The organism is Candidatus Babeliaceae bacterium (assembly GCA_041660765.1).
In the GTDB taxonomy this organism is placed as follows: Bacteria; Babelota; Babeliae; order Babelales; family Babelaceae; genus JBAZVR01.
On record JBAZVR010000003.1, the window covers coordinates 57,672 to 113,280 of the forward strand.

Genomic DNA, 55,609 nt, shown 5'->3' on the forward strand with positions numbered 1-55,609 from the left:
GTTGAGGTTAATGAGCCACGAATGTTACATTCACTACATTGTACTTGTGCATTATTGACATTAAGTGCTGTCCCGTTATTAACAAAAAAACAAATATCAAATAAATAAACACCATTACTGCCACCGCAAGCAACGCCGGTATTAAAATTAAAAAATGATACGGCAATAAAATTACTCGTATTGCCACTCCCAGCAAGCGTAACGGCACTGGCAGTAGAAACACCCGTTGCCCTGAACGTAATATTTGTAAATTGTACTGCAGTTGTTGCAGAAATAAGGTCATTGGATAATGTATTTGGTCGTATTACAACGCCTGTTGGTGCGTCTCCTATAATGGAAATACCACCGGCGGTAATTGCTATCGGGCCAGCGCTATTATTTTCTGTATACACACCGGGCATTATACTAATTGCAATCGGATTTGCTGTTGTTGAAAGAGTATTGGCAACGTTTACCGCTTTAGCGAGACTTGCATATGGGGTTGCAAATGAACCATCGCCTGTCGTATCATTGCCGTATTGTGCAACATAAATAATTCTACTTGCTGCTGGAATTACGGTTCCTCCTGATGTCACCCATTCTAAATTAGTTGGCGTTGTTGCATTCGCCCACATAACTTGGTGCGCTGTTGGTATGGTTGACGGTAGTGATAATGTATAATTTGACGCTACCAATGCCGGTGCATTAAGCCCAACATAATTTGCGCCAGCTCCATCTTGAAACCGAACGGCATTTGCTGTAGCCATCGTAAGATTACCGGTCATCGTGTCGCCAGTTTTAAGCACGTTAAGAGACGATGCGCCCGTAACATTACCAATTAATGAAGAAGTGATTGTACCTGCTGCAAAATCACCAGATCCATCTCGTGCTACTATTGCATTTGGTGTATCAAGACTTGTTGCTGTTGTTGCCGAATTTGCCACTTTACCGGGCGTAGAAATGGTTGCCAGTTTTACATCAGTTATAGTACCATTCGTAATATCATTATTAACAATTAACGATGTTGATAATGTGCCACTTGCATCAGTATGCACAACACCAACGCTATTAAGATCATCAATTTTTACATTACCTGCAGCATTAATATTAATCGCTTCTACACCATTGACATCAAATGATAACGTATTTGCTACAGGTGCTGAAAACCCCGTATTAGTACTGCCAGAAAATTGCAATGATGGAGATGCAATGCTGCCTGCTGGTAACGTTAAATTGCCCGTTACCGTTCCACCACTTGATGGCAGCTTGCTATTTAGTTGTGTTTGCACCGACGATGTTGTGCCGGATAGAAAGCCTAATTCTGTTGCTGTTGTAACGCTAGAAGCAAGCTGACTACTGCCGTCTGTTACAACTGCTTTATTAGGCGTAAGCCCGCCAACAATAAGATTCCCATCAGTTTTGAGTATACCTGCAGCACTGCGATATATATTAGTGTCTGCGTCCAAAACAATTTTTGTACCGGCGTTTGGTAATTGCACTTGGTTATTAACGCCATCAAGTTGCATAACTATATATTTTGGAATAGTAGCTTGTCCGCCTGCGGGATCATTATTTTGGTAGTTAAATGCGAGCTCTGCTGTCGTTGCATTTTTGTTAATGTCCCATCCACGCAAGGCGCCGGTGGTACCAACAGGAGATGCGGTATCAGAGGCTAATCGTACACCAACAACTTTTGTGTAATCAGTTGTTATTGCATCTACATGTGCATCATCATTAGAGATAACTGACAATGTTGACGGATTGGCTAAAGAATTTACATAGCTAATAGCTTCAGTTGAATATAATGATGGTATATAATCAAGTTGCGGTTTATTGCCAGCTCCAATAGCTACTTGCAGAAGTGTTGTACGGGTATTACTGAGTGAACCAATATTTAATGCATTTGCATCATCTTGATCGAAAAAGGCCAAATCAACATTGGCAGAATTGGCGATACTTATTTTATCACTAGTGGCAGAGCCGGCATTAAAATTTAATGTTGAACTGCCCTGCTGAACAATATCATTGGTACAATTAAGGATAAACGTTCCTGATAAACTCAGTTGCGTTGATGATGTATCTGCAGGCGTGCCCACTACACACGCTGTGGTATAGTTTTCTATTTGCCCGGCAGAAACAATTGCGCTACCAGAATTTTCAACTTGCAATGCTATTGCATGAGAACTACCAACAGAGTTGATGCCATTAAAAACACCGCCAGAAATAGTAGCTAAGCTACCAGCATCATACACTTGAATATTAGTAACAGTTCCTGTTATAGCAACCGTTTGGAAAAAGCATGACTGTGCTATTAATTGCGCGCCGGTTGTTTGTATAATACCGTTGGTATTGTTCCTAAATAAGACCGATGTTGCGTCAAAAGTTATACCATCGCTTATAGTAAAACCCGTTATACAATTTGTACAAAGGCCTCCAGAATACAGGATTGCCCCACTGGAGCCAGTCGCCATAATCCCAGTATTTGCCGGAGTGTTTGTTAAAGAACCTTGTATGGTACAATTATTACAAACAACAATTGGATTATTAATATTTAATCCTGTTGTATTAAGTATAAAATTACACAAATCGAATACATAGGTACTGCCTGATCCAGCGCATGATACACCGGTATTAAAATTTAAAAATCTGACGGCACTTAAGTGCGAGACGTTATTGGCGCCAGAAAGAACAACGCCTGTCGCTGTTGATACACCGCCAGCATTAAAAGATAGATTATCAATACGCGTAGTTACTATGCATGATACAAGATCATTGGATAGCGTATTGGGAAGAATAAATACAGAATTGGTTGCTTCGCCTACAATCGAAATGCCGCCAGCGGTAACTGCAATTGGCCCTGCGCTATTATTTTCTACATAAACACCTGAATATATAAAAATAGTAAGAGGGTTTGATGGGCTTGCTATAGTGTTTGCCAAATTGATTGCTTGAGCAAGGCTTGCAAATGGTGACGTAAGAGAACCATCGCCTGTTATATCACTGCCGTATTTTGCAACATAAATAGTTCTACTTATAGTTGGTACAACGTTTGCACCAGAAGTAAACCATTCCAAATTTGTTGGAGTAAGTGCATTAGCTCGTAATGTTTGGTTTGCTAAAGGTATTGTTGATGGCAACGACAATGTATAACTGAGTGGGACGGTTGTTGGTGCATTAAGCCCGACAAAATTTGTTCCAGCGGCCTCTTGAAACTGAACACCATTTTGCGTAGCAAATGCCAAATTGCCCGTCATGGTATCTCCAGACTTGAGAACGTTGAGTGATGCCGCTCCAGCAACATTACCTGTTACATCGCCGACAATACTGGCATTGACGGTTGCTGCTGTTAATGTATTGACATTGTCAATATTGTTAAAAGCATCAAGCGTGACAAACGTTGATTTTATATTTCTTGGGCCGTTTGCTGGATCTGTTGTCGTCAGAGCATTATCAACAAAAAATATTGCTTGCGAAGAAACATTACCGCCTCCTATTGGTGGGGCTGGTGGCGCCGTGTATATCAAGTTACCAAAACCATCACTGGCTAAAAACGTACCTGCTCCACCAGCAATGCTGGGCCAGCTTATGGTAATTCCATTTTTAGTAATTCCGTCAATAGTAATGTTGCCAGCATCATCGACAAGAACTGATGAATCTTTAATAACCGTACCAGATGTATCTGCAAAACGTGGCACTGCATTGAGAGTAGATGATGCCGGCCCCTGAACATTACCGCTGCCACCGCCGCTGCTACCGCTAGCACTAATAATTGAATTGGCAATAATATGATTAACATACAGGGTATTGCCGATGGTGGCATTGCCAGGGATAAAAAGATCTTGCGCTCGCAATCCAGTAATTACATTAACGTGTTGAAATGTTTTATCTGTGGCTGTTCTACCAAATAAAGATAATGGTAAAAAAACAGCGAATGCTAATATTCTTATACGATACATAGGCAAACCATCCTTCAATCTTGTACTACTTAATATCTTCTTAAGGTTATTTAGGTATTACCATCCCCATACAGGTAAAATCAAGAAGTTATTGTTTCTGTAAACAAAGTTGCGTACACTAATAATCTATAGTTTTCTTAACCAGAGATTTTTATTATGAAAAACCCCCAACTCAAGCTAGAAGGCATCGTGCTCATTCTTTTAGGACTGTTTTTTTTATTGTGGGCATACAAATTAATTTTTCATATTTTTCTTATATGCATGGGAGCCATTATTCTTAACCGAGGATTAACCATTTCTGGTTACCCTTCACTTTTCTCTCGCATAACGCAATTGTTTTTTTATTAATATATTGAGGGTAGTATGAAAAGCACACAGCCATTTTCTATCAGCAAAGCAATCCACTTTGGCTTCCAAACAACGCTTGATAACTTTTTATTGATGCTGGGAGTTATGGCAACTGGCGGAATAATAAACGTTATTCGCTTTGGAGCAATACCGGGCATTTTTTTATTAATGTCATTTTTTTTATATCATGCTTCTTATCCATCATTACCTCATACCATATTATCATTAGGCTCTTTCAAAGTTTTATTATCCGCACTTGTTATCTTTGTTATCTTTAAGTTAATTGACAGTGTTGTGTCTCTTGGTTTCACAAAAATAACGTTATTGCTTCATGACAATAAGCCAACGCATTATTCTGATCTTTTTTCATGCGCGCATCTCGCTCTTAAACATTTCACCGCATCCGCATTATACGTACTTATTGTTGTGTGCGGGCTTATGTTGTTTATTGTTCCGGGCATATTATTCATGGTTATGTTCGGTTTTTTTTCTTACGCTATTGTTGATAAAGAACTGGGGCCGATAGATGCCCTCAAAGAAAGCTACCGCATCACCAATAATTCAAAATCATTACTCGTTAGTTTATTCATTATTCTTATTGCGCTGAATGCACTTGGCGGGGCGTGTTGTGGTCTTGGTTTGCTTATTACGTACCCCATGACAGCACTTGCATGTGCATATGTCTATCGTGCACTCCAAGCGCAGCAATAAACAGATTATTTTTTATTGTTCTCTTCTAAGATTTGCTGCAAACAGGCTTCATTAAAAATAACATCTCTTATCGCTTTTGGATTGATAAGAACTTTTGGTTTATGTGTATAAACATTGTTTGTTGGGTCATGTGATATATCTGGACTTTGTTTTGCAAGACAGGCTTTGTGTAAGTCGTATATACCATCGATTTTTTCTAAGGTGATATCGCCACTAAAAACATTAAAAATATTATTAATAATAACATGTTTGTGAGATATATTTTTTAAAGCATACTTGGTGGTTACAAGAGCTAAATTTTCCCACAAGCTGTGCTTTTCATCAAAATGTTCAGACGCAATATCTTCCTCCAAAATATCTGATAAGTGTCTTTTATCAGAAAGAATTTTTTGCAAAGTAGCATTGTTAATAATAACTCGTATATAGGGATTGTTATGAGAATTGCCTTTGGGCGTTTTTGAAAAAAGTTCAGGCATCCATGATGGGATAACTTTATCGCTTTTACGACTTTTTACTGCGGTCGCATGTTCCAGTTTAGTAATTCCTGCATGGTCCAGTGAATCGGGCAATTCATTGGGTGACATATGGCCTGCAAAGCAATTCACAAGCCCATTGATTGCGCCATATTTATTAGACATATTTTTAAGTGCCGCAAGCATGACAATTTTTTTCACGGTCTCAATTCGATCATCAGGTCTTGTGTCATCTTCCATGCATGCTATATACTGTGTATTCACAAAAAAACAGATCAATGCAATTATTTTTTTCATAAACAAACCCTCTCTGTTGTTAAAAATATTTATGAGGGGATCATAGTTTCATTTTTCTGTTTAGTCTATAGTTTTCTCTTGAATGTTTTTTCAATATCATGCACCGAAATAAGCCACGTTGTGGGCCTTCCGTGAGGGCATGTCATACGATTATGTGCGGTAGAAAGCTGATCGATAATCTGCTGCATTTCTTGTTCAGAAAGAATATCGCCCGCTTTAACAGCCGCCTTGCATGCCATTTGCGCATGTAGCTTTTCATGCAGTTGTTTAATAATTTCTTTTTTTTCTAATCCTGCATATTCAGTAACCCAAACAATTGATTTGCGAATTAAATCATCGATAGATTGATGTTGCGCATGTATGGGTGTTGTCTTTACTAGTATTTTAATATAATTATTTTTTTGATCTTGCTGTACTTCTAATGCTATGCCCCGCTCTTTAAAATAATCACCATAGGGTGCAATCACAGCATATTCTTCTTCCGTGAGCATAATAGTTTCTGGGAATAATACTGCGACCGCAGGTACTTCTTCAAATGATGTTGCGTATTTTTCATACAAGATACGCTCATGCGCTGCATGCTGGTCAATCAGCACCAGCCCATCTGCATGCTCCGCTAGAATATATGTTTTTTTATACTGGTCTATCAAAAAATAATCTTGATGTTTAAGCGTGCGCATCTGGTTCGATACACCGCTTTCAGCGGCACTCACCATGAGCGCACCGGACTTTTTGCCTTCCCCTCGCTCATCCTGCTTGCTTACCTCTCGCTCATCCCGAGTAGACTGAAAGGCATATCGAGGGACAGACATCATGGGCGCACTGGACATTTCGCCTACCCCCCGCTCATCCCGAGTGAATTTCGAAGAAATTAGTATCGAGGGATCGTAGTGAGAAACACCAGCAGACTTAGTAATATAACGGGACATATTACTTTCAAGCCGTTCTTTAACCATCTTTTCAATACCCAGCTCAATAATACGTGGATGCAAAAAACACACTTCTTCTTTGCGTGGGTGAATATTAATATCGACATGCTCTGTGTCGCATTCTATAAAAATGACGCCGGCAGGATATCGGCCATGAGGTAGAATAGAACTATATTGTTTGGTAATTGCCTGAATAAGTTTATAATTTTTGACCCAGCGTTTATTAACAAAAATAAAAAGTGAGTTGCGATCATAACGAGAAAAATAATTGTGTGATACTGCGCCAGTAAGTTTAATATTTTTAGCAGTATCTACGTGAGAACAGGTCAGCATTGCTTCTGCAAAAGTTCGATCAAATAATTGTGCAAGTCTATCGGGAAGTGTTGTAACTGCAGGGGCTTGAATGGCACAGGTGTCATCGTGCATTAGTGTAAAAGAACAGGTGTAATGCGCTAGGCTCAAAGCTTGCACAAGCTGAACAATTGCTCGCCATTCTGTTTCACGAGATTTTAAAAATTTTTGACGAGCAGGAACAGAATAAAATAAATTTTCTATGCGTATATCGGTGCCGGTATTACATGCGCTTTGGGTAGTATTAACAACCGACTTATCCATAACAATGACGCGTGTACCTTCTTGATTAGATGCTTCTTTGGTAACGAGCGTAAAAAGAGAAACTGACGATATGCTCGACAGTGCCTCACCTCTAAACCCAAACGATCGCACGTTTTTTAAATCATCGACTGTTTTTATTTTACTCGTTGCATGCGGCAATACGCACATGAGGGCATCTTGTGGCGACATGCCACAACCATTATCAATGACGCGAATTAATTTTTTACCACCATCTTCTATATAAATAGTTATTTCGGTCGCACCTGCATCAAGAGAGTTTTCTATCAGCTCTTTGACAATATTGGCAGGGCGCTCTACAACCTCGCCGGCAGCAATTTTTTGCGCCTCTAAAAGTGGTAACTGATAAATTTTTCCCATACATAAACCAATATAATTTTATAGGTAACTATCTATGCAAGTATACTCAAAAAATGGGCGTAACGACAATCTTAAACGTATATTTTTGTGTATTTCTGGAGTTGTTTTTAATCGTAATCAATTCATGATTTTTATAGTCGGTTGCGCTTAAATTTTTCATATACTGTGCTAATACGCCAGGAGAGTCTGTTGTGCCCGATATAGCAATATGCTTATCTTGAATATATTCATACGATGTCCATTTTAATCGTGCCGGCATGAGTGGTATTAAGTTTATAAGATGGTTATAAAGTTGGGCGCTTTTGAGTGATAATTGTGATAAAGCCGTAGCGCATTCAGTATATATATTACGGCGCGTGACAAGCTGCTGTAATTTTTGTTCTTCTTTTTGTACATCAGTAACCGTAAGCTGTAGTGTTGCGCAGGCCCTTTTAAGCCGTATAATCTGTATATATTGTGCACATGTTATTGCTGCCAATAGCAATAACATTATAATGCAGCAGGCAATCGAAATGTCCCACCATAGTTTAATACTTTTTTGAGATGTTTCTGATATTGTTGGGCATAAATTAAAAAAATTTTTCATAGCGATGTAACCCTTGAATAATAGTTTGTGGTGTTGCATGTGCGCAACAGTGATGAAACTCTTCAAGTGTTTTTATACTATGTTCGTTGTGAGAAAGTGAATAATAATGAGCAAGATGTGCTGTTGTTATGGCAACAAGCTGCAATTGCAGCATATGCGCCAAGAGTTGATATTGAAAAATAATACTCTTGTGCAGGCTTGCCGTATACCACGTGTCAGCGCTGAGTTGTATCGTATCATATGAGTAATTATCAAGCAGCTTTGGTTTATCTGAAGGCGTTTCGATGCTTTCGTGTACCTGATCGCCAGCAAAAACAAAAATAATACGTGCATGATGGGCGTTATGTTGAGCTAGAAATGCCGTTATATGCTTTTGCATGCGAGTTGCATTGAGAATAATAAGATTATGCACCATAAAATGATGATCCCATGTTTGAATAACCGAATGTTCATGTACAAGGCCCATACTGATGGCTTCTTTATTAACAATAACGCCCACTGTGTTACGTGATAATGGAGGTATAAAAGAAATCATAGTGTCCCAACAACAACACGATCTTTACCGTACCAATCTTTGATAATATCAGCTTGCGCAAAACCAGCTTCTAGCATCAATCTATGTGTTTCTTTGCCTTGCGTTGAGCCGATTTCTATCCATAATTGTGGCATGGGTAATCGTGTAGTAATAAAAGCCTGTGCGCCGGTAATAATTTTTTCGATTAATGCATAACCATGATCTTCGGCGACAAGAGCGCCTATATCTTCCCATTTGGTTATTTCTGGTTGCAGTGTTGCCCAATCATCCCTATCTATATAGGGCGGGTTTGCGACAATAAGATCATAATAATTATTTTTTGGCAGGCCATCATATATATCTGAGTATACGCATGTTACATTACGTATATTATTGCGTTGAGCATTAGCATGGGTAAGATCAAGCGCATCGCGATGTACATCAGTACAGGTCACGTGCGATTGTGGAAATGCATGTGCCAGCGATAATCCTATGCAGCCGCTGCCGGTGCACATGTCAAGAATGGTACGTGGTGTGACAGTCTTTTTATACGCTTCTTTAATAAGTACATCACACCATTCTTCTGTTTCTGGTCGGGGAATAAGCACGGGTGGCTGTACCGCGATAATAATATCCAAAAATGGTACGGTACCCAAGAGGTATTGTAATGGCATATGGTCGTGCGTTAATTTTTTGATCCAGAGATCAAGTGTATGCTGTTGGTCTTGCGAAAGTTCTATTGTATCACGAGCAATAAGCTGTATTTTATCTGTGTGTAATAATTTTTCTATTACTGCCCATGCGTTATTTGCTGCAAGATACGGATCTTGATATAAGGGGATAAGCTTTTTTGTTACGATGCGTACTAAAGCTGTTATTTTCATGTGTATATCTTTTTATGTTATTATTTGCGCCATAATTTCTAAGTCATTGTGCAGTAGTTTTAATGATTTTTCAACGGATAGTGGTAATGAGTCGCTGATACTTTGAGTTATTTTAAAAATAAAATCTTTAAAATAAGAACTTTTTTTATCTATTTTTGAAGTATTAATTTTTGTTAATAACTCCTGTAAAAGTTTTATTCGTTCGTTTGGCACGTTATTTTTAAGAATATTGGTATATTCGCCTTCTAGCTCATTTTTTAATGTATCTTGAGCCTGCTCCCATAGTTTGCGTATATACTTTTCGCCCGAATCACTGCCCATTGTGTGTGCATGATATGCGCATAAAGCCATGCACACACATAAAATTCTTTTTTTCATGCCAACACATGCACCAATATTGTTATATCATTGTTGAGTTCTTGTAATGTTTGATCAAAATCAGCAAGTTTATTGTGCACATCTAACAGTAAAGGGCTGTTTTTAAATACATTTTTAAAGTTATCGGTCATCTTGTCATATATTTTTTGATATTCATCTTTTTTATTAACATCGGTAAAAAAATATGGCGATTGTATGACCAAAAAATCTATATAATAATTAAGATAACTATCAATAAGAGTTTTACGTTTGTCCGTATCTAGCTTGTCCAATGTATTAAATTGAGCTTTTTTTAAATGATCCGGGATATTATTGAGAGCCGCATTGATAGTCGCAATTAATTCAGGTGCACCATCATCTCCTAAGACTAATCTGTCACTATCATCAGCCTGAGCCCCCTTGTCAAATGTACATGAATAATGAGCGTCGGCGCAATCTTTAATAAACGTAATAATAGAATACTTAAATGTCAGCTTTTTATATACATCTTGTAAAAAAGTGGTATTACTCTTGCTTTTTTTAAGAGCCGACACGTTTTTAACAATGCCCTTCATTATGTCGCCATAATGCTCAATAACAGTTAGATATCGTTGCGCATTAAAAAAATTAACCTGCAATTCGAGAGTAAGATCTGCCTCACGTCTAAGTGTTAATATTTCATTAAAGCTTCCACAATGCAATCCATGCACAACGGCACCAATAAGTAGTATTTTTTTCATAATCATTCTTTCTACATTAATATTTGCGCAAGTATGATTAAGTCATTGTTAAGCTCTGATAATAACGCTGATTCAAAAGGAGCCGTCGGTGGTGTTGTGAATGGCGGGTATATCTTTGGAAAAGCTAGTTTAACCTCTGTTATAAGTTGATCAGAATTAGTGCCATACTCACCCATCTTGGTTTTGATATCATTAATTAATGATTCAACCGCGCTCTTTATATCTTGCGAAGCACTTTTTTCTTGCAAATCTTGGATCTCAAGACTAACGTGAATTTTCAATATTTTAATCATTTTTGTTAAAAGTTTCTTCTTAAGCTCCGTTATTATTTGTATATATGGTTTTTTTGTTGTTTCATCCATATTTGGAAAGTCATAAATTTTGTCATATAATTTTTGATAAGATTCATTAAATATTTTATAGTCGGTGTGTTTTTTAACAGCAGCAAGTTTTTTAAGCGTTTCGATGTCATTAACTATCTCAACATTAAAAAATTTAAGAGCTTGTTGTCTAGGATTCAGAGGCAAAGGTTTTGCAGGGCTATCGTCTTTTTTTTCAGGTTCTTTAGGCGTCGGCGCAGGCGTTCCTGCAATATGGCTTTTTATCTCTGTCATTAGCTTACTCTCGTCAAATACGCTTTGAAGATAGCGATCCTTTGTTTTGTTGCTGAGATACTTTATTGTATCAAGTTTGGCGTATTCTTCTTTTTTATTGTTTTTACTATAAAAATATGGTGATTTAATCATCAAATAAACCGCAAGGTGCTTAAAATAATCATTAACCATAATGCCAAAATCATTCATTGGTAAGGGCCTCATAATCTTTTGGCTTCCTGTTGATGGAAAATTGGCTGAGTTTAAATAATCTGGGATACTTCCTATCATTTTATGAATTTCTTCCATAAAATCTTTTGCAGATTCTTCGCCAAGCATTTTTTTACCGCTGACTATGCTGAATGTTAGCGGTCTTGCATCAAATGTATACGGGCTATTATACGAGTTATTATCATTGTAAGCTTTAAAATCTGCTTGAAGCGCATCGAGTATATACGCTTTGCACAATAGCTGCTTGTACATTGCCTGATATTCAGGACTTTGCCCTAGTTTGGCAATCGCTTCTGCATCAGCAAAAAGCTTGTTCTTAAGATTAGATAAATCTGGAGAAGTAAAATCCGGTATGTTGTATGGATCTAATTCTTTTTTTATTTGCTCGATAATTATTGTAGGCGCCGGCGCAGGTTCTTGTGTTAATTCTTTTGCCTTTTCAGATTCTTTTATTAACTTGCTCTCTTTAAATATATCTTTAAACGTGTCTTGTGTTCTTGGAGCGCTTGCAAGTTTCATCTTTTCAAGCTGCGCATAGCCCTCTTTTTTTGTAGCAGCATCATAAAAATATGGTGATTGAATTGTTAAAAAAGCCGCAAGATAATTAAAATAATCGTTAATAAGATCATTTACCGTAAAGCCGATAATATTTTTTTGACCCAATTCTCCAAACTTGGCCGATGTTAAATACTCTGCAATGCTCGTTATCGTTGTATTAATTTCTTTGATTAACGTATCAGCTGCCTTGTCGCCGAGAACTTTTTTGTCGTCTTCAGTAACAGTAACTACTACTGGTTTTTGGTCGAATGTATAATTTTTGGTCCAGTTAGCTGTATTATTGTCAAAATATGTTTTGAGGGCATTGAGCATCGCAGATTTAAATCGTGCTTGTTGGTATATACGAAGAATTTCAGGTGTAGTTTGTAATGTGCCGGCAGTGATTCTTTCGGCAATCTGCTTGGGAAACTTAGAAATATTAAATACTTTGTTTACTAACTTTTTATCATTAAACATTATCATCTTATCTGCGGCAAGCGCGGCTCGCATGCCTGTTAAAGAGCCGCCCGTTTCTTCAGATCCGGCATGGGCAATGGTATGTAAAAAAAGAGGTAATAATAAGAATAGTTTTTTCATAAGGCTCCTTGGTCAAAAATCAATATGCAGTCAGAGTACCAAATTTTTTTTAACTATCTCAAGATATATAGCAAAGCCCTTCGATACACCGCTCTGCGAGCGGCACTCAGGGTGAGCGGGTGTGCACATTCAATTACATCTATATTATTTGGCCAAGAATTATTAAGTCATCATTCAGTTGAGATAAGGCCATAACGGTGTGCAATTTGGTGTTAATAAGTTTTATAAATAAACTTGGATCGGCATTGTATTCTATGGCCTTTTTTTTAATCTCATCCAATAATTGTGTCTTTTCAGCTACAGTTGTTATCTTCTCAACATTTTTAATAATGTCATTTTTGAATATCCCAAAAAGCTTTAATTGCGTATCTTTTTTGATTTCGTCGAGCTTATCAGAGCCGGCATCATTATATAGTGTGTTATATAACTCTTTAAAAATAGAGTAATAACTGTGATCTACATGCTGAGCGAATTCTGTGAATGCCTGTATTTTTTTATCTATTTTTTCATCGTTATTATAAAAATAGCGTGATTCTATTAATAAGAGCGCCTGAATATAATTAAAATAATGATTAAGTGTTTGCAGATTTTGCGGGTCTATATCGTGCACAGCGAGCGGCTTTATATACTCTGGGATGCTTTTTATAATGCCATTAATTTCTGAGATCAAAGCTTCTGCGCCTTGTTCGCCAAGTACTTTTGTATCGTCTTCAGTCACGGCAAGATCCGGAAGCGGTGTCACAAGTGTATACTTTTTTGTAGACACGAATTCATCAAAATATACTTTGAGTGCGTTTATGACGGCAATTGTACACCGCAATTGTTTATAAGTAAGTTTATATGTCGCTTGTTTAAATACGTTTTCTTTTGCCAGATGTAGGGTAGTAATAGTGCGTGCGGCAGCAGATAGTTCTTGCACCGCAGCAGCAAGACTATCTTTGTCGGTAAATATTAGTACTTTATGTTTTTGTAAGAGCGCTTCAGATCCGGAGTAATTTGTTATATGTAATAATACCGGTAGTAGTAAAAAAGTTTTTTTCATATGGCCCCTTATGTACAAAGAATATGTTGTCAGGGTACCAGATTTTTTAACATTATCTCAAGATAGCACTATTAGTCTGCTAAGAGAGATTCGACAAAAGCGTGGGCATTAAAAGGCTCTAAGTGTTCTAACTTTTCGCCATATGAGATGTAAGCAATAGGAATATGCAGAAGAGAAGTGATTGAAAAAATAATGCCCCCTTTGGCGCTACCATCCATTTTGGTCAAAACCACGCCGTCAAGCGGTGTGCTTTCATGAAATAATTGTGCTTGAATTAAAGAATTTTGGCCAAGAATGCCATCCACGACCAATAAAGTAGAAAGCTTTTTATCGGGAAGCTGTTGCTGAATAATGCGTTTAATTTTTTCTAACTCTTTCATCAAGTTAACTTTTGTTTGCAAGCGCCCGGCGGTATCAATAATCAAAATATCATATGCTTTTGCAAGATATTCTTGGCATCCAACATAAATAACTGATGCAGGATCCTGATTTTCTTTACCCATAACAATGTCAGCCCCAGTTTTTTGAGCCCATTGATTGAGTTGTTCAGTCGCGGCCGCTCTAAATGTGTCTCCGGCAACAAGTAAGACTTTTTTGCCCAGCGACCTATAATAATGAGCCAGCTTGCCTGCAGTTGTTGTTTTGCCGCTCCCATTAATACCCACTAATAAAAAGATCTGGTCAGAAGGTATATAGTTTTCTTGCGTCAAAATCTTTTCTAAAATTGCATTCATGTGTCGCGCAAGCTCTTCCCCAGATGTTTGGGGCGGTAATGTTGTGAGATCCTTAATAATAAGACGAGTAGTTTCTATCCCAATATCGGCTTCGAGTAGTGTTTTTTCTAATTGATTCAGCGTTGCTTGATCAAGTGATTGAATGTTTTTTAAAAATCCAATGCTTTTTTTAAAATTGCTATAAAGAGTGCCGAGAATATTTTTGAAACTGTTAAACATGGGATGTTTTTTTAAAGTATTAAAAAAGATTGCTATTTTTTAAATATAAACTATCTTGCTACATCTGGCAAATTTTAATAATTTTTTAAGATGTGTATTATTTAAAAAAATTGCAAAATAATTTAAAATATTACACAATGATAGATTATGTGAAGATTATAAAGACTTGTCGTTTTTCAAAACAAAAAAATATATGTTAATTTATCATGACTAGAAAAGAGTTTAGCCAAGGTAAGAAGAGCGTATTAGAAGCAAAAAATAAATATTCAAAGCGCTCAAAAATATCAGAGGTAGCGTTTAGGCATTTGCTTATGCTTTTTGAGCTTGATCTGACTGCAAAAAAAATGGCTGAACTGTGCCAATTAAATAGAAATACTATTAACCGTTACATGACGTTAATTCGCAAACGGATAACACAAGAATGGGAAACAATAAACCCACTTGCGCCAATACCTGACAATAATATAGTATTTGAACCAGAAAAAAATACATTTTATGGCAAGGTTGTATTGGGTATTTTTGAAGAAAACAATACAATTTATACAAAATTGCTGCAATTTAATCCAGACTGGAGCGAGAAAAATATAGTTGTTATGCAGTTAAAATTTATCGATGGATTTAGGAAAATTTTGTATGCAACGCTTATGGAGTTTAAGAGTGATTTGTGTGCTATGTTCTGCATTTTTACTCATGAGCGTCTTAAAAAATTTCGTGGAATCAGTAAGAATACCCTTTTATTGCACTTGAAAGAGTGCGAAGTAAGATTTAATCAAAAAAAACATGGAATGTATGATTATCTTATAAAGATATTCCATATCAATCCCCTCTAAACTAGTCATGATCTTTACTTTTGTCAGGCGACCTTTTATCTTTAATGGTGCCTAGAGAACACATGGGAAACATTGCCATATGGGGAAAAGTATGGAAAAAAAAACACCACACATCAAAGAAGTTCGTCCATTCAAATACAATACGCATACAAGTGGCTTAGCTAACAGCTCACAAAAAGGGCTTGATGATGGATGGACCAGAGCAACATTTATCGTAAAAAAGGAGCTTTTAGAAAAAGTAAAAGATTGTGCTTATTGGGAGCGAATGACGGTAAAAACTATTGTGAATGATGCGCTTGATTCATTTTTTAAAAATAAAAAATAGTGTAATAAAGCCATAAAAAAATAGATGTAATAAAAGTATTGATTTTTTCTTTATGATATTTTAGTGTGTTTAAAATGTTTACCATGTTTACATAAGGAGAGAATGTTATGGTATTTTTTAAGAAACAGTTCGCAATGGCGTTGTGTATGGCGCTCCCCCTGTGCGCTCAAGATCCTGATTTATTAAAGTATTCACATACCGGTTCAGCGACTGGAGTTTCGAGTAATTGTTGTGGCTCGTTACATATTACAAAAGCCTGTATAAAAAAGCTCAAGTCTCATAAAATAAGCGCTGAAAAACTAAGAGCAGTTTATGGCTGCGCCAATCAATTTAATGTTGATGACTTGAGTGCACAAAGCCTGCGCGTCGACAATGCCTGTGCCAATCACTTGAACGCCGGCAATATATGTGCCAACGCTATTCATGGCACCGAAGTATGCGCAACCGAAGTTAACGCGCCAAAAATTTGTTCAGATAATGCACAGCTTCATAATGTATGTGCACAAAACATTGTAACCCAAGATCTTTGTGTTAACGGTACTTTCAAAACCTGCTCAAAATACGGCGCACGCGTATTATTGTCTTCTGATGTAACGTATACCCTGGGCGATGTTATTCCTTATGATTTAGTAGTAAGCGACCCAAGCGGCAGCTTCTTTTTCGGCCCATCTCGTTTTGTTGCTCCAGTGACTGGGACATATATATTAACAACAGAGGTTGATCAAATAGGTCTTAGCTCTCCTGTAACTATTTTGGGCGCGCCGCTGACAGAGCTTCAAGTGCAGGTCAATGGCATTAATCGTGTAAATATGGACTCGCAGTTATTAACATTTGCTAGCATTCATGAAGGATTATTAACAAGTCTTATTTTCTTGAATGCGGGGGATGTTCTTACTATACGTAAAAATATTTTTATTGTAGATCAAGTTCTTGGATTTACTCCAATTGTAGGGACGGTAACGTTAAAGGGATCTGCAGTAGCATCTGATAAAACAAACTTTTATATAGAATTCTTAGGGGCTCCTTGCGAAACAACCGTGCCATGCTCATGCCCAGTAGAGCCATGCGCGCCATGCCTCCCATGCAATGTTGTTCCATGTGAGCCGGCAGGTCCATGCAATTTTGCGCCATGCCCATGCCCACCATGCGGTAGCTAATACAATATATTTTTCCCCAATCTCAGGCAGGGCGGAGTAGGTTAACATCCTACTCCGCCCATTTCGCACTATGCAACTTAAGAAATTTTAAGTAGTTCAACGTCAAAAATAAGTGTTGCATGCGGCGGTATAACGCGACCGGCTCCGCGTGCACCGTAACCAAGATTGGAAGGAATAGTTAAACGGCGTTTTTCGCCTACTTTCATAGAAGCAACTCCTTCATCCCATCCTTGAATTACTTGTCCAACGCCTATAATAAAGGTAAATGGTTCTCCGCGATCAACGCTGCTGTCAAATTTAGCACCTGGTTGTCCGTTGTTATCGAGCCAGCCGGTATAATGTACGGTAACATGTTGACCTTTTGCAGGAGATTCGCCAGCGCCTTCTTGAATAATTTCATATTCCAAACCAGAATCAGTTTTTTTGCGTAGATGTGTCATAGGTGTATCTCTTTCTTGTTGCGCTTGTTGAGTATTGTTTTTTTCTGTTTTATTTAATTTATCACAACTGGTTAAAAAAGTTGTTGTTGCTGCAAAAAATATCATTGCCGTGCGCTTCATAATAAGCCTCATATGTTTGTTGAGTATTAAATATCAATTGTATGATAACAATTTAGCTGAAAAACTCTAGATCTTGATTTTAATATTTCAACTTGAATATGCTTAATGCTAAGAATAGTAATAAGCAGGAGGCGCTGTGTTTAACGTGTTATGTATAATTGTGTTATTGTTTTCATATCCGGTGTATGGTTATCGCTGTAATGGTTTTTCGGAGCTATGTAATAAAAAGTTTAATGAAGTAGCCTTTATTCAAACGCATAATAGTTCTTCGAATAAAACATCTTTGGTGCAAAATCAGGACAGGTCCATCACGCAACAGTTGGTAGATGGTGTGCGGGCAATGAAAGTGCCTGTGCATAATAATTATGGCAACTTGTTGGGGTATTACTATCAGTCGTTATTACGGTACAAAAATATTTTAGAGAAAGCACTCGATATAATGCGGCAAGAAGCTCGGTCAGCGACGCGCGCATTAGAAAAAGAGGCGCAAGTAACATCATTAGATTTAGCAGCTCAAGAACTGGTAATTGATAAGAGTATCGAACAGGAAAAAAAAGACTATTATAACCTCCCTTCTTTTAGTTTAACTGAAAAGTCACAGTTTTCTGAATCAGGGCCATTTGCATATGAACTTGCAAAATTGCAGGCGGAGAAAGCTGCTCTTGTGCTCAAGGCTGGCGGATCAGAGGTGAGTAAAGATATAGCAACAACGTTTGTTGTCCCTGTTGAGGCAGTGAGCAAGCATCCAGAGAGTATTTTGCTCACTGCAGAATTAGAACTTGTTAATGCGGCATTGTGGTTTATAGAAAAAACTGCGCATGATCAGCAAGATTTGATAGTGCAGCCTTATGCTTGTCATGGAGTTGCAAAAACAGAATTTTATCAAAATTATGTTTCTAAAATGATTGATAATGCGCCGAGTCAGCTCAAGCCTATTTTGCAGCGCATGCAAAATCCTCTTTCAAATTTAGAAGATAGTTTGAAGCAACAATTATTTGGTGAAAAAAACGAATTTGGTGAAAGCGGGATTTTCCCATATCCAACATGTTTGTTAGATGCGGGAAGGAAATCGCTTGTTGATGTCTTAACAGAAGTTCGTGATTTTTTAGATAAAAACCCATATGAAGTATTGATGATTATGTTGGAAGATCATGATGTTGATAGTGCTCAGATAGCACAGGCGGTAGAAAAGAGTGGCATAAAAAAATATGCGCATGTGCAAGATAGTCGCAAGCCGTGGCCGGCATTAGGGACTATGATTAAAACAAATAAGCGCATGGTCATTTTTACGGGAACTGACATGCATGCCCGTTATCCATGGCTTAATTTTTATGATGCTTTTAGTGGATGGAATACGCATTGGGGGATGTCAAAAGTCGAAGATTTTGCGGTACCTTTTGATGCTGCGCTAGAAATAAAAAATTACGGCTTTTATGATGACAAGCCTCCATATAATAAATTTTTGCAATATGGTAATAGTATTACTCCCGTACTTGCTGGAGATATTGATAGCGCGCGTCAGGTTAATGCGCGTAGTATCGCGCGTCAACGTGCACTGGATCATGCGCAAGCAACCCATCATATTCCCAATTTTATCAGCGTTGATTTTTATGAATATCCTACTCACGATGGGGTATCAGATATTTTTGATGTCCGCGATGAAATTAATGGCGTAGGTAAGTACGCCGGAAAACCCCTGTGGCGCCCACAAAAAACTCAGAAAAAATAAACCAAGTTTTTTAGCGACCCACGCTTTGCTGTTTTTACGCATTTTGAGTAGTCGGTGAAAGCCGAGAGTAAGAAATTAGTATCGAATTATCTTGTAAAGTTTATATTATTTATTATATAATAGAAATATATGTAAATAATAATATAATAATTAGGTGTCTTGTGAAAAAGTATCTATTGCTCATTATGACAATATCGACCATCGCGATGCATTTCGCGCATCAGGTGGTTGCTCAGGATTATCAAAAAGTAGATTATGCGCGATTGGGGCAAGTGTATGCACCGAGTTATGAAGTTCTGCAGCGATGGCGTAAGGCGCCGGTGCAAGACATGCAAGGGCAAAAAGGGCAAAAAGGCTTGTCTGGTCAGGGTATTCGTCAGGCATTTTTTCCTGATTATGTAAAAAAAACTTTTGCTTATCCAGTTGTTGCTCGGGGTCTCATGACAGTCAAAAAGCCTTCCCCCGCAGCGTTGCTGAATGATGCTGTAAGGCGTGGCGACATGCAAGCGGTCAAAGATATGGTAGCGGCCGGCATGGTTAGTGGTAAAGATATTAAAGATAGTGAGCTTTTAGCAGATGTGAAACACACGTTATTGCTTAAAAAATTAATTAAAAAAGTAACGGAACGCGAAGTTCTTTCTTATGCAGATAAGTCTAAAGAAGATACTCGACAAGAACATAGACGATTTGACAAAGAAATAAAACAAATAGAAAGTGAACGTCTAAAAGCCGTATATATGCGGGATGAGCTTGGTAAGCAGTTACGCCATGTGATTGAGAGTGACCGCAAGGCAAGAAAGAATTTTGAACCATTAACCTGTCCCAACTAGCGCGCAAGTGCACTTTAATCATTGACAAATACGTCTCAGAATTGATAAAATTAGTTTATAATAGAAATATAATTTAAATATAATAATTATAAAAGGGTATAATTATGAAAAATATATTATTACGCATGGCGTTGTTAGCCATGGCCATAGCGCAATTTCACAATACAATAGTGGCTCAAGAAGCAACGCAAGCTCCTCAAGCAAGTTGGTGGAAGCGAAATATCTCTGAGCCAATAGCAGAAAGGTGGGCGAGTTATCCTGCTCGTGATTCTCAAAAAATGGATGCATGGCGTACGTTTAAGGAAAATTGGGCTGGCGCAAAGGATCACTTTCGTGGCGCAGCGCTCACCAATTTGCCATTATTACAAGAAAGCAATTATGAGGGTGGTCCTCGTGTAGGGTATGGTCGGGCTATTGGAAGTGCTTTGGCAGAAAAATGGAGAGATCCAGGAGCTTTGTATGATCGAGCATATGGGGAATTATTAACAAGATCTCCATGGTTGCAAGAGCGTAATGTTGAAGCAGGTTATGACGAAAATGAACCAACATGGCGTGAAAAGATAAAAGAAGATGTTAAACGTAGAGCGTTTCATAATGACCCAATTGCTGAGAATTACTTAGAAAATGCTCTTCAGGATCCAGACGCTAGAAGTCGTATATTTCAAGAAGCTGCAAATCACAAAAACGTTAATCTGATGAGAAGAATACTGAGAGATGATCCGAGTCTTGTAGATGCGGGTCTGGGGCTAACTAATATAACGCCTCTTTATGTTGCGATACGCGACCATAAGCCGGAAGCTGTTGCGTTTTTACTTGAAAAGGGTGCGGATGTAAATGCTCGCGTTGCTGATATTCCTGGTTATGGTACCCCGTTGGCATCGGCAGAATCAAATGTCGATACGTCGCAAAAAGAGTTAAATCAATTAAGAACTAAAATGCTCACAGCTCGTGATCAAGAAAAAGCAGATCTTGCGTATCAAATAGGTGCAAAAAAAGTAGAATTGGGTGAAAATCAGAATATTTTAAATATGCTTCGCGAAAAAAGCCCAGCTGTGTCAGCATCTGCGCGGGTGCTTGTAGATGCTGTAGTCCGTAATGATGTTAAAAAGGTTAAAGATGTGCTTGCGCAGGGCGACCTGAGTTACTCTGATATTTCCCGTGCCTATAAAATTGCACGTGATCAGGGTAGTCTTTCGAAGAAAAGATATTTTAGCGATGAAGAAAAAGCGAAAAGTCTGCATAGGCAAGGGCTCCGTGGATTAAGCTCGGCAATGTATGATCGATTGTACACGAGTGGAAAACAACTGGAAGCTACGGATGCGATTGCAAAGGCGCTGTGGAATGAAATACAAGGTCCTCGTTATATGAATGGATAAAAAGATAGTTGTGGGCCCTGTTAATCACGGGGCCCACTTAAATTGTAAGGGGATAGTAATGAAAAATATATTATTACGAATAGCGCTGGTGGCTATTTCTATCACACAATTCCAAAATCAAATAGTGGCTCAAGAAGCAGCGCAGCAAAAGTCGGGTTGGTTTGACTGGGCGCGGGGATATAGGCAAGGACCTCAAGTTGCTGAACAGGGTCCTCAGCAAAATTGGTGGCAACAAAAAATTAGCGGTCCATTGAGTTATGGGTGGCGTAAGTATGTTGCTGAGCCGGTAGCAAAAAAATGGGAGGATCCAGGTCCTTTGTATGACGAATATTATGGTGAGTTGTTAACAAGGTCTAAATGGTTGCAAAACCGTAACACTGAAGCAGGTTATGAAAATGATCCACAATGGTATGCCAAAAAAATTACAGGTGACGTAAAAAGCAAGATAGGCGGTGAAAATTTATCTCTTCGGGATATTTATCAACGGTCAATTCCTTCGGATTATTTGGAAACGGCCATAGCCTATTCCCCGGAAATTAGAGGAGTTTTAGCTCGTGCTGTAGGGAAAAGTTACAATCCTGATCCGTCGATGAGAGTGCCTGAGGCTGATAGGAATTTGATAAAAAACGTTCTTGAAGCCGCCGTAAAAAATAGTGATGCCGATGCAGTTAAAGAAGTGGTTAAACAAGAAGCAGCCGCTCCGTATATGCACTCAAATTATTATAGAAAGTTAATTGATACTACAAGATCTCAGATAATTGATTTAGGTAATAAATTAGCTAAATTGCGTTATTACGCTGTTCGTGAACAAGATCCTTTAAAGCAAGAACAAATGTTTTTAGATGTAGATGCAACTGCTGCCGATCTTAAAAATAGTAAAGAGATCAGGCAGATACTTGAAGTTGCGACTCGTAGAGTTAGAAGTTCTCGATGATGATTAATTGAGATGATTATAAAGGGTATAGTAATGAAAAATATATTATTACGAATAGCGCTGGTGGCTATTTCTATCACACAATTTCACGATAAGCTTTTTGCTCAGGCTGCTGAACAGCAGATGAAGGTTTGTAAAAATGCGCCCATGTCCCAGTGGCGATTTAGATTGGAGCAGCTTAAGGGCAATTGGGATGTTTTTAGAAGCGAAAGGCCATTGCTCTTTGACCCTAAGCGCAACTATGAAGTTAATTATACATATCCATTGTGGTGGCGCGATAAGATTGCTGCTAACGAACACAAGAGAAAAATAGCTGAAGAACAGAGAATATTTTTGGAAGAACAAAAGCGGCGTGAAGATGAGAAAAGAATTACCGCTGATGTCGTGGCTAAGTTGTCTCACGGCGAGCCGACTTCACGCGAAGAACGTAGAATTGCATTCGGGAATCCAGAATTATATATGAGTGGGAAATTTTTTGATGTGGGCAGTCGGCAAGGTAGACCGAGAAGATACTCTTTTACAGATTAGCAAACTAAAAAAATATTATTATATTTTATAATCAATAAGGCGCTCTCAAAAGGGCGTCTTATTGCGTGTATTCGCATAAAAAACGTTGAAAAATAAGTGGCAGCTGTTATTATTAACAAGCACAATAATAACAATATACTAATAACAATTTATACAACGAGGAATACACGTGAAACGTTTATTATTGCATATGGTTTTTATCACTATCTGTATGACACAATTTCAAGAGCAGTTGTTTGCTCAGCCGGCAAGACAATTAAGTAGATTTACCATGTTAAAGCATTGGTTGTGTCGCTATCGTGATCAATTTAATGGCTGGCGCATGATACGTAATAAAACATATGAACTTAATGTCGAGCCGGGTTGTTTAGATGCTGCTGGGTGGTGGAGCAGAGCAATCGCGACAGAGGTGATAAATAAAGTGCGTAACCGTAATAGCCAAGCAATTTCTGAGAGTTATTTGGCGACCGCATTGTTACATCATGAATATAGACAAGAAATTTTTGACGCTGCAGCTGACAGATCAAATGAAAAAGCGGCTGTTGATCGCGCCATGATGGAAATGGTATTGCAAGCAGATAAAGATATCATAGCTACATCAGTATTGCATGATGCTATTGAGCGTGAAGATGTTGAGACTATGCAATTGTTATTTAATTATGGTATAAAGCCTGAAAATACGCATATTACGTCTGTAAAAACAACTGTAGAAGATATAGATAAAGACTTACAGGCGCTCAAGCCGATGAAGGAGCGTTTTGTAAATACGCCAGGGTATAAAACTCTGATGGATAAAATAAATCGCAAAAAAGATGACTTGCTCAGAAAGCAAAGAATTCTAAGAATGCTTAATGCTTTATTGGCGGCATAAAAATGCACAGGAAAAAAGGGGAAGTCGTTCGACTTCCCCTTTTTTGTAATTGTTATACGGCTTGTGCCTGAATAATGCGAGATGGTCCAGAAGCGCGGAAAGTTTCATCATAAAAAGCGACCGTAGTAAAGCCGGCTTCTTGTAGCAATTGCTGCAACTCTTCATCGGTATACCATGTCACTTGTATTAATTCTTGTTCTTTTTCTTGCACGACATCATCAATAACGAGTTCATACGTGCACAACGCATCGGCTCGCCGTGCTTGTGTATCAAAAGTATAGCGCGTTGTTAAAATAATTTTTGTGTGCAGGTCTATATCAGCTATTCGTGTTGATAGAGCTTCTGATCCATCATCATCAGTATCCGGAACAAAAATATCAATAAGCAGATTGCCATTATCTTGCATGTGCGCTCGAATATTTTTGAGCGCTTGTAATGCCTGTGCGCGATCAACAAGTAACTGAAATGATCCGACGGCAATAGTAACGGTTGCGTAGGTGTGTGGTATAGAAAGGTGTTCAAGTGATTGTTGATACAATTCTGGGGTTATGTTTAATTCTGCGCAACGTTGGCGGCAGCGATCAAGCATAATTGCTGAATTGTCAACGCCGTCAACAATATATCCGCGTTGTATGAGGGGAATTTGTAGTCGCCCAGAGCCAGACATGGCCTCAAGCACTCTGCCAGGATTTTTTTCTATAAAAGACGCATAAAAGGCGACTTCAGGTGCTGGTGCATATGCTTTTGTTGCATCATAAAACATACTACACAGTTTGCCATAGGCTGTTGGTTTGTTGGATGTCATATTAATACCACTTTAGTTTATGAGCAATTGTCTGGCATGATGTAGTTTGTGCGTGATAAAAATAAATAAAATTTTTTAGTATTATATGCTTTCATAGCTGTCCTAACCAGTGTTCCATCGCTCAATTCATCAGAGTGAACTCGGTCCTGCCATAACCAATTTTTTACGACCGGACTAATGTGTTGCATATCAGTTTCTATTCCCTCATCCTCAAACATGTATTCTTTTATCCGACCTATTGTCGATGTGTTATCGATGGGAATAGTGTATGAGCTGGTGAGTGTTGATAGTTGTATAGATGTTTCCATGGCGAGCATGTGCAAAGATGTAAAACTCGCTATAAGAATTAGTGAACGCTTTATCATAATAGTTTCCCTGTGTTGATAATATTTTTGAATATGCAATAATTAATTATACTTTGTTTATATTGTTTATAAAGGGATTTTTCCATGAAAATGTCGTTAAAAATAGTTTCTTTATGTTTGCTTTCACATCTTACTCTACACCATGCGCATGCAGTGATGCTTAAAAATGGCGTAAATGTGCCGCAAGAAGCAGTAGATAAAGTAACTAAGGCAATTGATACATTAAGAAAAGACGCTAGTTTTGAACATACCATGGGCACGTATGAAGTGCCGCCAAAAGTTCTCACCGAAGGTTTGTATGCGCTTGGCAAAAAGTGTAAAGATGGTTGCGAAATAAATCTCGAACAGTTTAGAGAGTTAGTGCATGCAGAGTCTCGTGTTCAGCGCTATCCTACTATAAAGCCGCATTATGAAGCGGAACTTACTGAAGAACAAAAAAATCTCATCAACTTAAGAATCGTTTATGTGTACGCGTATTTGGCAGAATTTAACATTATTCACAATAACAGTGTTAGCAAAGATGATGGCGCTGTGCTGAATGCATCAATTTTAGGTGGGTTAGATCCTAAGCGGTATGGAGTTGGTTCTAGGGGTTTTGATTATACAGATCCTGTCTATACAAGCTTATTTCAAAAAATAATAAGATTTTTTAGTTTTTAAAAATATTTGAGTACGCGTGTCGATTATGAAAAAACGTTGCTTTGGCGATGGCATAGGTAAAGAATTGTATGCAAAGTATCATGATACTCAATGGGGTGTGCCTCTGCATGATGATCAACAACTCTTTGAAATGCTGATTCTTGAAGGAGCGCAAGCAGGATTAAGTTGGGAAACCATACTTAAGAGACGCGCCGGCTATCAAAAAGCTTTTCATGACTTTGATGTTAATAAAGTTGCAACTATGAGTGATAGTGATCTTGAAGATTTGCGCAAGAATCCTGATATTATTCGTAACCGATTAAAGATCTATAGCGTTAGAAAAAATGCGCAGGTTTTTTTGGTTATTCAGCAAGAATTCGGCTCTTTTGATGCGTATATATGGAATTTTGTTAATGGTGTGCCTATTATTAATCGCAGACAGCAAGCTCAAGACGTCCCAACTTGTACACATATAAGCGACAAGATATCTCGTGATTTAAAAAAACGAGGCATGAGCTTTGTTGGATCTACGATTATATATGCCTATATGCAAGCAATAGGCATGATTAATGATCATCTTGCAACGTGTTGGCGGTATAAAAGTATTGATAATTAGTGCTTAATGATGCTACTGTAAAATATAAAAAGGTTAATATGAAAATACAGTCTCTCATAATACTTATAATGATCAATATTTTTTGCCTAGAAAATACGAAAGCTCGTATGAATAAAAAAACTTTTAATCAAAATATTTTTGACTTGGCGCTTAAGAATAATTTTTTTAGAAAAGAGGTTGTGACGGGGCAACATAGTCAAGTTGTTCTCATGAGTATTCCTGTTGGCGATGATATCGGAGAAGAAGTTCACAAAGTTGATCAAACGTTAATTTTTGTACAGGGGCATGGTCAAGCGATTGTTAACGGTGCTATTTCTGATGTGCGTGCACATGATTTGGTATTTGTCCCTGCTGGTGCCAAGCATAATTTTAAAAATATAGGCGCAGAAGCTTTAAAGTTATTTACTATTTATGCGCCGGCACAGCATAAACCCGGCGCGCTTGAAAAGACAAAAAAGGAATACTAATTTTTTATTATATGTGATTTTCTGGCGTTGATCCCAATGGGTCTATGTCTATAAACATATATGATTGATTATCAACCATAACAGTGCAATACGCTGGAGCATTTTCTTCGATAATAGTTATTGTGTTGAAGCTCTTAGATGGTATAGTGAAGCTGCCGGTTAATCGAGCGTCATCTATTTTGATAGTACAATCTTGTATCCACCTATCAAGAAGCATATCTGGATTTGGCTTTATCTTGCCAAGACTTAATCCTGCGAATAACAACCATGGCCAATTGCTATAACGACGTGCCGCACATTTTGAAACGGTCATGGCGGCCACTTCTTTGCTTTTAATCTGCGATACGCATTTTTTGTCTTTGTGTTTATCTTTACCAATATAATGGAATTGTACGGTGAATGAGGACTGATTTTCTACGGTAATAGTTTTATGAGAATCTGATTCTGGCTTATTGTGTTCCATACTTTGGATTGAAAAACAGGTGCATAAAAGATACAAAAAGATGCGTGCGAACATATATATTCTCCTGGAAAAAAGATGTTACTGATTAAGTTGCTCTTTACTGTAGGCAATCTTTTGGTAGAAATCAAGCGTTTTATTTATAGATTAAATAAGGTTTCAGTTTGTAATTTATAGCCATATTTTTGACATAATTCTTATTTTTTGTTATAAATAATAATATGATTATTTTATATAAATTAGAATATTGAAGAGGGTTTTATGAAACGTATCAAATCTGGGATGCTTTGTATTCTCATAATAAGTTTGATGGGCAATCAACAGCAGGTACAAGCGGTTGATTTTGAAGATGTAAAGTTATTTGGAACTATAGCTCTGGCAACAATAACTAGTTGCGGAATCGGTTATGGTTTTTATAAAGCATATGAAAGCATTTCTCTTAACAATGCACGTAAACATCTTAAGCGCTATGAAATACAATCAAGCAAAATAGTGCAGCATGCGCGCTATGCCATGTCTTTTGATGCTGAGCAACTAGTTGCTACGTATTATAATAGATTAGATGAATATGCTAACTTATGCCGATATGTTAATCACGATGTGCAGATTTTGACTGATATGCAAACCACAATAGATAATGATATTGCTTCTTGGGATTCCACAGAAAAAGCCGATACTTTTGTAGCGCAAGCACGTTTGTTTTCTGAGGTTAATCGTCAAAGATTGAAGCAGATTGCGTATTATGCAGAATTTCTTAATAAGCAGGCTGTGCTGATAAAGTTAGTCCGTTTGCTTGATGAAGAAGTAAGAACTTCTTGCTATAGAGTAGTGTATGCGGCAACGCAGCAATCGCTTGATGAAGCAACTGCTCGCGCTTATAATGCACAATCTGCATGGCCGCTACGCGCTGTGTGGAAAGATTTGGAGCAAAGAAAACAGCTATATCAACAGTATGTTTATGAATTTGCGTCGGACAGTATGCAGAGCCATTATGTGAATAATATCATTCAGTCAGGCTACAATACAATTGCTGCTTATGAACAAGCGCAGCGTACTATTGCAGGTTTTGCTTCTTATACCGGTGATATTCGCGCGGAAAAAGATTTTGAGTTGCGAGAAGAACAAGCACGTCAAGCACGTATTCAAGCAGAAGCGGCACGCCTTGCAGCTGAAGCACAAGAGCGTCAAGCTCGTGCTCAAGAAAAGCAAATAAGGCAGCAAAAAGAACATGAACTTGCTGCTTTGAGAAGTGAACTCAGTATTCTTAAACAACGCATTGCAGACGGTGACAATGGTTACTATATTCAACAACAAAAACAACAGTTGCAAAATAGAATTAGCCAGCTTAAATCACAATTATATGGCCCGTCCTCTTTGTTTGGTGTATTTTTCGAAGTCTTAGCTGATAAAGATTAATTCTTGATAATAAACGATTTCTCCATGAAAATTCGGATTCACATTCCGAGATTACATGGAGAAATCAATAATTTAATTTTTTCTAGTGATAATTATCACAATTAGAACAAAAAAAGAAATTACAAAATACGTCATTTTTCCTGGCAAGTTCCATTTTTCTATGAGTGAAAAAATTACTGCATGCGGCCTCGATGCATTAAGAAAAATTGAAGTTTAATTTTTTTTGCTAACAGTTATTGCGATCAGAATAAGCAACAGAAATAAAAATACGATAAAATTCATCAAGGGTTTATTGGAGCTGTGTGCAATGCCTATAAGTAAATTTAAAATACCGCCACCAGTAAATCCTATAGACAAGCTATTATCTTTTATAAATGCTCCGGCAAAAATAGTTATTATCCCAACAGCAAGGTATGTAAAAAAACTTATATATTTTACTGTTTCTGCTTGTTTACTTGTGTTAATTATAACTTGAATGGCATCAGTGGGTTGCAAAGTATGGATGCCCCAATACACAATAATTGGCATCATTATTGCTATGCCAAATGCGAATAATAGTGTTCGTATTATTTCTATAATTTTCATGTGATCTTTCATAGTTATAATTAGCGGCCACCGCCGCCGCCTCCACCGCCTCCGCCTCCTGAATATCCACCACCACCGCTACCACTAGAAAATCCTGATTTTGATCCAGGAACTTGTGTAGATGAAGTAATTGAACTTTGCAGTGACGAATTTAATTGCGACGCAAAGGCGTGTGAAGCAAAGTGGTTTCTACCGCTCCCAATATACCATAGTGGCTGATACGGATGCCCCTCAGATACCATTTGAGCAAATAATGGTGCAAACTGGCTTTCCCATTGATCTTCGACGCCTAGTGCAATCGCATAGGGCAAATAGTGCTCATACAGCTCAGGTGTTTTAGTTGGCGGCGTTCCTACGCGTGCAATACGATCTTTTTCTGTTGCCGTAAGAAAAAGCTTAAATCCTTCAATTTGATTTTGAAGTTTTCTGCCTTCCGGCGTATACAGTCGCAATATGTTATAAAAGATTATGTACATAAGAATAAATAAGCCAATAATGAGTGGTGCTATATGTGTTGCAAGCAATAACATGAGTCCGCCTATTGCAACTGACATAACTATTGGCAAGGCAATAATACTGAGTCGATCAATAAAATATTTTTTTTCAAAATGCTCTGATAATGTAGTGCGATAGGTGTTCACAAATTGAGTAAATTCTGAATTATATGCATCACCAATAATAAAACTTTTGTGACTAGCTAAAAATTTGAATAAGTCAGGAAAGCTGTCAAGAGCGCTTGCCGGCATATTTTCTCGCTGCGTGATAATATAGGCGGCTCTGCTCAGCCAAGTTGCCTGTTTCATCTCAATAGTTATAAAGCCATTCACTGCAGCGGCGACTAAATCAGCGGTAAATTGTCGATAGGTAAACTTTTTTTGATCAATGTAGCCTACGTGGCCGGGCGTCATATGATCTGGAGGATAAAAAAGAGGCATAACCACGCCAGGTTTTTGTAGCCGAGCATAATAGTTATACAAATATATATACCAGAATAATAGGAGTAGCGCGCAGAGCAAGCCGAGTAATAGTATCGCGTTGTCGCTCATAAAATACCACGCCTGTTGATACCATACCGGTTCTAGGATGATACCCTTGGGGAAACCAACTACGATTGTTAGGTTTTCTTTTGGACGTAGTGGCTTGGTGTTATAAAACTCTATCTGCCCGCTATTGCCTATAACATTAACTCGATAATTGGTGTCTTTTTGTCCTTGGGCGCCCGTATACGCTTCTACGTGTATATCGCGTTGCGCAACAGACTGTGGCAAATGCACAATTGCTGTAAGTTGTTCAATGGGAAAATCCCATCCGGCACCATTTACATTCCAATAGAGTTCATCATGATATTCAAAAAAGCCAAGCTGCCTCTTAGTTTCGTAGGTAATTGTATACGTATGTTCTCCTAAGGGCAGATATTCTACATCGGGGCCAATATCTATTCGATAACCATTTGCTTGCTTAACAAGTACCCATGGTTCAGGATTGCCATTACGTGTAACACTGATTACTGTAAATGGCATATGCGCCATAAAGAAAGCGTTTTTTTTGTAGACTGTTGGAAATGTACGATATATGCCGCGCTTAATTTTTTTATGTTCCGCATTTAGTCGGATAGTTTCAATAACGTGTATAGAGCCATTACGCGCAATAGTTATATCACTGGTAAAAGATGCTATGCGCTCGTACGCATACATGTGCATAGTATTCAGCAGCATGCTGCTGAATACTATAATAAAAATATACGTATATTTCATGCCATTAAAATTCAATGGTAGGAGCTTTGCGTTCATGTACTTCATCAAGTTGAAAATAATCTCTTTTGGTAAATCCATATTTTGAGGCGATTACATGAGCCGGAAATGAGTGAACTACTGTGTTATAATCGCGTGCTGTTGCATTATAATAGCGTCGTGATAGTTGTATTTCCTGCTCGATAGTAGCAAGCTGCTTTTGTAAATCAAGAAAGTTTTGATTTGCTTTAAGTTCAGGATAGTTTTCTGCTACCGCAAATAATGTCTTAAGCGTACGCGTTAATTCACCTTCTGCAACCGCTGATTCTTTTATGTTATGAGCCCCCATTGCTACTGATCGCAATTCGGCAACCTTTTGAAAAATTTCTTTTTCATGAACGCCATATTGCTTAACTACCGCAACGAGATTGGGGATCAAGTCATATCGACGTTTAAGTTGCACATCAATCCCGCTCCAGCCTTCATCAGTCTGCACTGATAAGCGAACAAGATTATTGTAGATATTAATCCCGTAGAAAACAATCAGAGCAACTAAGCCCACTACAGCTAAAAAAATTATTAATATATTATTCATAATAAACCTCAGTTATCTTCCCCGCTGTATAGCCGCGGCGTAATTAAAATCAAAAAAATATTCTTGCTAAATTTCATTATTGTAAAGCCTTTTTATATATTTTCTAAAGTTGGCGTAAGTATTGTTTGCATATTATAGGCATATTTTGGTTTACGCAGTTTTGCTATTCTTTTAATGAGGGGAGGATGTGTTGCAAAAATTTCTGCAATCCATGTGACAAGCCCTTTGTTACCATCAAAATCAGCAAGTAATTCATCGACCTGTATTTTTTTATACAAATTTTTACCAGTAGCAAGTATTAAAAGCCCTTTTTGAGCTCCTTCTGGGCACAAATTATATCCGATATGATCACACGTATATTCACATGCACGAAAGTAAGCGTTTCCCAATAATGGCATTAATTTTGCAGGTGTTATGAATAACGATTTAAGCCCGCCAACATGTTTCCTTTTTATATGGCCCAATTCATGCCCAATAATAAATTCAACTACCGGCATTCCTTCTTGGTAAGCAGCTTCTAAAACTTCTGAATAAAGAACTATGTAATTTCGCCTGAATAACTTTGTAGCAAATGCATTTAAAAAGCCACCATTGTGCATAATATACATCTGAGGTGTGTTTTTTAATCCAAGTATTTTTGATTGGTTTTGTAAGATTTCAAACAGTTCAGGAAATTGTTTTTCATGTACGCGTACAGTATTTCCTTGTACATCTCCCAGTAGCGTGATAGCGCCTAATGTGGTGAAAACTATCAATAGCGCCAACCACATACAAGCAGTCATCGCGAATTTTATGTGCATTATGGCAACACAACCAAGAATTATATAAAATAATAGACTTAAAAAAGCCATGATCCAAAAATATAGTTTCTCCCTGAAGTGTACTTGAAAATTCATAGTGTTTCCCTTGATAAATTTCGCTTATGCATTTTTTGATACTACTAGTTTATCAAAAAAATACATGGGTGGCATCTGCCAAGCAAAAACTCTAGAATTTAGAATATATTTTCAGTAGTATGGTCAAGTAATTTTATAATAATATTGTAGAGAGAGATGGTTATGAACAAGTATTTTTTATCTATTGTGTGTCTAGCAAGCTTTGGCTGTTTGCATGCCGGCAATACATGGGGCAAGTCAACAAAAAAAACCAAAGATCCTATTAAAGAAGTAATACAAGAAATGAAATCTTATCTAGCGCATATGAAAATAAGCTCGATAAAAACTAGGGGTGAATTAGAGTTGCATGTTAGAGATCACTTAAGAAGCGATAGCAATAATATGCATAAATTTCCACTGCTTTACGCTCTTCTTCAGCAACCTGAATTTAGTCATGATGCGCAATTAAGGGATGACCTTGCTTCGGCTTTGGCTGATACGTGTCTTGATTTTATAGATAAAAAAATGCAAGCATGTGAAAAATAGTTTTTCCTATAATAAGGCAGTTGTACGATGAAAGAATTATCCATAATTTTAATGCTTTTTATTAGTTTTTTTAATTATATATATGGTGGTAGTGGATGGAGTGCATTAAAGCCGAAATCGCAAAATGCTAAGATAATTTTTATTGAACAAATAGGGCAAGAAGTTAATACGTATTTGCAGACTATTAATTTGGATGCTATCACAACAAGACAAGAATTAGAGCATTATCTTGGGGTTCTCTTGAGTACAAATTTACGTAATCCAAAGCATTTTCCGTTATTTAATGAATGTATTAAGCAAGAAGCATTTCAGCAAAATATGGTATTGGGTCAGCAACTTGATCGCGTAATGAGTAAAGTGGTAGAAGATTTTGTTACAGAAAAAAGCGTTATATTTACCGTGACGCACGAATAATTAGTAAGAGAGTGTAAATAATGTTAGTAAAATCAACAGTCTATGTGGCAAGTTTTTTATTGTTATCGCCTGCGATATTATGCGTAGTTGAGCCTAATACCGTCATTGCAACCATTAATGTGGGAGTTACTCCGGCTGGGCTTGCAATTACTCCCGATAATCGTTTTGCCTATGTAGCGAATAATAATAATTACTCGCTTGCAGGTGGAGATACGGTGAGCGTATTAAATCTCACAAATAATACGCTCGCGCAAACCATAAGTGATGCAAGTTTTAATGAGCCGTACACGGTCACTATTAATGCCGCCGGCACAAAAGCGTATGTGACCAATAGTAATAGCACAACAATAACCATTATAGATATAGCAAGTAATACTGTTACAGGTACGATTGGCGGTTTTGACGGTCCATCCGGTATGGTGATAACTCCTGGTGGTACGTTTGCATATGTTAATAACTATGGTGGTCCGGGTGGTGTTGGTAGCGGCAATGGGACAACCGTGCGTGTTGTTAATTTGAATACCAATCTTATTGTGGGGGCCCCAATTACGGTAGGGCAAGCTCCTGCCGCATTAGCAATAACGCCAGATGGCTCATTTGTATATGTTATTAACTATGTTGATGGTAATACAGGAACGGGCACCATAAGCATTATACGAACAAGTGATAATACCGTAGTTGGCACCATAACAGGTTTTTCCGGACCATTTGCCATTGCAATAACGCCTGATGGTACGCGTGCCTACGTGACTAATTTTGGTAGTAATAATTTTGCCCCTATCGGTACAACGGTTAGCGTGGTTGATCTCAATAGTAATACGATCATTGCAACAATTAATCTTGCGATTCAGCCTTCTGGTATTGCTATTACGCCCGATGGTCGCTTAGCATACGCCACCAATTACAATACTCTGTACGCTGGCCCAGGGTTTACCAATTTAACGGCGGGTCAAGGTACGGTGAATATTATTGATACGGCAACTAATACCGTAATTCCTCCAATAATAGCAGTTGACCAGTCGCCTGATGCAGTTGCAATATCATCCAATGGCGAATATGCGTATGTTTCTAACTATACGTCTAATACTGTCAGTGTTATAGCGTTGCAATCATTTCAGATATCTGCGCAGGGCTGTAGGATACAAAATAGATATTTAACTCAAATAGATCTTGTTAATAAATTAACGTGGACAGTATCGGGAGCATCGTTACCCGTGAATTATTTAATTTATCGCGATGCCGAATTAACTGATTTGGCCGGCACTGTTCTCGCCACAGAATCATTTGTATTTTTAGATCATAATCGACAACCAAATATTACTTATACGTATTATATTGTTGGGATTAATGGGGTGGGTATCGCATCAGATCCCGTTGCAGTAACAGTCACTCAAAATTGTTAGTTTATTAAGGGAATAATATTATGTTAAAAACATTACGTTATGTATACGCATTACTTTTTTTTATATACCCGCTCTTGTGCAGAGATGTATTAGTTGAATTTAAGACCGCCTATTTTTTGCCAACTGATTCTTGCGTAAGAGCTATTTACGGCAAGGGAGGTGCATTATATGGTCCCGAGGCAACGTTTCAGTTATGTGAAAATGATAATTGGTATGGCTTTGCAAGCGTAGATTTTTTGAGTAAAAAGGGGCATTCAGTTGGTTTATGCGAACCTACAAAAATGTACATCGCGCCTTTAGCTCTTGGTGTTAAATATTTTGTACCATTTTGTTACGGTGATTTTTATGCGGGCTTAGGGTTTCAAGCATTGCATCTGAAAACAGTAAATTGTTCATCCCATGTTGCCCAAATTACGTCAAAATGGGGATTTGGTGGAATCGCAAAAATAGGTGCCTATTGTGAGTTGCCTTGTAATTATTTTGTCGATCTTTTTTTTGATTATAGCTTTGCAAAAGTAGGTTGCGATAAATGCTCTACGTCTACAGTTCCGCTCAAGGTTAGTATGAATGGGGCTATTTTTGGCATTGGGCTTGGATACAGATTTAATTAATTTTTTATTTTAAAAAGCCTTAATAATAATGCAGTGTTTATTTTGTGATGTTCATATGGATAAAAAAAGAGTAATAAAAGAATTTACTGATTGCTTTGTTATTGAAGATGCATTTCCTGTATCAGAAGGGCATATACTGATTATATCAAAAGAGCATGTGTCTGATTGGTTTTCTGCTAGCGAAACACTTTTGGCAAACGTGATATTTGCTCTCTCTGAAATGAAAAATTTTCTTCAAAAAAAATACAATCCACAAGGATATAACATAGGTGTAAATTGTGGTGAATCAGCGGGTCAAACAATAATGCATCTGCATGTTCATCTTATTCCACGCTACGTAAATGATATAGATGATCCGCGTGGTGGCGTCAGAGGTGTCATTCCCGTTAGACAAAAATATTAAGAATCTTTAATAGAAGATAATATAATTTTATCGCTGAATGTGCCATTTGATTGTGCTTTTTTATTTTTTATTTGATTAACAGCATCACGTGAAATATTTTTGAAGAGCATGATAGCATCTAGTACTTCAAGAATATCAGCTATCTCTTCTATGTTATTTTCTGAATTAATAAATTCATGCACTTCTTCAATAAGCTTTTCCATAAGTTTTTCCCAATATTCTTCATCATCGGCTTGGTAATAAACGGGCACTTGACCTTGGCTTTCAATAATTTTGGGGATAAAATTTCTTACTAATTTAGGAATCATCACATGTACTCTCATTTATAAATGTTGGTAAATTATTTTTTTTAATGCATAAATAAAGCAATCAACTTGCTCATAAGAGTTTTGATAGCCAAAACTGACTCGAACTGTTCCATGAGGGAATGTTTGTAATGTAGCGTGAATTAAAGGAGCGCACTGCAATCCACTTCTCGTCATTATGTTGTATTCTTTGTCTAAGCGATAAGATATTTCTTGGGGAAGGATATTTTTTACATTGAAAGAAATAATGGGGAGCAGTTTTTCTGTTATTGCCCCATATATAATAATTTCTGGAATGAGCAGAAGGCGACTTAAACAATAATTTGTAATGTTTATTTTCGTCTTACATAATGCATCTATGCCATTGACAGATAAGTACTGAAGCGATCCTAATAAACCAGCTATGCCCATGTAATTTATCGTTCCCGCTTCAAATTTGGTTGGCAATGATTCTGGATGAATTAATGATATTGAATTGGAACCAGTTCCACCTTCATAGAGTGTTGCAACATGGTCTGATTTTTTTATATAAAACCCACCAGTTCCTGATGGACCCAATAATGATTTATGACCGGTAAATGCAAAAAAATCTATATTGCATTTGTTTACATCAATATCGAGCAGACCAGTAGTTTGACTACCATCTACGGCAAATAAAACGTTATGTTCTTTGGCGACATTGCCGATAAGCTCAATTGGAGCTGTGGAGCCGAGTACATTCGATCCGTGGTTTGCGATAATTAATTTAGTGTTTTTTTGTATTTTTTTTGTAAAATCGTCCATATTGAAATTGCCTAAAATATCTGATTCTACTATATCATATGAGATTGCCCGTTTATGCTTTAACGACTCAAGTGGTCGTACTACTGCATTGTGTTCATAATTTGTTATGATGACATGATCTCCGTGTGATAATGTACCCTTAATGATTATATTCAAGGCATGGGTAGCATTTAAGGTAAATATTATTTGATGTGGATATTGTGCCTTTAGTAATGCTGCTAATAATTTTCTCGTATTAAAAATAACTTCTTCTGCGGCTATAGCCCTTTTGTAGCTCGATCTTCCAGGGCTTACGCCGATTTCAGTTAAATAATAACTTATTTCTTGTAGGACATGTGGTGGTTTTGGATAAGACGTGCTTGCGTGATCAAAATATATTTCGCGCAACATCATGTGAACTTAATTTTTGTTTGAGCTTGTTCTAGGGCTGTAGAGATAAAAATTTTATCATCAAAATGCTCCCAGTCTGCTCGCTCAGGCGCTTTCAATGACTCTGCAATCATGGTTCTTAATAAGTGAGATTGAATTTTGTTTACCACTGGATAAAATGCTCCCTTGTTTTGACTGTTTTCAAAAAAAAGATATTCACCAAACTTGTAAAAAAAATCATCTATTGTCTGATATGATGGTATATCACACCTTTGAAATTCGGTATCAAGAGTAATAGAAATATCGCAAGATATTGGTAGCGCATGCAAATGAAAGTGATGACACATTATCTCATCTGGTCCAAAACTAACGCAGTGACCGGCCCTGCCGTGTTCATAAAAACTTACTTTTCCGTAAATTTGTTGCAGTAAAGATGAGACTTTATTTTTGAGATCTATTAAATCTATAAGATTTTTTTTTGGTAGTTCTCCTCCGCAGCCATGATGTTCTTTTGAAAAGATGAGCAGATGGCCTTCTGTAAGAGGGAAATCATCTAATGCTATAATAAAATTTTCGGTTGAAAGCAAAATTTTATTAAACTTTGCTTCACAAAAAATACAGCCTTTTTGGTGTATAAGATTTTGATTCATGTGTACATTCATTAAACAAGCTCATTTGATAAAAATGAAAATCAGTTTTTATAGCAGAGAGAATGTAGCAAAAATAAATATTTAATCAAATAAATTAACGTTTGTTATGATTATGTAAGAGAGTTGCTGGATTTTTTTTTCTTTATTATGATTTCATCAAAAATTACACAATTTATAGGAGGGCTTTGATGAATAATGCAAAAAATAATGATTTTTTTAGAGCTTGCTTATTGTTGTCGCTCTTGCTTCTTTTTTATAACACAGTTGCTATTTATAATAAGATTCTTTTGTCTGAGTCAATTAATATTGTTAGCGACAATGTTGATGAATTAATTATAAAAGCTATTAAAAACATCACAGAAAATGGTACATATATTCAAGATAATCCCAAGCCATGTCAGCAAGCATATAGCGTACATTACACATTGCTCAATCCTTTAAATAGAGTTCATAATTTAAGAAACCCCGTGTCAAAAAAATATTTATGCAAAGAATTATTAGCGTTCTTTAAGGGAAGTTTAAATGTACATGATGGATTAGCTCAGGCATCGAGTGTATGGGCTGGTATTGCCAATGAAAATGATGAGATCGTATCAAACTATGGATATTATGTTTTTCATGAAAAAATACCAGGAACTCACAACATGACGCAATATGATTGGGTTATCTATCACTTATCACACAATTTAGATTCTAGAAAGGCATTAATAAATATTAATCAACCGTATCATAAAAAATTACATGTTAAAGATTATCCCTGTACTATTGGGATACAATTTTTTGTACAAGATGATTATTTATGCTGCGTTGTATCTTCACGAAGTACAGATGTTTACTGGGGATTGCCATATAACATGGGCTTCTTTTCTTTTTTAACGGAATTAGTGTATGTCGATCTCAAAGAGCGACTGGATAGTGAAAAAGCAAAAAAATTAAAATTGGGCTATGTGACCATGAAGACTCACTTTACGCAAATTTATACTAGAACACGACCGCAAGCCTTACAATTATTTGAACACTATAAAGATTATCAAGGAAAGTACTTTACTGACATGCCAAGAATAGATGATGCGCAAGAAACTTTGCGAGACATTTATAATGGCACTCACAACACTACAATTATGCAATGGATTTATAAAAATGCTCAATAATAATCAACAATTTTTTTTACTATGTATCGTTACGATAGTTACCATAGTTGGACAAGAAAATTTTGTTCTCATAGGCCCTCCTGGTGGTGGAAAGGGTACATTTTCATCTTATATGACCAAGCAGCATAATTATCGTCAGATCTGTCCCGGTGATATTTTGAGAGAACATATTAAGAATAATACAGAGCTAGGAAAAGTAATTAAGCCAATTCTAGAGCGAGGAGATGATATCGATTGCACTGTTGTTTATAAAATAATCGATAGTGAAGTGACCTCTTGTTTGGAAAGAAAAATTCCATTTATTATAGATGGCTTTCCCAGAAACGCCCACACCTTTGAATTTCTTAAAAAATTTCTTAAAGAAAAGAGTGCATCTTCTCTTATTACTTTTATTCATTTTAAAATAGATAATCAAACTTGTCTTGAACGCATAAATAACCGGCTTGTTTGTACCTATTGCGGCAGCATTTTTAATAAAACAACCAATAAGCCAAAAAAAGAAGCGCTGTGCGATTGTTGTAACAAAGAACTTCAGATCAGAATTGGAGATGAAACAGAGATTACTGTAAAAAGACTTAATGCATACAGAAAAAATATTGAACCGCTCACAGAATTTGCCAAGAAAGATTTTAAGCTATATACAATAGACGCTCATACTCCATTGGTTGACTGCATTAAGATGTATGAATCATTATTAAAGCATTAACTTTATGCGTATAAATTAAGATGGCAAGGTGCGCAGCATAATGCTTCCACGATCGTCTATTCTTTCATGAACAAAAAAGTTACATTTTTTATAAAGAGCAATTGCCTGATGATTCTTTCTCTGAAGGGAATTTTGTTGGTGATACAAATAAACTTGCATAAAGCGCGTAAGAAAATTTCATAGGATATAACTCTTAGTTTATTAAAACGCATAACCTAAACTTATGCCAAATGCAAAGCCACCCAACTGTACATTGCCATTACTGAATACATTTGGCTTGTTTGGATAAATTTTTTTCTTTTCATAAGAATATTCACCGAAAATGCCAAGCAAAAGACAATCCGCGAGTAGTACATTGCAACCCGTGTTTACAAATAAGCCGATACCACCTCGATTTATTATGCGATCAACATACGATGAGTTATTGTGTTGATGGAAATAGAAGAAGCGCGGGCCGATTGCAAAGAAATAGTAGAAACGTTCACAAAAATTGAATACTGGTTTTAAACCAATATCAATTGGTACTACGGTTAGGCTTGTTTTTTGACACGTATTCAACGCATGGCCCCATGCTTTGCGATAGCCGATGCTCCCATAAAGATCAAGATAATAGCGAAAGGGGACAGATATGCTGCCTTGAATTTCAAAGCCACCATCATCATAGATATTCTTCATTGGAGATGCGGAAAAGAAAAAGTAACTTGGTTTTATTTCGAGCCACGGTGTTACATCTTGCGCACACTGTGCCAATGCGCACAGCAGCGCAGAAAGTAAGGCGATTTTTTTATTCATACTCATATCCTTTATTTTCACGGAACGATAACGAAAACCGGTGAACTCGTAACACCATTTCCAGCAAATGCAACTAACGAATACACCGAAGAAACGTAACGTGGTCGATTATGATCGTTATAGGTATTCGTTGAGGCATCCACTGTTGCGATTTTTTTTCCATTACGATATATAAAATAACCAGTAACTTCAGATGATGGACTAGTTGTCCATGTCAGTTGGTTATATAGTTCATATTCGAATCCAAAGTTATTTTTCTTTTGCAGCCCTTGAAGATTTGATGGAGGTTCAACTGTTGGAGGGTAACCTAAAAAATCAAATTGTATAAACGTAGGACTTCCGATTGGTAAATAAGACAGTGAATAATTCGGAATTGTTCCCGTAAATGTAACGGAGTCAAAGGTGCCTGTAATGCCGGATGACGTGAGAATTGTGTATGTTCCAGGTTGAGCGCTTGGAGCAAGGTCGATCTCTAGGGTACCGGCTAACGATGCGGGTCCAGTAACGGAGACTAAAGATGTACCGTTGGAATCAATTTTGATCTTCACAAGGCTGCCAAGTGTGCCATTAACTAGATCGGCTGGATTAAGAGACAAATTGCCAAGAGTAAGCGTTCCGTCAGTATCTGGAGCGATTGTTCCTGAATTTGCAAAGACATTGCCGGTCAAAGTTCCTGTCCCACTCAATGTACCTCTTTGCGAACTAAAGCCAATGTTTCTACAAACGAAAATTGATGCAGTATTGATCAGTCCATTCACTTTGAAATTCGCATTGTTGATGGTGATGGTTCCCGGATAATCAGTTGTTCCATTGTACACTACAGTTCCATTTCCTCTGACGAAGACACTTGTTCCTCCTGCGCCGAAACTGGTATCATCAGTAAACGCGACTTGATTGCTAAGTGTTAAAAGATCACCGACATCGTGTGCCATAAATGTAAGAGAAGAGCCTGTTCGCAGAAAAATACTATTTCCGAGAGCTGATCCATCGAGACCGTCTGAACCTCCAGGGCCGCCAGTTCCATGAGTTCCTGCTAGTACCGTAGTATTTGATGTATTAAAAGTGGTCGGAATACCCGTGAGCGCTTGTAGGGTAAAATTCAAATGACTATCCACAAAAATAGCGCCTCCAAGTCCGCTTCCTCCACCGCCGCCGCCACCTCCAAAGCCTGATCCAGAAGTATTGGCGCCAGCTCCGCCAGAGCCTCCACCGAGATTTCCTATATCAATTCCACCCGAGGCAGTAGAGCCATTAGAAGGTCCGCCACCTGCACCGCCGCCTCCGCCAAGAGAATTCCCGCCTTCCGCAGGCGTCGTATCAGATTGGTTGACTCCGCCGCCGCCACCGCCACCGCCAAGTCCTCCAGATCCGCCTTGTACAGTATAAGCTGTGTCATAAGCACCAGTACCAGCGCCACCGCCACCGCCGCCGCCATAGCCGCCACTACCGGCTTGTCCGTCAACTCCATTGGTAAAACTCGTTATGACAACCCCTCCGCCGCCGCCTCCTCCTCCATCGGCCCCATTGCCTCCGGAAGGTACAGCGCTAGCGCCGGGTGGTATAGTGCCCTGAGGTTGAGTTCCATTCGACCCGGAGGAACTGCCGCCGCCCCCACCTCCAGAGAGTACAAATGCGCTCATAGCGTCTCCGCCGCCGCCTCCTCCTGCATTGCTTCCGCCATGCTTACCCCCTCCGCCAGAACCTGCGGGAATCGCGAGACCGTAACCGTTTCCATCGAGCAGCCCCAAGCCCTGATCAGATCCACCATTACCTAGATTCGTAAGTATTCCTATGGTGGCTCGGGATCCAATGCCGCCGCCTCCTCCTCCGCCGCCACCGAGTAAGTCGCTCGTCGAAAGAGTAACGTCTCCACCGTCCCCACCAAAACCTCCACCGCCACCACCTCCGGTGCTACCGGTGGTTGTAATAGAACCCCCATTCCCGCTCCGGCCACCGCCACCACCGCCGCCTTCATTGCCTGTAGAAGAGAGACCTAAATAACTTCCCCCATTTCCACCAACAGCGGTGCAATCGTTTATGGATACATTCATCAAGGTAATTGAAGGATTTGAACCATGTAAAAAAGTTTGAGGCGCGTAAATGGCTCCTCCCGCACCCATGCCACCACCGCCGCCCGAAATTCCATTCCCGCCATTGCCGCCCTTTGAGCTGAGGTTTTGAAAGATCATGTTTTGGATTGTCACATTACCCATTGGTATAAAAAATCCGCTATAGGCACCGCTGTTGCCGTCAATGGTGACCGTGGGCGTAGAGCCGGGATTGCCAATGGTGATATTCACAGGATTAGATGAGTTGTTAATAAGCGGCAGAATTCCATTGAGTTGAATGGTCATGGGAAATGCAAAAGTAATCGCATAGTCATCGGGTGTTGTATTTAAATCTTGATTCATTGAATTCAAGCAATATCTCAGATCGCCTACCTCTCCAATGCCACCGGGATTATTATCTGTAGAGACTGTTACGTTGAGCGTTGTTAAGGCGTACAATGAGTGTGAGATGAAAAGAAAAATAAAATACTTGAATTTAACCATAGGAAGACCTCTCATTATTTTTTTTAGCTTCACGTCATTTTTTTAGAATCATATTGTGTAAAAAAAAATTATTCAATGTTTAAAGTTTGGAAGAGAGGAAAAATTCTTTTTTTGAGGAATATAGTTGGGTCTCATTGCGAATGCGATGGTTGCGTACCGAACTTTACCACTTTGTGCGACAATATGGGGAGTTGGTTGGATAGAAAATTCTGTTAGAAGCGCACCAGGAATGAGTAAGACAGAATTTCGGTCGTACAATCGAGAAAACTTTCTTGGTGGAGAAGAAAAATCATCGACGGTGAATGAGGATTTATAAGGAGAAAGGAGAAGCGATTGATTGTCCATACTATCGAGAAAAAGAGAAAACGCAGTCCCATCGTAATGAGGCCTTGTGGCAATGTAAGAGGGAAAATATTTAATTATTTTAAAAAGAATAGGTGGGTGGTCGTATTTCGACGAAAAAATAGTTTCTAAGCCTAATTCAGTGGCCGCTTCTTTAAATAGATTTCCGTATGGTTTTTGGATTTCAAGACAAGCTTCAAAAAAACGGATGATTTCCGGAATTTGGTTAAACTCTGGGTAATGAGAGCAAATAAATTGATGGAAAAGGGTCGAATAATAGAATGAGATCTGACTTCTTCCTTCTCTTGCCGATTCGTCGTAGAGACCAAAAAAATCAGTGGCATAGTAATTTCTATCTTGTGATCGAATAAAACGTTCTTTGGCGCTATATAATTTTTGTGCCCAAGCAGGATGTGCTTGAAGAAATGCAATAAGCTCATCAAAATATGCATACAGAGAATCAAACGTTATTGTTCCATGATTTTTATCGCACATTTCTAAATAACCTTCTCGCTCAAATTGTTCCGCCAGAGGTATTGCGCGCAAAGATCCATATGCAGAAAAAATAAAAATCGATATAAAAAAAGTCTGTCGAATAATCATGAATTTATCGTATAATTTGTTCGAAGAATTTGTCAATTTTTAAGGGATTTTGAGTATGAGCAGCGTCCGCTCACTTACATTTTCTTCAATCTGAATAGCATGCTTGTTTGTGCGCAACCGAAATATTTTGAGTCAAGTGATTTGCTTTATAGCGGGCATGCCAGCCGGAGCCTTGGCGTAGGCTGGTGTGCCCAGTAGGATTCGAACCTACGGCCTACGGATTAGAAATCCGTTGCTCTATCCAGCTGAGCTATGGGCACAAGAAATACTTTATTAGTATACGCGTTTATCGTGTTATTCTCAACCAGAATTTATGCAGAATTTATGCTGGAATGAAAATTTTACCGAATTCTTGAGCGATTTCTGCAAGTTTTTGATGACTTTCTGAAGAAATCTCTTCTGTTTGCAGAATAGTTCTATACAATTCCGGATAAACCGACTTGGTATAACTAACAAATTGTGTGGCAAAACTATTAACCGCTTTAAGTTCTAGAATATCTAAAAAGTTTTCACGTAACAAAAACAACTGTAATGCTTGATCAACAAATGAATACGTAACAAATTGTTGTTGTTTTAAAAGCTCAACAACTCGGGCACCGCGCGCTAAGCGCCGTTGGGATATAATATCAAGTTCGGTACCAAATTGAGAAAATCCTAAAAGCTCGTGGTATTGAGCAAGTTCTAAGCGCAATGACCGGGTCATTTGTTTAATAGCTTTTGTCTGAGCAGCGCCTCCAACACGAGAGACAGAGAGCTCCACATTAACCGCTGGACGAATGCCATTATTAAATAATTTGGTGTCTAAGAATATTTGACCATCGGTTATAGAAATCAAATTGGTAGGAATATAAGCAGTAATATCATCGCCTTGTAATTGAGCAATAGGTAGCGCCGTTAAAGAACCGCCTTTTGCTAACTTGCCAGCACGTTCTAATAAACGAGAATGTAAAAAGAAAACATCGCCTGGGTATGCTTCTCGTCCTGGAGCTCTTCTCATCAAGAGAGACATTTCTCTATAGGCTATTGCATGGTTGCTTAAATCATCATAAATAATAAGCGCATCATGTCCATTATCTCTAAAATATTCTCCAATAGAACAACCAACGTAAGGAGCCAAATATCGGTTTAATGGTGGTTCACTTGCATCAGCACTAATAATCACCGTATATGGTAGGGCATCATTTTCTTCCAAGAGTTTTACGATTCTGGCTAAATTTGCCTGTCTTTGTCCAATAGATACATATATACAGAAAACGTTGCGGCCTTTTTGATGCAAAATCGTATCAAGAATGAGAGATGTTTTACCAGTATTTCTGTTGCCAATGATCAATTCACGTTGTCCCTTTCCTACGGGTACTAATGCATCTATGACCATAATTCCTGTTTCTAAAGATTCATTGACTGGACTTCGCTCAATAATGCCGGGAATTGTCGCTTCGATAGGCCTGTATTCTTGAGCTTCGATGGCGCCGAGGGCATCGAGTGGCTTGCCGGTTGCATTAATAACGCGGCCCAACAAATTCATGCCAACAGGTGTTTTGAAAACGCCACCTGTACGCTTAACCACTTCTAATTCAACAACGGGTATATTTGCATTTAATAAAAAAACAGAAACATAATCTTCGTCTAAATTCATAATAATGCCATGATTGCCACCTTCAAAATCAAGCAGTTCTCCATAAACGGCATTAATAAGCCCATGCACCTTGCAGTTAAAATCACCAACTTGAATAACAATGCCAATTTCTTCCAAGTGTTGAGGAATGCCGCTGAGAGATTGTTCAAATAATGAAATAAGATCGGTATTTTTAATTTCCATAATATCCTTTATATGTGCGTTTTAGTGCATTAAGTTGAGCTTTTACCGAATGTTCCCATAAATACGTACTGCTGTGCAAACGCAAACCGGCGATTAAGGTTGAGTCAATCAGATACGTTGGTATAATATGGTCATGCGTTTTACGAGATAAAAATTGCATGAGGATATCTTTTTCAGGCTGGGTCAATTCATGCGTGCTGGTAATACGCCATTCTGCAATGCCGTTATTTTTCATATATATAGCGCATATTTCATGCAATATATCAGCTATAAGAATAAGGCGCTTGTCGTGTATAAGCAGATCAATGAGTTTATCAATTCCATGACTATATGCACCGTATTGCTTAAAAAGATTAATGAAAAAATCTCTTTTGGTACGATTGTCTATAGCAGAAACTTTTAAATAAAAAAAATGTTTTCTGTTCGCATGCATAAATTGCGTGATACTATCAAAATTTTTAAGTAAAGGCAGAGTTAATGCATCACCAAAAAGATTCATAAATGCGCGTGCATATCTGCGAGATATGGTATTATTTAACACGTCTAATCCCTATTTAAGCACATTCAGTATAGATATATTATAGCGCTCGCGTTCTTGGCGACTGGCGAAATTTTTTTTTAAATCATGATCAAGCTTTTCAAAAACATCGGGCATTATTTCAAGATAGGCCTTTCTAAGCGCTTCTTGCTTTGCCTGTATTTTATATTTTTTTTCCAGTTTTTCTCGTACGAGCTGTTTATCTGCGAGACATTCATGATAATAGCGATTATTTTCGATCTTCCACGTATCAAGATGTTTGTATAAAGCATCAAAAAGAACTTTTTGGCTATCTATATTACGTAAAATAGCAGTTTTTTCATGTTTATTTATAACTATTTGATCGTGTATTTCTTGAGTGATACGTTTTTTATTGGCTATATCTTGTTTAATAATGGGTAAGCCATATGTATAAAAAAGATATATACCCAACCCAAGTAAGATGAAAAAATTGATCCACAAAAACAAACTATTAACCATGAGGAGACCGTATTTTGTTAAAAAGTGTGGTTATGGTTTCTGCAACAAGCATTTCTTTATGTGATAATAGATACATTTCTGGTTGATGCTGAGCAAATTCAAGTGGCACGCAGTTTATATTTGTATGAGGCGGCACGTTATGTTTTAATATAGCTTGATAGCGTTGCCACGCCTGATGAGCTTGCTGGTTGAGTTCGCGCACTTCATAGATACAGCTCTCCCGACTTTTAATAAGATCTTGTTCGAGAGCTTCATGACGTTGAATAAGAGCAACAGCATATTTCAAAAAAATCTTATCAATTATTTGGTATGCTATGCAGAAATTGATAATTTGGAGTATAAGTGTCGCGTTAATATTCATGTGGCTTAAGAAACAAAAATAAGAAGCAAGCAAATAGCCAATACGTAAATGGGAGATGTTTCGATAATAGCCATGCCTAACATCATAGCAGCCCTAATTTTACCGGCGCTTTCTGGATATTTACCTATATTTTCGCACGCTTTTGACGCAACAAGTCCTTGTCCAAGGGCAGGGCCAATAGTCCCGATACCAATAGCAAAAGCCGCACCCAAATATCCGGCAATTTTTACGTAATTAATTGCATTTTCCACAGGATAACCTTTCAACGCATGTTAAATAGTATGATATAAACGCTTTATATTTTAATCATAATAACTTCATGGCGAAAAATCGATCTTTTTTTAAAAAAGTATATCATTTTGTCAAAATTAGTTAACGCTGCTAATATGGCTGAAGAATCTATGGGATAAACCATATTAAAAAAAGAGATTTTATATGAAGAAACTGATAATCGCCTCTGTCATACTGCTTGCATTGCACAATACAATCTGTTCCGAAGAAACAACGGGTCTTACACCTGGAAATATTTATGATGGGGGATTTGATGATAAATTTGAAGAATTGCGTGACCGTCAATGCGGAATAACCGTCCTAGACATAGTAGAGCATTTGGCAACACTCAGTGCCCCACAGTTGTTGCAAGAAAATTTTTATAATTATACAAACCCTATTAATGTTCGACCATTGGTTGATCTACCAAGTTTTCAAATGTCTTTTTTTCAGCTCCCCTTTGTTCCTTGCGAAGGCGGTTTGTCGCTTCAATTTTTCTTTAATCAAATGCGAGATGGGTATTTTACCAAATGCAGCCCAAACCTTTCATCGTATCTTAACCTCAATGTTGGATCTTCTCTTGAAAACAAAGATCTCGATGCCTTATTAGGAACAACTCTTCCCGAAGTATTTTCATTGTTTTCTAAAATGAAAATAGAGGAACGGCGTGTTGGAGCTATGATCGGCGGGTATAAAAATTTTAATAATAATTGGGTTAGTGCAATTATTCCTATGTACTGGTTAGAAAGTAACTTTTTTTTAAGCCTTAAAGAGCAAGAAGCTATTCAAAATCAACCTCTTTTTTTGAATGCAGGAGCCGGTACAGATCTTGATGGGGAGATGGCATTTGGCTATCAACATCTTGTCAGCACAAAGCTCGGCCTGGGAGATTTGCGCTTACAAATTGCACATAATTTTATTATGAGTAATTGTTCAACAATACTTCCGGCATTTGAGGTAACATTGCCAACTTCGCACGCTTTTAATGGAAAAAGACTCAATTTGTGGTTTGGCGATAGCGTTCTTTTTGGTGGCCAGTATTGCAAAATGTGTTGCCCGCCACCCTTTGACATTGAACAGCTTGTTTGTCTTGCTGCAGGAACGATTCAAGAGCAGGCTCAAGCAAAAACATTGGCAACAAATTTTTTTGTAGGTGCTCTTGATCGATTAACAGCAAACCTGCTTGATAGACCATTAGGGCAAGAGCATACAAGTTTGGGGCCGGTTGTTTATTATTATCGACAATTGACGGAATATATGGCTTTACAAGCAAATATAGGTTTTGATTATTTTATACCCCGTCCAGAAACACGTTTTTTTCTTGTTAATAAAAATTCGGCAGAGTTTGCCAGAGATTATAATGATCCTAATACGGCACAAGACAATTTAAATTTTCTTACAGAGCAAATGGTAAACTTGTTATATCCTGCCGTTTGTAACGTACGCGTTCATCCAGGTATGGTAGGTAAAGGTTCGTTGGCGTTCTGGTATAAATCACCATATTTTCATGGTCTTGTCGGTTATGATTTTTGGTATAAAACTAAAGAATATATAACCGTTCCCTATGCAACAACATTGTTATTAAATATTGATCGAGGCTTGAGGCCATCTGCTTATCAGGGTAAAATATTTGCAAAGTTCTTTGCGTATATGCCATGTGTTTGTAACTATTTATATCTTGGGGTAAGCATGGATGCGACGGTTAATAATCAAGGTATTGGTAAAGATTTCACGTTGAGTATTGACACTGTTTTTAGATTCTAATATATATTTTAAATTCAAAAAAAGAGGTAATCATGTTTAAAAAAAAATTGGCGCTCTTTACATTGTGCGTTTTATTCCCTATTCTCAATCATGGGGAAAATGTGGCTCCTATTGTCATAGACTCGGAAGTTTTACGATTTATTGATGGAACTCCGTTGGTTAATATTGCTCACCTCGTGCATTTTGCATTACAAATTCATGTATTTCAACATGGGCCAAAGAGTGCTGCGCAGGCATCTATGGGAATTAAAAAAATCATGTATAAAAATAAAGCCTATTCTCTTGAAGAATTGGTATTGATTCAAAAAGAAAATCCAAAGAATGATTATGCTGCTGCTCTGAGTCAAGCGCTGGTGATTTTTGAAGATATAGCAATGCCTTACTTGGCTAATTCTCGGGGATCAGAAGAGTATATGATTAAGCTGATTGCAGCGTGGAGCAAGCAGCGCAATAAGCCGCATACATATCTTATTGCTTGGAGTCAGGTAACTAAGAATGAGCATGAAAGTTTGGTAAAACATATGGTTGATTTTTCTCATCTTAATGAATTTTGCGATGATCTCAAAATGTTTCTCACAGATTTTATGAATACCTGTAAGAAATCATGGAAGCAGTATCAGCAGATGAGAGAATCGGAGAATAAAAAAAGTAAAAATTAATGGAACAAGAAGAAATTATTATTGGAACTGTTGAGCGCTTTCTCTTTCAAAGTCATGATAATGGATTTGCCGTTTTTATTCTTGCATCAAAAAATCTATCATGTATGGCAAAAGGGTCTGTTCCTGGCTTATCTGCAGGGCAAGAAGTAGAACTCAAGGGATATTGGGAACATCATGCAAGATTTGGTAAGCAATTTATTATACAGGCCTGTATAAATAAAGTTCCAACGAGCATAACTGGTCTTAAAAAATATTTAGGCTCGGGCCTTATTAAGGGCATCGGGCCTGCATATGCAGAAAAACTGGTGAATCACTTTGGTCAATCTGTTTTGACGATAATTGATACACAGCCGAATCGTTTGCATGAGGTTCCCGGTATTGGCGCAAAACGCATCGAAACTATTGTTACCGCATGGGGCGAGCAAAAAGGTATCGCTGATATCATGATTTTTCTGCAAGAAAAAGATATATCTCCTGCATACGCCGCTAAAATTTATAAAAAATATGGTCAAAATGCTCGCGCTATTATCCACGAAAATCCCTATCGGTTGGCAGAAGAAATTTGGGGTATTGGCTTTAAGATGGCGGATAAAATAGCGCTTAATGTTGGGTTTCAGCTTCACTCTTCTGCCAGAATTTCTGCAGGTATACTATTTGCCTTGAGTCAAGCAACGCAACAAGGCCACTTATATCTGGAGCTTGATGACGCGCGTCAAAAAACATTAGAATTATTAGAGCTTGGCGCGGAACATAAACAGTTGCTTAAGCCTGCGCTGCATGAATTATATGATAGCAATAAAATTACATTAATCACGCACCAAAATATATATTATATTGGGTTGCAGTTTCATAAATTTATAGAAGATTCGGTAGCAAAAACTATTAAAAAATTATTGGAATATCCTTCGGCTTTGACTATTAATTATCATACGCATTATGAAACCTTGCGCGTACCCCAGAAGAATGAGATCGCTCTTAATGAACAGCAGCAAATGGGTATTATGGCCTGCTTGAATAATAAAGTAACTATTATAACGGGTGGTCCAGGTACAGGAAAAACAACGCTTATAAAAAAATTGTTATCAATTTTAGAATTAGAACATGTTGAGTATAAGCTAGCATCTCCGACAGGAAGAGCGGCTCAACGAATGATGGAAAGTACGGGCCGTTATGCAATGACGTTGCACAGGCTTTTGGAATTTGATGTCAGCACTATGCGTTTTGTTCACAATGAGGGTAATGCGCTTAAAACCAATTATTTAATAGTTGATGAAGCCTCTATGATTGATGTTTTTCTTGCGCATGCTCTTATTAAAGCACTTGCGCCATCTACTCATTTGGTATTAATTGGGGATATCGATCAATTACCTTCAGTGGGCGCGGGCAATTTTTTACAGGATTGTATAAAAAGTGAGCTTGTTCCTACTATTCGATTAACAGAAATTTTTAGACAGGCGCAGGACAGCCTTATTGTGGTTAACGCCCACCGAGTGAATCGTGGCGAATTTCCTACGACGTCTTTACCAGATGCTCGTCGTGACTTTTTATTTTTGAAGGAAGAGTCTCCAGAAAATATGGCGGTTCATTTAAAGCGCATTTTATTTATTGAGTTGGCAAAGCATGGTATTAAGCAAGAAGACGCGCAGATTTTGGTGCCTATGAATAAAGGTCTTGCCGGTGCCTATAATTTGAATCATGTTCTGCAGTCGCTTGTTAATCCCGAACATAAAGAATCTGTTATGCATGCTGGAGTAGCCTATAAAATAGGTGATAAAGTTATGCAAATAAAAAATAATTACGACAAAAATACTTTTAATGGTGATATTGGTGTTATAGATTCTATTAATACCATCGACAAAACATTGGGTGTTAGCTTTGGCAACCGATTAGTTGAGTATGATTTTGATGAGCTCAATGAACTTGTTCTCGCTTATGCCATTACTATTCATAAAAGCCAAGGCTCAGAATATCCTGCGGTTATTATCCCTATTTTTATGCAACATTTTACTCTTTTACAACGCAATTTGGTGTATACTGCTATAACTCGTGCTAAAAAATTATGCGTTATTATTGGAGAGCCTCGTGCCCTTGCCATGGCAATCAAAAATAGTAAAAAGCAGCAAAGAATAACATTTTTAGAAAAATTTTTACGTGAATAACCAGTTTTTATATGACCAGTAACCGTTTTTTTATGCTTTTATCCGCTTGCATGCTTATGTGTGGTATGATTTTTTTTGCATATATGCATGATATAATTATTATTAATCTGTTTTATTATAAGCCGCGAGTAATTTCTTGTGGGCAATCGCACAAAAAAATAGTTACTATTACGTATTACGGACCAATGGGCTCTGTGCAAGAAAAAAAAGAAATTATTTGGTCGAACAATAAAATTGATAATGTGCAGTATCTTGTAACGTCATGGCTTACGTTGCTTGAACAAGAAAATATTGTATCTAAGAAAATATCATTACAATCCTGTGCGCTTTCTGTGTCCGAGCAGGACGCTTTTATATCGTTTGATAGAAGTTTTTTTGCAAAACAAAGCTCTGTGCGAGATAAACTTATGTTGATAGAAAGTTTATTGCAAACGATACGCGATAATGAAATTAATCTACAGGGGATTTATTTTTTAAGTCATCATCAGCCACTCAATGATAAACATCTTGATTTTTCTAAGCCATGGCCATTAACAGGATTTGTATCTGCGCCGTATCAAGCTCAGCCAATTACGCCGTTAGATAATAAAAAACAATATACTATTGTTTTGGCTCCTGCAGGTGATGCAAAAAATACAGAACGTGTTGTGTATAATAATTTTGAGTGTGCGCTTACGTTGCAATATGCCCAAGAACTTAAAACAGCGCTTACAGAAATGATGCCCTATAGCACGGTTATTATAACGCGCCATGCAGGCGATATAGTAGAGCCACTTTATAACGCTGCATTAGCAAATAGATTACAAGCTGATCTCTATATCAGCTTGCATGCATTTCAAGAAAAAGAGTTATTATCGTCATTAGGGCTTTATTATGTAATGTATAACCCAGTAACAGATTTGTGGCATAAAAAATCAACTAAATTAGAATGCACGCCCTACACTATGGCATATTTAGATAATCTGGTAATAACTCAAAGTTATGCGTTTTTTTTAGAAAAGAGCTTATTGTCTGAGCAAAAAAAGTACGGCTTTGCTACAAAAAAAACAGTAGGTATGCCCTTTAAACCACTTCTAGGGGTGCATGTTCCTGCAGTCGCATTAGAAATTGGCGTAACTGAAAAACAAAATATCATAGCGCATGTCATGCCTGTTGCTACAGCCATTAATGCGTTATTAGAAAAAATAAATTTATAAAAAATTGAAATCAAATGCTCTTTTTTTTTATGCTCACTACGATATGAGTATATATTACAAAAAGGGAATACTATGAATCTTGATTTACGTCACAAAGATTTACTGCGTGGATTGCTGTATATCGTCGGTGGTGTCGCGTTATTGCTCCATACTTTTGGATACATTCAAAAGGGCATTAACGCTGTTCTCATTATTTTATCTATCACTATTATTGGCTACGGCATTGCTAAATCCGGTGTCTATGGCATAGTGCGCAATCTTATTTCTAAGAAGTAGAACTAAAAAAGAGCTTAAGGGTTTAAACTCTTAAGCTCTTTTGCATAATTTTCAAACATGTGTTCGTATGGTGCCCAGAAAATTTTGTCTGTTTTTAATTCATCTTTGACAGCAGTATCCAGTAATTCAAGAGTCTTAATAGCTGCGTCGCGATTACCTGTTTTTTGCACAGTCATTTTAATGATTTGCATGTCAAATTGCGCGCCAAAATACTTTGTAACTTTCACTTGAACTTTATTAGTGACCAAAAGATTGAATATTGTTGCTATGCAGAAGGCTGCCAAAACTCTGAGCGCTGGCTTATTTATTAATGGTGTTTTTCCTAATAGCCAAAAGATAGCCAAGGTTAAACAGAAAGCAAAGAGCATAACTACATACGGTATAATTTTTAGGCTTAAGGGCGTAACGCCTTGCTTAAAAACCATAAAATAACGAGCAAGTAAAAAATCTTGTTGCGCTTGTGGAATATTCAAAAGCCATTCAGGATTTATGATCATAAAAGGATTTTTGCTTTGAGGATGTATGCCATATACTGCAAATTTATTCCATGGGTTTATTTGTATTCCAGCCTTTTTAGGTGCGGCAATTTCATAATTATTGTCAAAATCAACTAATTGAGCGGCCCTGGCAGCTATAGTGGTAACAGCTTCTGGTGCTTGTATAAGATAGCCATCTTCAGCAAATTCAACCATTTTTGCATGAGCTGAATTTGTTAATAATAAAGCTAATGCGATACTTATTATATGCATTGTTGCAACTCCCGTGCTAGATGTTGTAATTGTAGACAATATAATTTTCTTTCTCCGCAGGCCGGATGATCAGCGAATAGACCAAAATATGAATTTACCGATGGATGTTTATATTCTTTCTCCCATCGTTCAGCAAGTTTAATGCCTCCTTCATAAGAATTAAGTGCAGAAAGTGAACAATGATCAGCTTCGCGCTCTATGGTTCGCCGATATGCTAAGCATGTCAATTGTGTGATAAGTATACACATAAATACTAGCATATAAGCAAAGGCGGACGCATGCCATTTATGAGTAACATAATAATGTGCAATACGTTTGTGGATATATGCTGACAATAGCATGAGTATAATAAATAATAGACACAATGCCAGGTTCAAATATTGGGTATGGTGTTTTTTAACGTGCACCATTTCATGCCCAATCAAAAAACGTTGTTCTTCTGGGGACAAGTCTTCTAAAAAGCCTTCGCTAATAAATAAGAAAATTTTATTACTTATAGGGATAATATTGAAAAACGAGGGGAAATAAGCAAAGGCATTGCAATATCCATATACTGATAAGGCAGTCTGACTCATTTTGCGAATGATAATAGGCTCGGTTACGCCCATTTCACGAGCAATGGCCCGTATTTTTTCTTCTAAATTTTGAGCTACTGGTTGCGATCCAAATGATTTTTCTGCATTACGTATGGCATATGTATCGATTTTTTCTTGTATAAAATTATTTTTTGCAATTAATGATAAAAAAAGTGCAACTATGATAAATATCGGCGCTATGTATTTTATGTTAGATGCTTTTACTGTATCTGTTAATGTGATGGGTACAAAGTAGGATGCGATATGATTGAACATGATAATGCCTATTATTTGTTATTATAATTATATTTATAAATATATATTTATAATAAATTTTGTCCAATAAAACAGGGCCTGCTGAGCGTGTTTTATTGGACAATGGGTAATTGTGCTGAAAAATTAGAATTATTAGCACAAGCGATATAACTTATAGATACTTTTTTATGTACGCTTGAGCAAATTTTTTAAGAGCTTCTTTTTTATCCAGCAAGGCTTTTTCAAATAAATAATGGTAGCGAGGCCGTTCTTGATGGGGTACAAATTTTTCAATGTGCCATAGTGCATGATAGCGCACGTGGGATGATGTGTCGCCAGCGAGTAGTGCAATCTGTTTGTGATAATTTTGATCTGCTGGATTGAGCAGTAACGTGTAAGATTTTTGTAAAATATCTTGTTTTAAGGGCCATAATCGAATATTTGGATGCCTATCCTGCATGGTGA

59 protein-coding genes, 1 tRNA gene and 1 pseudogene (1 of these 61 running past the window's edge) are annotated in these 55,609 nt (G+C 37.5%); 27 read left to right on the plus strand and 34 right to left on the minus strand.

Going from position 1 to position 55,609, the window contains the following annotated elements; all coding sequences use genetic code 11:
- Positions 1–3,935, minus strand: partial view of a hypothetical protein gene (locus WC707_05995; GenBank protein ID MFA6066704.1) — the start only. Its footprint begins 7,981 nt before the window's first position; only the first 3,935 of its 11,916 coding nucleotides appear in the window; its start codon is at positions 3,933–3,935; its stop codon lies off the left edge, out of view.
- Positions 3,936–4,091: 156 nt separating this feature from the next.
- On the opposite strand from WC707_05995, the gene WC707_06000 reads away from it, so the two are divergent.
- Positions 4,092–4,283: a hypothetical protein gene (locus tag WC707_06000; GenBank protein MFA6066705.1), complete on the plus strand. Its 192-nt coding sequence runs from the start codon at positions 4,092–4,094 to the stop codon at positions 4,281–4,283.
- A gap of 15 nt (positions 4,284–4,298) precedes the next feature.
- Positions 4,299–4,994: a hypothetical protein gene (locus tag WC707_06005; GenBank protein MFA6066706.1), complete on the plus strand. Its 696-nt coding sequence runs from the start codon at positions 4,299–4,301 to the stop codon at positions 4,992–4,994.
- 5 nt (positions 4,995–4,999) lie between these two features.
- Here WC707_06005 and WC707_06010 read toward each other — a convergent pair whose 3' ends face one another.
- The 10 genes from WC707_06010 to ftsY form a co-directional block, all read right to left on the minus strand.
- Positions 5,000–5,764 (minus strand): hypothetical protein, encoded by a 765-nt coding sequence (locus tag WC707_06010; GenBank protein MFA6066707.1) that lies wholly within the window; start codon positions 5,762–5,764, stop codon positions 5,000–5,002.
- Positions 5,765–5,829: 65 nt separating this feature from the next.
- A complete protein-coding gene (gene mutL / locus WC707_06015) occupies positions 5,830–7,686 on the minus strand; it encodes a DNA mismatch repair endonuclease MutL (protein MFA6066708.1) in 1,857 nt (618 codons plus the stop codon).
- Between the two features lie 46 nt (positions 7,687–7,732).
- The gene (locus WC707_06020; GenBank protein MFA6066709.1) at positions 7,733–8,272 is read right to left on the minus strand and encodes a PilN domain-containing protein; all 540 of its coding nucleotides are present in this window, start codon (positions 8,270–8,272) and stop codon (positions 7,733–7,735) included.
- Positions 8,256–8,807: a hypothetical protein gene (locus tag WC707_06025; protein ID MFA6066710.1), complete on the minus strand. Its 552-nt coding sequence runs from the start codon at positions 8,805–8,807 to the stop codon at positions 8,256–8,258. Before WC707_06025 ends, WC707_06020 begins: the two co-directional genes overlap by 17 nt.
- On the minus strand, positions 8,804–9,670 hold the full coding sequence (gene prmC, locus WC707_06030; GenBank protein MFA6066711.1) for a peptide chain release factor N(5)-glutamine methyltransferase: 867 nt from the start codon (positions 9,668–9,670) through the stop codon (positions 8,804–8,806). Before prmC ends, WC707_06025 begins: the two co-directional genes overlap by 4 nt.
- A 12-nt stretch (positions 9,671–9,682) precedes the next feature.
- Positions 9,683–10,048: a hypothetical protein gene (locus tag WC707_06035; GenBank protein MFA6066712.1), complete on the minus strand. Its 366-nt coding sequence runs from the start codon at positions 10,046–10,048 to the stop codon at positions 9,683–9,685.
- Positions 10,045–10,767, minus strand: a complete 723-nt coding sequence (locus WC707_06040; GenBank protein ID MFA6066713.1) for a hypothetical protein — start codon at positions 10,765–10,767, stop codon at positions 10,045–10,047. The genes WC707_06035 and WC707_06040 overlap by 4 nt, the downstream gene beginning before the upstream one ends.
- 11 nt (positions 10,768–10,778) lie before the next feature.
- A complete protein-coding gene (locus WC707_06045; protein MFA6066714.1) occupies positions 10,779–12,725 on the minus strand; it encodes a hypothetical protein in 1,947 nt (648 codons plus the stop codon).
- A 139-nt stretch (positions 12,726–12,864) separates the two neighbouring features.
- A complete protein-coding gene (locus WC707_06050) occupies positions 12,865–13,767 on the minus strand; it encodes a hypothetical protein (GenBank protein MFA6066715.1) in 903 nt (300 codons plus the stop codon).
- Positions 13,768–13,838: 71 nt separating this feature from the next.
- Positions 13,839–14,720: a signal recognition particle-docking protein FtsY gene (ftsY, locus tag WC707_06055; protein MFA6066716.1), complete on the minus strand. Its 882-nt coding sequence runs from the start codon at positions 14,718–14,720 to the stop codon at positions 13,839–13,841.
- Positions 14,721–14,926: 206 nt separating this feature from the next.
- On the opposite strand from ftsY, the pseudogene WC707_06060 reads away from it, so the two are divergent.
- From WC707_06060 to WC707_06070, 3 genes and pseudogenes are all read left to right on the plus strand, one after another.
- Positions 14,927–15,139 (plus strand): annotated as a pseudogene (locus WC707_06060) (hypothetical protein).
- 502 nt (positions 15,140–15,641) lie between these two features.
- Positions 15,642–15,875: a hypothetical protein gene (locus WC707_06065; GenBank protein MFA6066717.1), complete on the plus strand. Its 234-nt coding sequence runs from the start codon at positions 15,642–15,644 to the stop codon at positions 15,873–15,875.
- A gap of 107 nt (positions 15,876–15,982) precedes the next feature.
- Positions 15,983–17,032 carry a hypothetical protein gene (locus tag WC707_06070; GenBank protein ID MFA6066718.1) on the plus strand — a complete coding sequence of 350 codons (1,050 nt, stop codon included), beginning with the start codon at positions 15,983–15,985 and terminating at the stop codon, positions 17,030–17,032.
- A 77-nt stretch (positions 17,033–17,109) separates the two neighbouring features.
- On the opposite strand, the gene WC707_06075 is transcribed toward WC707_06070, so the two are convergent.
- Entirely contained in the window at positions 17,110–17,592 is a 483-nt protein-coding gene (locus tag WC707_06075) for an FKBP-type peptidyl-prolyl cis-trans isomerase (protein MFA6066719.1), read from the minus strand.
- A 136-nt stretch (positions 17,593–17,728) separates the two neighbouring features.
- Here WC707_06075 and WC707_06080 point away from each other — a divergent pair, with 136 nt between their 5' ends.
- The 6 genes from WC707_06080 to WC707_06105 all read left to right on the plus strand — a co-directional run bounded on the left by WC707_06080 (position 17,729) and on the right by WC707_06105 (position 23,860).
- Positions 17,729–19,321, plus strand: a complete 1,593-nt coding sequence (locus WC707_06080) for a hypothetical protein (GenBank protein MFA6066720.1) — start codon at positions 17,729–17,731, stop codon at positions 19,319–19,321.
- Positions 19,322–19,482: 161 nt separating this feature from the next.
- Complete coding sequence (locus tag WC707_06085) at positions 19,483–20,151, plus strand: hypothetical protein (GenBank protein MFA6066721.1); 669 nt, start codon at positions 19,483–19,485, stop codon at positions 20,149–20,151.
- Positions 20,152–20,255: 104 nt separating this feature from the next.
- Positions 20,256–21,527 carry a hypothetical protein gene (locus WC707_06090; protein MFA6066722.1) on the plus strand — a complete coding sequence of 424 codons (1,272 nt, stop codon included), beginning with the start codon at positions 20,256–20,258 and terminating at the stop codon, positions 21,525–21,527.
- A gap of 58 nt (positions 21,528–21,585) precedes the next feature.
- The gene (locus WC707_06095) at positions 21,586–22,461 is read left to right on the plus strand and encodes a hypothetical protein (GenBank protein MFA6066723.1); all 876 of its coding nucleotides are present in this window, start codon (positions 21,586–21,588) and stop codon (positions 22,459–22,461) included.
- 33 nt (positions 22,462–22,494) lie between these two features.
- The gene (locus WC707_06100) at positions 22,495–22,989 is read left to right on the plus strand and encodes a hypothetical protein (GenBank protein MFA6066724.1); all 495 of its coding nucleotides are present in this window, start codon (positions 22,495–22,497) and stop codon (positions 22,987–22,989) included.
- Positions 22,990–23,158: 169 nt separating this feature from the next.
- Positions 23,159–23,860, plus strand: a complete 702-nt coding sequence (locus WC707_06105; GenBank protein MFA6066725.1) for a hypothetical protein — start codon at positions 23,159–23,161, stop codon at positions 23,858–23,860.
- A gap of 52 nt (positions 23,861–23,912) precedes the next feature.
- Here the strand turns inward: WC707_06105 and WC707_06110 are convergent, their stop codons facing one another.
- Both WC707_06110 and WC707_06115 read right to left on the minus strand, forming a co-directional pair.
- On the minus strand, positions 23,913–24,665 hold the full coding sequence (locus WC707_06110) for a class I SAM-dependent methyltransferase (GenBank protein ID MFA6066726.1): 753 nt from the start codon (positions 24,663–24,665) through the stop codon (positions 23,913–23,915).
- Positions 24,666–24,682: 17 nt separating this feature from the next.
- Complete coding sequence (locus WC707_06115) at positions 24,683–25,030, minus strand: hypothetical protein (protein MFA6066727.1); 348 nt, start codon at positions 25,028–25,030, stop codon at positions 24,683–24,685.
- Between the two features lie 84 nt (positions 25,031–25,114).
- On the opposite strand from WC707_06115, the gene WC707_06120 reads away from it, so the two are divergent.
- The 3 genes from WC707_06120 to WC707_06130 all read left to right on the plus strand — a co-directional run bounded on the left by WC707_06120 (position 25,115) and on the right by WC707_06130 (position 26,752).
- Positions 25,115–25,690 carry a hypothetical protein gene (locus WC707_06120; protein ID MFA6066728.1) on the plus strand — a complete coding sequence of 192 codons (576 nt, stop codon included), beginning with the start codon at positions 25,115–25,117 and terminating at the stop codon, positions 25,688–25,690.
- A 25-nt stretch (positions 25,691–25,715) separates the two neighbouring features.
- The gene (locus tag WC707_06125; GenBank protein MFA6066729.1) at positions 25,716–26,285 is read left to right on the plus strand and encodes a DNA-3-methyladenine glycosylase I; all 570 of its coding nucleotides are present in this window, start codon (positions 25,716–25,718) and stop codon (positions 26,283–26,285) included.
- A 107-nt stretch (positions 26,286–26,392) separates the two neighbouring features.
- Positions 26,393–26,752, plus strand: coding sequence for a cupin domain-containing protein (locus WC707_06130; GenBank protein ID MFA6066730.1), 360 nt, complete (start codon positions 26,393–26,395; stop codon positions 26,750–26,752).
- Between the two features lie 7 nt (positions 26,753–26,759).
- Here WC707_06130 and WC707_06135 read toward each other — a convergent pair whose 3' ends face one another.
- The gene (locus tag WC707_06135; protein ID MFA6066731.1) at positions 26,760–27,269 is read right to left on the minus strand and encodes a hypothetical protein; all 510 of its coding nucleotides are present in this window, start codon (positions 27,267–27,269) and stop codon (positions 26,760–26,762) included.
- Between the two features lie 204 nt (positions 27,270–27,473).
- Between WC707_06135 and WC707_06140 the strand changes: the two genes are divergently transcribed.
- Positions 27,474–28,628, plus strand: coding sequence for a hypothetical protein (locus WC707_06140; protein ID MFA6066732.1), 1,155 nt, complete (start codon positions 27,474–27,476; stop codon positions 28,626–28,628).
- A gap of 213 nt (positions 28,629–28,841) precedes the next feature.
- Here WC707_06140 and WC707_06145 read toward each other — a convergent pair whose 3' ends face one another.
- The 4 genes from WC707_06145 to WC707_06160 form a co-directional block, all read right to left on the minus strand.
- The gene (locus WC707_06145) at positions 28,842–29,213 is read right to left on the minus strand and encodes a hypothetical protein (GenBank protein ID MFA6066733.1); all 372 of its coding nucleotides are present in this window, start codon (positions 29,211–29,213) and stop codon (positions 28,842–28,844) included.
- 20 nt (positions 29,214–29,233) lie between these two features.
- Positions 29,234–31,003 (minus strand): DUF2207 domain-containing protein, encoded by a 1,770-nt coding sequence (locus WC707_06150; GenBank protein MFA6066734.1) that lies wholly within the window; start codon positions 31,001–31,003, stop codon positions 29,234–29,236.
- On the minus strand, positions 30,972–31,538 hold the full coding sequence (locus WC707_06155) for a LemA family protein (protein ID MFA6066735.1): 567 nt from the start codon (positions 31,536–31,538) through the stop codon (positions 30,972–30,974). Before WC707_06155 ends, WC707_06150 begins: the two co-directional genes overlap by 32 nt.
- Positions 31,539–31,630: 92 nt before the next feature.
- Positions 31,631–32,434 carry a M48 family metallopeptidase gene (locus WC707_06160; protein ID MFA6066736.1) on the minus strand — a complete coding sequence of 268 codons (804 nt, stop codon included), beginning with the start codon at positions 32,432–32,434 and terminating at the stop codon, positions 31,631–31,633.
- A gap of 162 nt (positions 32,435–32,596) precedes the next feature.
- On the opposite strand from WC707_06160, the gene WC707_06165 reads away from it, so the two are divergent.
- The 5 genes from WC707_06165 to WC707_06185 are packed head-to-tail and all read left to right on the plus strand — an operon-like array spanning position 32,597 to position 35,790.
- A complete protein-coding gene (locus tag WC707_06165) occupies positions 32,597–32,959 on the plus strand; it encodes a hypothetical protein (protein ID MFA6066737.1) in 363 nt (120 codons plus the stop codon).
- A gap of 27 nt (positions 32,960–32,986) precedes the next feature.
- A complete protein-coding gene (locus tag WC707_06170) occupies positions 32,987–33,373 on the plus strand; it encodes a hypothetical protein (protein ID MFA6066738.1) in 387 nt (128 codons plus the stop codon).
- Between the two features lie 20 nt (positions 33,374–33,393).
- The gene (locus WC707_06175; protein ID MFA6066739.1) at positions 33,394–34,776 is read left to right on the plus strand and encodes a YncE family protein; all 1,383 of its coding nucleotides are present in this window, start codon (positions 33,394–33,396) and stop codon (positions 34,774–34,776) included.
- Positions 34,777–34,796: 20 nt separating this feature from the next.
- Positions 34,797–35,387, plus strand: coding sequence for a hypothetical protein (locus WC707_06180; GenBank protein ID MFA6066740.1), 591 nt, complete (start codon positions 34,797–34,799; stop codon positions 35,385–35,387).
- A gap of 28 nt (positions 35,388–35,415) precedes the next feature.
- Entirely contained in the window at positions 35,416–35,790 is a 375-nt protein-coding gene (locus tag WC707_06185) for an HIT family protein (protein MFA6066741.1), read from the plus strand.
- Here WC707_06185 and WC707_06190 read toward each other — a convergent pair.
- From WC707_06190 to WC707_06200, 3 genes are read right to left on the minus strand one after another with little or no spacing between them, the layout of a single operon-like run.
- Positions 35,787–36,098 (minus strand): nucleoside triphosphate pyrophosphohydrolase, encoded by a 312-nt coding sequence (locus WC707_06190; protein MFA6066742.1) that lies wholly within the window; start codon positions 36,096–36,098, stop codon positions 35,787–35,789. The genes WC707_06185 and WC707_06190 overlap by 4 nt on opposite strands.
- 15 nt (positions 36,099–36,113) lie before the next feature.
- Complete coding sequence (locus tag WC707_06195; protein ID MFA6066743.1) at positions 36,114–37,271, minus strand: aminotransferase class V-fold PLP-dependent enzyme; 1,158 nt, start codon at positions 37,269–37,271, stop codon at positions 36,114–36,116.
- Positions 37,268–37,897 carry a hypothetical protein gene (locus WC707_06200; protein ID MFA6066744.1) on the minus strand — a complete coding sequence of 210 codons (630 nt, stop codon included), beginning with the start codon at positions 37,895–37,897 and terminating at the stop codon, positions 37,268–37,270. The genes WC707_06195 and WC707_06200 overlap by 4 nt, the downstream gene beginning before the upstream one ends.
- A 188-nt stretch (positions 37,898–38,085) precedes the next feature.
- Here WC707_06200 and WC707_06205 point away from each other — a divergent pair, with 188 nt between their 5' ends.
- Together WC707_06205 and WC707_06210 are read left to right on the plus strand one after the other, a co-directional pair.
- A complete protein-coding gene (locus WC707_06205; GenBank protein ID MFA6066745.1) occupies positions 38,086–39,048 on the plus strand; it encodes a thymidylate synthase in 963 nt (320 codons plus the stop codon).
- A complete protein-coding gene (locus tag WC707_06210; protein MFA6066746.1) occupies positions 38,996–39,754 on the plus strand; it encodes a nucleoside monophosphate kinase in 759 nt (252 codons plus the stop codon). Before WC707_06205 ends, WC707_06210 begins: the two co-directional genes overlap by 53 nt.
- A 201-nt stretch (positions 39,755–39,955) precedes the next feature.
- Here WC707_06210 and WC707_06215 read toward each other — a convergent pair whose 3' ends face one another.
- The 9 genes from WC707_06215 to atpE all read right to left on the minus strand — a co-directional run bounded on the left by WC707_06215 (position 39,956) and on the right by atpE (position 47,492).
- Positions 39,956–40,546, minus strand: coding sequence for a hypothetical protein (locus WC707_06215; GenBank protein MFA6066747.1), 591 nt, complete (start codon positions 40,544–40,546; stop codon positions 39,956–39,958).
- 17 nt (positions 40,547–40,563) lie between these two features.
- Positions 40,564–43,098: a hypothetical protein gene (locus tag WC707_06220; GenBank protein MFA6066748.1), complete on the minus strand. Its 2,535-nt coding sequence runs from the start codon at positions 43,096–43,098 to the stop codon at positions 40,564–40,566.
- Between the two features lie 72 nt (positions 43,099–43,170).
- The gene (locus WC707_06225) at positions 43,171–44,043 is read right to left on the minus strand and encodes a hypothetical protein (GenBank protein MFA6066749.1); all 873 of its coding nucleotides are present in this window, start codon (positions 44,041–44,043) and stop codon (positions 43,171–43,173) included.
- Positions 44,044–44,226: 183 nt separating this feature from the next.
- Positions 44,227–44,303, minus strand: a tRNA-Arg gene (locus tag WC707_06230).
- A 62-nt stretch (positions 44,304–44,365) separates the two neighbouring features.
- Positions 44,366–45,862: a F0F1 ATP synthase subunit alpha gene (gene atpA, locus WC707_06235; protein ID MFA6066750.1), complete on the minus strand. Its 1,497-nt coding sequence runs from the start codon at positions 45,860–45,862 to the stop codon at positions 44,366–44,368.
- On the minus strand, positions 45,852–46,403 hold the full coding sequence (gene atpH / locus WC707_06240; protein MFA6066751.1) for an ATP synthase F1 subunit delta: 552 nt from the start codon (positions 46,401–46,403) through the stop codon (positions 45,852–45,854). Before atpH ends, atpA begins: the two co-directional genes overlap by 11 nt.
- A gap of 9 nt (positions 46,404–46,412) precedes the next feature.
- Positions 46,413–46,880 carry a hypothetical protein gene (locus WC707_06245; GenBank protein MFA6066752.1) on the minus strand — a complete coding sequence of 156 codons (468 nt, stop codon included), beginning with the start codon at positions 46,878–46,880 and terminating at the stop codon, positions 46,413–46,415.
- Positions 46,873–47,241 (minus strand): hypothetical protein, encoded by a 369-nt coding sequence (locus tag WC707_06250; protein MFA6066753.1) that lies wholly within the window; start codon positions 47,239–47,241, stop codon positions 46,873–46,875. The genes WC707_06245 and WC707_06250 overlap by 8 nt, the downstream gene beginning before the upstream one ends.
- Positions 47,242–47,246: 5 nt before the next feature.
- Positions 47,247–47,492, minus strand: a complete 246-nt coding sequence (atpE, locus tag WC707_06255) for an ATP synthase F0 subunit C (protein MFA6066754.1) — start codon at positions 47,490–47,492, stop codon at positions 47,247–47,249.
- Between the two features lie 184 nt (positions 47,493–47,676).
- Between atpE and WC707_06260 the strand changes: the two genes are divergently transcribed.
- The 5 genes from WC707_06260 (at position 47,677) to WC707_06280 (ending at position 53,565) form a co-directional block, all read left to right on the plus strand.
- The gene (locus tag WC707_06260) at positions 47,677–49,275 is read left to right on the plus strand and encodes a hypothetical protein (protein MFA6066755.1); all 1,599 of its coding nucleotides are present in this window, start codon (positions 47,677–47,679) and stop codon (positions 49,273–49,275) included.
- Positions 49,276–49,307: 32 nt separating this feature from the next.
- Entirely contained in the window at positions 49,308–49,934 is a 627-nt protein-coding gene (locus tag WC707_06265) for a hypothetical protein (protein MFA6066756.1), read from the plus strand.
- Positions 49,934–52,093, plus strand: coding sequence for an ATP-dependent RecD-like DNA helicase (locus WC707_06270; protein ID MFA6066757.1), 2,160 nt, complete (start codon positions 49,934–49,936; stop codon positions 52,091–52,093). Before WC707_06265 ends, WC707_06270 begins: the two co-directional genes overlap by 1 nt.
- Before the next feature lie 32 nt (positions 52,094–52,125).
- Positions 52,126–53,289, plus strand: a complete 1,164-nt coding sequence (locus WC707_06275) for an N-acetylmuramoyl-L-alanine amidase (GenBank protein MFA6066758.1) — start codon at positions 52,126–52,128, stop codon at positions 53,287–53,289.
- A gap of 72 nt (positions 53,290–53,361) precedes the next feature.
- Positions 53,362–53,565: a hypothetical protein gene (locus WC707_06280; GenBank protein ID MFA6066759.1), complete on the plus strand. Its 204-nt coding sequence runs from the start codon at positions 53,362–53,364 to the stop codon at positions 53,563–53,565.
- Between the two features lie 14 nt (positions 53,566–53,579).
- On the opposite strand, the gene WC707_06285 is transcribed toward WC707_06280, so the two are convergent.
- The 3 genes from WC707_06285 to WC707_06295 form a co-directional block, all read right to left on the minus strand.
- Entirely contained in the window at positions 53,580–54,314 is a 735-nt protein-coding gene (locus WC707_06285; protein ID MFA6066760.1) for a hypothetical protein, read from the minus strand.
- Positions 54,305–55,165 carry a M48 family metalloprotease gene (locus tag WC707_06290; protein MFA6066761.1) on the minus strand — a complete coding sequence of 287 codons (861 nt, stop codon included), beginning with the start codon at positions 55,163–55,165 and terminating at the stop codon, positions 54,305–54,307. The genes WC707_06285 and WC707_06290 overlap by 10 nt, the downstream gene beginning before the upstream one ends.
- 151 nt (positions 55,166–55,316) lie before the next feature.
- Positions 55,317–55,609, minus strand: a 293-nt coding sequence (locus WC707_06295) for a hypothetical protein (GenBank protein ID MFA6066762.1), incomplete at its 5' end; no start/stop codon positions are given.

Bases quoted from the DNA above. Each gene is read 5' to 3' on its own strand.
- WC707_06000 (MFA6066705.1), top strand. From the start codon at position 4,092: ATGAAAAACCCCCAACTCAAGCTAGAAGGCATCGTGCTCATTCTTTTA.
- WC707_06245 (MFA6066752.1), bottom strand. From the start codon at position 46,880: ATGGTTAATAGTTTGTTTTTGTGGATCAATTTTTTCATCTTACTTGGG.
- WC707_06160 (MFA6066736.1), bottom strand. From the start codon at position 32,434: ATGAATTTTCAAGTACACTTCAGGGAGAAACTATATTTTTGGATCATG.
- ftsY (MFA6066716.1), bottom strand. From the start codon at position 14,720: ATGTTTAACAGTTTCAAAAATATTCTCGGCACTCTTTATAGCAATTTT.
- WC707_06185 (MFA6066741.1), top strand. From the start codon at position 35,416: ATGCAGTGTTTATTTTGTGATGTTCATATGGATAAAAAAAGAGTAATA.
- WC707_06220 (MFA6066748.1), bottom strand. From the start codon at position 43,098: ATGGTTAAATTCAAGTATTTTATTTTTCTTTTCATCTCACACTCATTG.
- WC707_06290 (MFA6066761.1), bottom strand. From the start codon at position 55,165: ATGTTCAATCATATCGCATCCTACTTTGTACCCATCACATTAACAGAT.
- WC707_06070 (MFA6066718.1), top strand. From the start codon at position 15,983: ATGGTATTTTTTAAGAAACAGTTCGCAATGGCGTTGTGTATGGCGCTC.
- WC707_06035 (MFA6066712.1), bottom strand. From the start codon at position 10,048: ATGAAAAAAAGAATTTTATGTGTGTGCATGGCTTTATGCGCATATCAT.
- WC707_06195 (MFA6066743.1), bottom strand. From the start codon at position 37,271: ATGATGTTGCGCGAAATATATTTTGATCACGCAAGCACGTCTTATCCA.
- WC707_06200 (MFA6066744.1), bottom strand. From the start codon at position 37,897: ATGAATCAAAATCTTATACACCAAAAAGGCTGTATTTTTTGTGAAGCA.
- WC707_06010 (MFA6066707.1), bottom strand. From the start codon at position 5,764: ATGAAAAAAATAATTGCATTGATCTGTTTTTTTGTGAATACACAGTAT.
- mutL (MFA6066708.1), bottom strand. From the start codon at position 7,686: ATGGGAAAAATTTATCAGTTACCACTTTTAGAGGCGCAAAAAATTGCT.
- WC707_06170 (MFA6066738.1), top strand. From the start codon at position 32,987: ATGAAAGAATTATCCATAATTTTAATGCTTTTTATTAGTTTTTTTAAT.
- WC707_06205 (MFA6066745.1), top strand. From the start codon at position 38,086: ATGAATAATGCAAAAAATAATGATTTTTTTAGAGCTTGCTTATTGTTG.
- WC707_06165 (MFA6066737.1), top strand. From the start codon at position 32,597: ATGAACAAGTATTTTTTATCTATTGTGTGTCTAGCAAGCTTTGGCTGT.
- WC707_06045 (MFA6066714.1), bottom strand. From the start codon at position 12,725: ATGAAAAAACTATTCTTATTATTACCTCTTTTTTTACATACCATTGCC.
- WC707_06150 (MFA6066734.1), bottom strand. From the start codon at position 31,003: ATGAACGCAAAGCTCCTACCATTGAATTTTAATGGCATGAAATATACG.
- WC707_06275 (MFA6066758.1), top strand. From the start codon at position 52,126: ATGCTTTTATCCGCTTGCATGCTTATGTGTGGTATGATTTTTTTTGCA.
- WC707_06250 (MFA6066753.1), bottom strand. From the start codon at position 47,241: ATGAATATTAACGCGACACTTATACTCCAAATTATCAATTTCTGCATA.
- WC707_06110 (MFA6066726.1), bottom strand. From the start codon at position 24,665: ATGACATCCAACAAACCAACAGCCTATGGCAAACTGTGTAGTATGTTT.
- WC707_06285 (MFA6066760.1), bottom strand. From the start codon at position 54,314: ATGCATATAATAAGTATCGCATTAGCTTTATTATTAACAAATTCAGCT.
- WC707_06100 (MFA6066724.1), top strand. From the start codon at position 22,495: ATGAAAAATATATTATTACGAATAGCGCTGGTGGCTATTTCTATCACA.
- prmC (MFA6066711.1), bottom strand. From the start codon at position 9,670: ATGAAAATAACAGCTTTAGTACGCATCGTAACAAAAAAGCTTATCCCC.
- WC707_06210 (MFA6066746.1), top strand. From the start codon at position 38,996: ATGGCACTCACAACACTACAATTATGCAATGGATTTATAAAAATGCTC.
- WC707_06095 (MFA6066723.1), top strand. From the start codon at position 21,586: ATGAAAAATATATTATTACGAATAGCGCTGGTGGCTATTTCTATCACA.
- WC707_06005 (MFA6066706.1), top strand. From the start codon at position 4,299: ATGAAAAGCACACAGCCATTTTCTATCAGCAAAGCAATCCACTTTGGC.
- WC707_06040 (MFA6066713.1), bottom strand. From the start codon at position 10,767: ATGAAAAAAATACTACTTATTGGTGCCGTTGTGCATGGATTGCATTGT.
- WC707_06175 (MFA6066739.1), top strand. From the start codon at position 33,394: ATGTTAGTAAAATCAACAGTCTATGTGGCAAGTTTTTTATTGTTATCG.
- WC707_06280 (MFA6066759.1), top strand. From the start codon at position 53,362: ATGAATCTTGATTTACGTCACAAAGATTTACTGCGTGGATTGCTGTAT.
- WC707_06225 (MFA6066749.1), bottom strand. From the start codon at position 44,043: ATGATTATTCGACAGACTTTTTTTATATCGATTTTTATTTTTTCTGCA.
- WC707_06215 (MFA6066747.1), bottom strand. From the start codon at position 40,546: ATGAATAAAAAAATCGCCTTACTTTCTGCGCTGCTGTGCGCATTGGCA.
- WC707_06135 (MFA6066731.1), bottom strand. From the start codon at position 27,269: ATGTTCGCACGCATCTTTTTGTATCTTTTATGCACCTGTTTTTCAATC.
- WC707_06125 (MFA6066729.1), top strand. From the start codon at position 25,716: ATGAAAAAACGTTGCTTTGGCGATGGCATAGGTAAAGAATTGTATGCA.
- WC707_06140 (MFA6066732.1), top strand. From the start codon at position 27,474: ATGAAACGTATCAAATCTGGGATGCTTTGTATTCTCATAATAAGTTTG.
- WC707_06265 (MFA6066756.1), top strand. From the start codon at position 49,308: ATGTTTAAAAAAAAATTGGCGCTCTTTACATTGTGCGTTTTATTCCCT.
- WC707_06065 (MFA6066717.1), top strand. From the start codon at position 15,642: ATGGAAAAAAAAACACCACACATCAAAGAAGTTCGTCCATTCAAATAC.
- WC707_06190 (MFA6066742.1), bottom strand. From the start codon at position 36,098: ATGATTCCTAAATTAGTAAGAAATTTTATCCCCAAAATTATTGAAAGC.
- WC707_06180 (MFA6066740.1), top strand. From the start codon at position 34,797: ATGTTAAAAACATTACGTTATGTATACGCATTACTTTTTTTTATATAC.
- WC707_06020 (MFA6066709.1), bottom strand. From the start codon at position 8,272: ATGAAAAATTTTTTTAATTTATGCCCAACAATATCAGAAACATCTCAA.
- atpA (MFA6066750.1), bottom strand. From the start codon at position 45,862: ATGGAAATTAAAAATACCGATCTTATTTCATTATTTGAACAATCTCTC.
- WC707_06025 (MFA6066710.1), bottom strand. From the start codon at position 8,807: ATGATTTCTTTTATACCTCCATTATCACGTAACACAGTGGGCGTTATT.
- WC707_06155 (MFA6066735.1), bottom strand. From the start codon at position 31,538: ATGAATAATATATTAATAATTTTTTTAGCTGTAGTGGGCTTAGTTGCT.
- WC707_06145 (MFA6066733.1), bottom strand. From the start codon at position 29,213: ATGAAAATTATAGAAATAATACGAACACTATTATTCGCATTTGGCATA.
- WC707_06130 (MFA6066730.1), top strand. From the start codon at position 26,393: ATGAATAAAAAAACTTTTAATCAAAATATTTTTGACTTGGCGCTTAAG.
- WC707_06260 (MFA6066755.1), top strand. From the start codon at position 47,677: ATGAAGAAACTGATAATCGCCTCTGTCATACTGCTTGCATTGCACAAT.
- WC707_06120 (MFA6066728.1), top strand. From the start codon at position 25,115: ATGAAAATGTCGTTAAAAATAGTTTCTTTATGTTTGCTTTCACATCTT.
- WC707_06115 (MFA6066727.1), bottom strand. From the start codon at position 25,030: ATGATAAAGCGTTCACTAATTCTTATAGCGAGTTTTACATCTTTGCAC.
- WC707_06270 (MFA6066757.1), top strand. From the start codon at position 49,934: ATGGAACAAGAAGAAATTATTATTGGAACTGTTGAGCGCTTTCTCTTT.
- WC707_06075 (MFA6066719.1), bottom strand. From the start codon at position 17,592: ATGAAGCGCACGGCAATGATATTTTTTGCAGCAACAACAACTTTTTTA.
- WC707_06090 (MFA6066722.1), top strand. From the start codon at position 20,256: ATGAAAAATATATTATTACGCATGGCGTTGTTAGCCATGGCCATAGCG.
- WC707_06050 (MFA6066715.1), bottom strand. From the start codon at position 13,767: ATGAAAAAAACTTTTTTACTACTACCGGTATTATTACATATAACAAAT.